The 55,714-nt window shown below is 62.7% G+C and carries 52 protein-coding genes (2 of these 52 running past the window's edge); 31 read left to right on the top strand and 21 right to left on the bottom strand.

Annotated features, from left to right (window positions below):
• From eno to AAIL66_RS01835, 3 genes are all read left to right on the top strand, one after another.
• On the top strand, nt 1-1,023 hold the 3' portion of the coding sequence (gene eno / locus AAIL66_RS01845; RefSeq protein ID WP_003057720.1) for a phosphopyruvate hydratase. The gene continues 264 nt to the left of window position 1, outside the view; the window shows 1,023 of its 1,287 coding nt (coding positions 265-1,287); its start codon lies off the left edge, out of view; its stop codon occupies nt 1,021-1,023.
• 77 nt (nt 1,024-1,100) lie between these two features.
• Nucleotides 1,101-1,379 (top strand): septum formation initiator family protein, encoded by a 279-nt coding sequence (locus AAIL66_RS01840; protein ID WP_034389417.1) that lies wholly within the window; start codon nt 1,101-1,103, stop codon nt 1,377-1,379.
• Nucleotides 1,348-1,890: a hypothetical protein gene (locus AAIL66_RS01835; protein WP_343495862.1), complete on the top strand. Its 543-nt coding sequence runs from the start codon at nt 1,348-1,350 to the stop codon at nt 1,888-1,890. The genes AAIL66_RS01840 and AAIL66_RS01835 overlap by 32 nt, the downstream gene beginning before the upstream one ends.
• 123 nt (nt 1,891-2,013) lie before the next feature.
• On the opposite strand, the gene AAIL66_RS01830 is transcribed toward AAIL66_RS01835, so the two are convergent.
• A complete protein-coding gene (locus AAIL66_RS01830) occupies nt 2,014-3,021 on the bottom strand; it encodes an Hsp33 family molecular chaperone HslO (RefSeq protein WP_003076386.1) in 1,008 nt (335 codons plus the stop codon).
• 30 nt (nt 3,022-3,051) lie between these two features.
• The gene (locus AAIL66_RS01825; RefSeq protein ID WP_003064497.1) at nt 3,052-3,576 is read right to left on the bottom strand and encodes a gamma carbonic anhydrase family protein; all 525 of its coding nucleotides are present in this window, start codon (nt 3,574-3,576) and stop codon (nt 3,052-3,054) included.
• Between the two features lie 50 nt (nt 3,577-3,626).
• Between AAIL66_RS01825 and AAIL66_RS01820 the strand changes: the two genes are divergently transcribed.
• The 3 genes from AAIL66_RS01820 to AAIL66_RS01810 all read left to right on the top strand — a co-directional run bounded on the left by AAIL66_RS01820 (nt 3,627) and on the right by AAIL66_RS01810 (nt 7,177).
• Nucleotides 3,627-4,433 carry a ferritin-like domain-containing protein gene (locus tag AAIL66_RS01820; protein ID WP_034359934.1) on the top strand — a complete coding sequence of 269 codons (807 nt, stop codon included), beginning with the start codon at nt 3,627-3,629 and terminating at the stop codon, nt 4,431-4,433.
• A 162-nt stretch (nt 4,434-4,595) separates the two neighbouring features.
• Nucleotides 4,596-5,855: an HDOD domain-containing protein gene (locus tag AAIL66_RS01815; RefSeq protein WP_003064492.1), complete on the top strand. Its 1,260-nt coding sequence runs from the start codon at nt 4,596-4,598 to the stop codon at nt 5,853-5,855.
• Nucleotides 5,856-5,890: 35 nt separating this feature from the next.
• Nucleotides 5,891-7,177, top strand: a complete 1,287-nt coding sequence (locus AAIL66_RS01810; protein ID WP_034359932.1) for an HDOD domain-containing protein — start codon at nt 5,891-5,893, stop codon at nt 7,175-7,177.
• Nucleotides 7,178-7,279: 102 nt separating this feature from the next.
• On the opposite strand, the gene AAIL66_RS01805 is transcribed toward AAIL66_RS01810, so the two are convergent.
• Entirely contained in the window at nt 7,280-8,284 is a 1,005-nt protein-coding gene (locus AAIL66_RS01805) for a tripartite tricarboxylate transporter substrate binding protein (RefSeq protein ID WP_034408734.1), read from the bottom strand.
• Nucleotides 8,285-8,508: 224 nt separating this feature from the next.
• Here AAIL66_RS01805 and AAIL66_RS01800 point away from each other — a divergent pair, with 224 nt between their 5' ends.
• Complete coding sequence (locus AAIL66_RS01800) at nt 8,509-9,159, top strand: molybdopterin-dependent oxidoreductase (RefSeq protein ID WP_034389416.1); 651 nt, start codon at nt 8,509-8,511, stop codon at nt 9,157-9,159.
• Nucleotides 9,160-9,167: 8 nt separating this feature from the next.
• On the opposite strand, the gene xerD is transcribed toward AAIL66_RS01800, so the two are convergent.
• Together xerD and AAIL66_RS01790 are read right to left on the bottom strand one after the other, a co-directional pair.
• On the bottom strand, nt 9,168-10,124 hold the full coding sequence (xerD, locus tag AAIL66_RS01795) for a site-specific tyrosine recombinase XerD (protein WP_045838299.1): 957 nt from the start codon (nt 10,122-10,124) through the stop codon (nt 9,168-9,170).
• Nucleotides 10,125-10,227: 103 nt separating this feature from the next.
• Nucleotides 10,228-11,112, bottom strand: a complete 885-nt coding sequence (locus AAIL66_RS01790) for a LysR family transcriptional regulator (RefSeq protein ID WP_034359927.1) — start codon at nt 11,110-11,112, stop codon at nt 10,228-10,230.
• A 110-nt stretch (nt 11,113-11,222) separates the two neighbouring features.
• Here AAIL66_RS01790 and AAIL66_RS01785 point away from each other — a divergent pair, with 110 nt between their 5' ends.
• Nucleotides 11,223-12,269, top strand: coding sequence for an NAD(P)H-quinone oxidoreductase (locus AAIL66_RS01785; RefSeq protein ID WP_343495861.1), 1,047 nt, complete (start codon nt 11,223-11,225; stop codon nt 12,267-12,269).
• A gap of 77 nt (nt 12,270-12,346) precedes the next feature.
• Here AAIL66_RS01785 and AAIL66_RS01780 read toward each other — a convergent pair whose 3' ends face one another.
• Entirely contained in the window at nt 12,347-13,327 is a 981-nt protein-coding gene (locus AAIL66_RS01780; protein WP_034359925.1) for a tripartite tricarboxylate transporter substrate binding protein BugE, read from the bottom strand.
• A 236-nt stretch (nt 13,328-13,563) separates the two neighbouring features.
• Here AAIL66_RS01780 and AAIL66_RS01775 point away from each other — a divergent pair, with 236 nt between their 5' ends.
• Nucleotides 13,564-14,472: an AEC family transporter gene (locus AAIL66_RS01775; RefSeq protein ID WP_063661494.1), complete on the top strand. Its 909-nt coding sequence runs from the start codon at nt 13,564-13,566 to the stop codon at nt 14,470-14,472.
• A gap of 56 nt (nt 14,473-14,528) precedes the next feature.
• Here the strand turns inward: AAIL66_RS01775 and queG are convergent, their stop codons facing one another.
• Nucleotides 14,529-15,569, bottom strand: a complete 1,041-nt coding sequence (gene queG, locus AAIL66_RS01770) for a tRNA epoxyqueuosine(34) reductase QueG (protein ID WP_343495860.1) — start codon at nt 15,567-15,569, stop codon at nt 14,529-14,531.
• A 12-nt stretch (nt 15,570-15,581) separates the two neighbouring features.
• Between queG and tsaE the strand changes: the two genes are divergently transcribed.
• The 3 genes from tsaE (at nt 15,582) to AAIL66_RS01755 (ending at nt 18,027) form a co-directional block, all read left to right on the top strand.
• Complete coding sequence (gene tsaE / locus AAIL66_RS01765; protein WP_343495859.1) at nt 15,582-16,103, top strand: tRNA (adenosine(37)-N6)-threonylcarbamoyltransferase complex ATPase subunit type 1 TsaE; 522 nt, start codon at nt 15,582-15,584, stop codon at nt 16,101-16,103.
• Entirely contained in the window at nt 16,100-17,626 is a 1,527-nt protein-coding gene (locus AAIL66_RS01760; protein ID WP_193751147.1) for an N-acetylmuramoyl-L-alanine amidase, read from the top strand. The genes tsaE and AAIL66_RS01760 overlap by 4 nt, the downstream gene beginning before the upstream one ends.
• Before the next feature lie 185 nt (nt 17,627-17,811).
• Complete coding sequence (locus tag AAIL66_RS01755) at nt 17,812-18,027, top strand: glycine zipper 2TM domain-containing protein (RefSeq protein WP_003064466.1); 216 nt, start codon at nt 17,812-17,814, stop codon at nt 18,025-18,027.
• 107 nt (nt 18,028-18,134) lie between these two features.
• Here the strand turns inward: AAIL66_RS01755 and AAIL66_RS01750 are convergent, their stop codons facing one another.
• Entirely contained in the window at nt 18,135-18,788 is a 654-nt protein-coding gene (locus AAIL66_RS01750) for a DedA family protein (RefSeq protein ID WP_343495858.1), read from the bottom strand.
• Between the two features lie 381 nt (nt 18,789-19,169).
• Between AAIL66_RS01750 and AAIL66_RS01745 the strand changes: the two genes are divergently transcribed.
• The 3 genes from AAIL66_RS01745 to AAIL66_RS01735 all read left to right on the top strand — a co-directional run bounded on the left by AAIL66_RS01745 (nt 19,170) and on the right by AAIL66_RS01735 (nt 22,727).
• Nucleotides 19,170-19,418 (top strand): hypothetical protein, encoded by a 249-nt coding sequence (locus AAIL66_RS01745; protein WP_059439953.1) that lies wholly within the window; start codon nt 19,170-19,172, stop codon nt 19,416-19,418.
• A 110-nt stretch (nt 19,419-19,528) separates the two neighbouring features.
• Complete coding sequence (gene mutL / locus AAIL66_RS01740; protein ID WP_343495857.1) at nt 19,529-21,754, top strand: DNA mismatch repair endonuclease MutL; 2,226 nt, start codon at nt 19,529-19,531, stop codon at nt 21,752-21,754.
• Between the two features lie 97 nt (nt 21,755-21,851).
• On the top strand, nt 21,852-22,727 hold the full coding sequence (locus tag AAIL66_RS01735) for a MurR/RpiR family transcriptional regulator (protein WP_034378795.1): 876 nt from the start codon (nt 21,852-21,854) through the stop codon (nt 22,725-22,727).
• Between the two features lie 99 nt (nt 22,728-22,826).
• Here AAIL66_RS01735 and AAIL66_RS01730 read toward each other — a convergent pair whose 3' ends face one another.
• Both AAIL66_RS01730 and AAIL66_RS01725 read right to left on the bottom strand, forming a co-directional pair.
• Nucleotides 22,827-23,531, bottom strand: a complete 705-nt coding sequence (locus AAIL66_RS01730; RefSeq protein ID WP_034389410.1) for an aspartate/glutamate racemase family protein — start codon at nt 23,529-23,531, stop codon at nt 22,827-22,829.
• Nucleotides 23,528-25,024 (bottom strand): MFS transporter, encoded by a 1,497-nt coding sequence (locus AAIL66_RS01725; RefSeq protein ID WP_034389409.1) that lies wholly within the window; start codon nt 25,022-25,024, stop codon nt 23,528-23,530. The genes AAIL66_RS01730 and AAIL66_RS01725 overlap by 4 nt, the downstream gene beginning before the upstream one ends.
• A 524-nt stretch (nt 25,025-25,548) precedes the next feature.
• On the opposite strand from AAIL66_RS01725, the gene gdhA reads away from it, so the two are divergent.
• Nucleotides 25,549-26,895 (top strand): NADP-specific glutamate dehydrogenase, encoded by a 1,347-nt coding sequence (gene gdhA / locus AAIL66_RS01720; protein ID WP_003064453.1) that lies wholly within the window; start codon nt 25,549-25,551, stop codon nt 26,893-26,895.
• Nucleotides 26,896-26,999: 104 nt separating this feature from the next.
• Here gdhA and AAIL66_RS01715 read toward each other — a convergent pair whose 3' ends face one another.
• Nucleotides 27,000-29,705: an HAD-IC family P-type ATPase gene (locus tag AAIL66_RS01715; protein ID WP_343495856.1), complete on the bottom strand. Its 2,706-nt coding sequence runs from the start codon at nt 29,703-29,705 to the stop codon at nt 27,000-27,002.
• A 443-nt stretch (nt 29,706-30,148) separates the two neighbouring features.
• Here AAIL66_RS01715 and AAIL66_RS01710 point away from each other — a divergent pair, with 443 nt between their 5' ends.
• The 3 genes from AAIL66_RS01710 to AAIL66_RS01700 all read left to right on the top strand — a co-directional run bounded on the left by AAIL66_RS01710 (nt 30,149) and on the right by AAIL66_RS01700 (nt 32,180).
• Nucleotides 30,149-31,090, top strand: coding sequence for a tripartite tricarboxylate transporter substrate binding protein (locus AAIL66_RS01710; RefSeq protein WP_343495855.1), 942 nt, complete (start codon nt 30,149-30,151; stop codon nt 31,088-31,090).
• Nucleotides 31,091-31,268: 178 nt separating this feature from the next.
• Complete coding sequence (locus AAIL66_RS01705) at nt 31,269-31,721, top strand: cupin domain-containing protein (protein ID WP_034359911.1); 453 nt, start codon at nt 31,269-31,271, stop codon at nt 31,719-31,721.
• 93 nt (nt 31,722-31,814) lie between these two features.
• Nucleotides 31,815-32,180 (top strand): DUF5329 domain-containing protein, encoded by a 366-nt coding sequence (locus AAIL66_RS01700; protein WP_034359909.1) that lies wholly within the window; start codon nt 31,815-31,817, stop codon nt 32,178-32,180.
• Between the two features lie 16 nt (nt 32,181-32,196).
• Here the strand turns inward: AAIL66_RS01700 and AAIL66_RS01695 are convergent, their stop codons facing one another.
• Complete coding sequence (locus AAIL66_RS01695; protein WP_012837335.1) at nt 32,197-33,072, bottom strand: hypothetical protein; 876 nt, start codon at nt 33,070-33,072, stop codon at nt 32,197-32,199.
• Between the two features lie 183 nt (nt 33,073-33,255).
• Between AAIL66_RS01695 and AAIL66_RS01690 the strand changes: the two genes are divergently transcribed.
• From AAIL66_RS01690 to AAIL66_RS01650, 9 genes are all read left to right on the top strand, one after another.
• Entirely contained in the window at nt 33,256-34,119 is an 864-nt protein-coding gene (locus tag AAIL66_RS01690; RefSeq protein WP_034359907.1) for an alpha/beta fold hydrolase, read from the top strand.
• Between the two features lie 158 nt (nt 34,120-34,277).
• Nucleotides 34,278-35,453, top strand: coding sequence for a multidrug effflux MFS transporter (locus tag AAIL66_RS01685; protein ID WP_034378782.1), 1,176 nt, complete (start codon nt 34,278-34,280; stop codon nt 35,451-35,453).
• Nucleotides 35,454-35,569: 116 nt separating this feature from the next.
• Nucleotides 35,570-36,568 (top strand): tripartite tricarboxylate transporter substrate-binding protein, encoded by a 999-nt coding sequence (locus AAIL66_RS01680; protein WP_034378779.1) that lies wholly within the window; start codon nt 35,570-35,572, stop codon nt 36,566-36,568.
• 16 nt (nt 36,569-36,584) lie between these two features.
• Nucleotides 36,585-37,907, top strand: coding sequence for a sulfatase-like hydrolase/transferase (locus AAIL66_RS01675; protein WP_343495854.1), 1,323 nt, complete (start codon nt 36,585-36,587; stop codon nt 37,905-37,907).
• Nucleotides 37,908-38,028: 121 nt separating this feature from the next.
• Entirely contained in the window at nt 38,029-39,036 is a 1,008-nt protein-coding gene (gene miaA, locus AAIL66_RS01670) for a tRNA (adenosine(37)-N6)-dimethylallyltransferase MiaA (protein ID WP_045838303.1), read from the top strand.
• A 38-nt stretch (nt 39,037-39,074) separates the two neighbouring features.
• Nucleotides 39,075-39,809, top strand: a complete 735-nt coding sequence (locus tag AAIL66_RS01665; protein ID WP_343495853.1) for an ABC transporter ATP-binding protein — start codon at nt 39,075-39,077, stop codon at nt 39,807-39,809.
• A 20-nt stretch (nt 39,810-39,829) separates the two neighbouring features.
• A complete protein-coding gene (locus AAIL66_RS01660; protein WP_343495852.1) occupies nt 39,830-42,454 on the top strand; it encodes an ABC transporter permease in 2,625 nt (874 codons plus the stop codon).
• 87 nt (nt 42,455-42,541) lie between these two features.
• Nucleotides 42,542-42,982, top strand: a complete 441-nt coding sequence (locus AAIL66_RS01655) for a VOC family protein (RefSeq protein WP_034378766.1) — start codon at nt 42,542-42,544, stop codon at nt 42,980-42,982.
• Nucleotides 42,983-43,046: 64 nt separating this feature from the next.
• On the top strand, nt 43,047-44,219 hold the full coding sequence (locus tag AAIL66_RS01650; RefSeq protein ID WP_343495851.1) for a carotenoid 1,2-hydratase: 1,173 nt from the start codon (nt 43,047-43,049) through the stop codon (nt 44,217-44,219).
• Here the strand turns inward: AAIL66_RS01650 and AAIL66_RS01645 are convergent.
• The 7 genes from AAIL66_RS01645 to AAIL66_RS01615 all read right to left on the bottom strand — a co-directional run bounded on the left by AAIL66_RS01645 (nt 44,208) and on the right by AAIL66_RS01615 (nt 52,529).
• The gene (locus AAIL66_RS01645) at nt 44,208-44,888 is read right to left on the bottom strand and encodes a TetR/AcrR family transcriptional regulator (RefSeq protein WP_343495850.1); all 681 of its coding nucleotides are present in this window, start codon (nt 44,886-44,888) and stop codon (nt 44,208-44,210) included. The genes AAIL66_RS01650 and AAIL66_RS01645 overlap by 12 nt on opposite strands.
• A gap of 178 nt (nt 44,889-45,066) precedes the next feature.
• Nucleotides 45,067-47,511 (bottom strand): membrane-bound PQQ-dependent dehydrogenase, glucose/quinate/shikimate family, encoded by a 2,445-nt coding sequence (locus tag AAIL66_RS01640; RefSeq protein WP_343495849.1) that lies wholly within the window; start codon nt 47,509-47,511, stop codon nt 45,067-45,069.
• A gap of 221 nt (nt 47,512-47,732) precedes the next feature.
• Nucleotides 47,733-48,725, bottom strand: coding sequence for a branched-chain amino acid ABC transporter permease (locus AAIL66_RS01635; RefSeq protein WP_034389398.1), 993 nt, complete (start codon nt 48,723-48,725; stop codon nt 47,733-47,735).
• A 12-nt stretch (nt 48,726-48,737) separates the two neighbouring features.
• Nucleotides 48,738-49,622, bottom strand: coding sequence for a branched-chain amino acid ABC transporter permease (locus AAIL66_RS01630; protein ID WP_003057801.1), 885 nt, complete (start codon nt 49,620-49,622; stop codon nt 48,738-48,740).
• Between the two features lie 48 nt (nt 49,623-49,670).
• Nucleotides 49,671-50,867 carry an ABC transporter substrate-binding protein gene (locus AAIL66_RS01625; protein WP_034378762.1) on the bottom strand — a complete coding sequence of 399 codons (1,197 nt, stop codon included), beginning with the start codon at nt 50,865-50,867 and terminating at the stop codon, nt 49,671-49,673.
• Between the two features lie 55 nt (nt 50,868-50,922).
• The gene (locus AAIL66_RS01620; protein ID WP_003064410.1) at nt 50,923-51,642 is read right to left on the bottom strand and encodes an ATP-binding cassette domain-containing protein; all 720 of its coding nucleotides are present in this window, start codon (nt 51,640-51,642) and stop codon (nt 50,923-50,925) included.
• Between the two features lie 116 nt (nt 51,643-51,758).
• The gene (locus tag AAIL66_RS01615; RefSeq protein ID WP_034359801.1) at nt 51,759-52,529 is read right to left on the bottom strand and encodes an ABC transporter ATP-binding protein; all 771 of its coding nucleotides are present in this window, start codon (nt 52,527-52,529) and stop codon (nt 51,759-51,761) included.
• Between the two features lie 718 nt (nt 52,530-53,247).
• On the opposite strand from AAIL66_RS01615, the gene AAIL66_RS01610 reads away from it, so the two are divergent.
• The 3 genes from AAIL66_RS01610 to AAIL66_RS01600 are packed head-to-tail and all read left to right on the top strand — an operon-like array spanning nt 53,248 to nt 54,965.
• Nucleotides 53,248-53,637 (top strand): hypothetical protein, encoded by a 390-nt coding sequence (locus AAIL66_RS01610; protein ID WP_012837322.1) that lies wholly within the window; start codon nt 53,248-53,250, stop codon nt 53,635-53,637.
• Nucleotides 53,638-54,165: an RNA polymerase sigma factor gene (locus tag AAIL66_RS01605; protein ID WP_034408699.1), complete on the top strand. Its 528-nt coding sequence runs from the start codon at nt 53,638-53,640 to the stop codon at nt 54,163-54,165.
• An 11-nt stretch (nt 54,166-54,176) separates the two neighbouring features.
• Complete coding sequence (locus AAIL66_RS01600) at nt 54,177-54,965, top strand: anti-sigma factor (RefSeq protein ID WP_343495848.1); 789 nt, start codon at nt 54,177-54,179, stop codon at nt 54,963-54,965.
• 45 nt (nt 54,966-55,010) lie between these two features.
• Here AAIL66_RS01600 and AAIL66_RS01595 read toward each other — a convergent pair whose 3' ends face one another.
• Together AAIL66_RS01595 and AAIL66_RS01590 are read right to left on the bottom strand one after the other, a co-directional pair.
• The gene (locus AAIL66_RS01595) at nt 55,011-55,523 is read right to left on the bottom strand and encodes a DUF1178 family protein (RefSeq protein ID WP_034389394.1); all 513 of its coding nucleotides are present in this window, start codon (nt 55,521-55,523) and stop codon (nt 55,011-55,013) included.
• Nucleotides 55,524-55,531: 8 nt separating this feature from the next.
• Nucleotides 55,532-55,714, bottom strand: the 3' portion of a protein-coding gene (locus AAIL66_RS01590) for a DUF2818 family protein (protein ID WP_003076486.1). 123 nt of this gene lie beyond the right edge of the window; only the last 183 of its 306 coding nucleotides appear in the window; its start codon lies beyond the right edge, outside the window — the gene reads right to left on this strand; the stop codon is at nt 55,532-55,534.

Genomic DNA, 55,714 nt, shown 5'->3' with positions numbered 1-55,714 from the left:
TTCCTGGACAAGACCCTGATCGACCTGGACGGCACCGACAACAAGAGCCGCCTGGGCGCCAACGCCATGCTGGCCGTGTCCATGGCCGTGGCCCGCGCCGCAGCCGAAGAAGCCGGCCTGCCCCTGTACCGCTACTTCGGCGGCATGGGCGGCGTGCAGCTGCCCGTGCCCATGATGAACGTGATCAATGGCGGCGCCCACGCGAACAATTCGCTGGACCTGCAAGAGTTCATGATCATCCCCGTGGGTGCCCCCACCTTCCGTGAAGCCGTGCGCTGGGGTGCCGAAGTCTTCCACGCTCTGAAGGCCATCATCCACCACAATGGCATGTCCACCGCCGTGGGCGACGAAGGCGGTTTCGCACCTTCCGTGGAAAACCACGAAGCCGCGATCCAGCTGATCATCGAAGCCATCGAAAAGGCCGGCTACAAGCCCGGCGAGCAGATCGCCCTGGGCCTGGACTGCGCAGCATCCGAGTTCTACAAGGACGGCATGTACGTGCTGGCCGGCGAAGGCAATATGACACTGACTTCGACGCAGTGGACCGACATGCTGGCCGGCTGGTGCGACAAGTACCCCATCATCTCCATCGAAGACGGCATGCACGAAGGCGACTGGGATGGCTGGAAGATCCTGACCGAGCGCCTGGGCGCCAAGGTTCAGCTGGTGGGTGACGACCTGTTCGTGACCAACACCAAGATCCTCAAGGAAGGCATCGAAAAGCGCATCGCCAACTCGATCCTGATCAAGATCAACCAGATCGGCACCCTGACCGAGACCTTCGCCGCCATCGAAATGGCCAAGCGCGCCGGCTACACCGCCGTGATCTCGCACCGCTCTGGCGAAACCGAAGACAGCACCATTGCCGACATCGCCGTGGGCCTGAATGCTGGTCAAATCAAGACTGGCTCCATGAGCCGCTCCGACCGTATCGCCAAGTACAACCAGCTGCTGCGCATCGAGGAAGACCTGGGCGATGTCGCCGAGTACCCCGGCCGCGCTGCCTTCTACAACCTGCGCTAAAGTGCGCAGCTGAAGTAAGTGCCCGGCAACCGCTTTGCGGCCAGGGCGCTTACCCTTGATTCCACCAGGTTTTTTGTATGGTCAACCGCGTCGTCTGCGTCACATTGCTGGTCTTGCTGACCGCCATTCATGCCCAGCTCTGGCTGGGCAATGGCAGCATGGCCTATGTGCACGAGCTGCAGCAGCAAATCAAGGATCAATACGCGGCCAACGCCCTAGAAAAATCGGAAAACGACAGGCTGCAGTCCGAGGTCAACGACCTCAAGGACGGCCTGTCCACCGTGGAAGAAAAGGCCCGTTACGAGCTGGGCATGGTCAAACCCAATGAAATCTATATTCAGGTTTCCAGGCGCTGATCCGGCGCCCGCTCCGTCCCGAAGCCAGCCCCGCGCTGGCTTTGCTGTTCCTGCGCCCACGCTGGTGCTGCTGGGTGCGCCGCATGCACTGGCGCGCAGCATGGCGCATGGCTTGCTGCAGGCCCGTCTGGATGCGGGCCTGGCCGGCCCCTGGCAATGCATGGCCGCCGCGAGCGGCGATGAATGGCCGGCCGATGCCCTGGTCTATGTGCTGGGCCAGGACTGGCGCGATGCCGACCCGGACCCCGCCATCGCTCAGCAGATCAGCCAATGGCGCGCACTGCTGGAAGCACGCTCTCAGAGCTATGTGATGCTGTACGGCAGACCGTCTGCCCAATGGCAGCAACTGGCTGCCTCTCTGAAATTCATGGAACCGGCCGCAGACTGGGATTGGATTTCAAGCAAAAATCCCTGGAGTTCCAGTCAGAAAATACGCCGCAAAGCCTGCGAGCAATGCGGCGATCCCGAGTGCGAGCTGGCACTGTTCGAGGCCTTGAAAAGCGCACCCTGAGGCGCCTCGTGCCTTCTCCCCTATCTTTTCCGAGCTGGAAGACACCCGCGCTGCCCCGACCTGGGCTCTTGCAGGGTATCTCCACCGCCATCAGAGCTCCATCGCCGCGGGCAGACTGTTCAGTTATTGCACCGAGCTGGAGCTGGGCGGCTGCTTTTGCACTTCGGTGAACAGACGCGCCGCATCGATGGCGTCGAACTGGTATTGCTGGCCGCAGAAGTCGCAGCCCACCTCGATCTTGCCACGCTCGGCCACGATGGAATCCACCTCTTCCTCGCCCAGCGAGGTCAGCATGGCGGCCACCCGGTCACGGCTGCAGGTACAGGCGAAACGCGGGGCCTGCTCGTCGGCCTGAGGAGCGAAGCGCAGCAGCTTCTCCTCCCAGAACAGGCGCCGCAAAATGGTCTCCACATCCAGCGTCAACAGCTCTTGCTGCGTCAGGCTGGAGGCCAGCGTGGCAACACGGTTGTATTCCTCGTTCAGGCCCTGGGCATCATGCTCGGCCTCACCGCTTTCGGTGGCAGCGGCCAGATTCGCCTCACCCTTCACAGGCATGCGCTGCAGCATCAGACCGGCAGCGATCTGGTCATTGGCGGCCAGCACCATCACGGTGTCGAGCTGCTCGGACTGCATCATGTAGAACTGCAGCGCATCCGACAGGCGCTCGAAGCGGCCGCCAGCACCATCGTTGAGCGGCACCACGCCCTGATAGGGGTTCTGGCCGGGCTGGCGGTCCTTGGGGTCCAGCGTGACGGCGCAGCGGCCCGCGCCATGGGCATTGACCAGTTCTGCCAGCGGGGCCAACTGGCCGCGCAGGGGCAGATTGGCCTCTCCCACCAGTGTTGCCGTGGCACGCAGGCTCAGGTCCGACTGCACTTCGGCCACGGCCAGTTTGACCGGGCCGTCACCCATAACCTGGAATACCAGCGCGCCATTGAACTTGATGTTGGACTGCATGAGCACGCCAGCCGCCGTCATCTCGCCGAGCAAGGTGCTGACGGCCTCTGGGTAGGCGCCGGTATCCTTGTTGCCGGCACGGCGCTGCAGGATTTCCTGCCAGGAGTCAGTCAGGCGAACAATGGCACCACGCACGGGCAGGCCGTCAAAAATGAATTTATGCAGTTCAGACACGCTAATCGATTCCGGTAAAAAGCAGGGCCCTCAGCCCAGCTTGCGCAAGCCGCGCTTGAAGCGGCGAGCATTTTCAACATAGTTCCTGGCGCTCTGGCGCAGACCTTCGATCTGCTCGGGCGATAGCTCGCGCACGACCTTGGCGGGGCTGCCGAGGATCATGGAGCCGTCGGGAAATTCCTTGCCCTCGGTCACCAGCGAGCCTGCGCCCACCAGGCAGTTCCTGCCTATCCTGGCGCCATTGAGCACCACTGCACCGATGCCGATGAGCGAGCCATCGCCAATCGTGCAGCCATGCAGCATTACTTGGTGGCCAACCGTCACATTGCAACCCACCGTAAGCGGTTTGCCGAAATCGGCATGCAGCACGCTGGCATCCTGGATGTTGGAGCCCGCGCCGATGCTGATGTTTTCGGTATCCCCGCGGATGACCGTTCCAAACCAGACACTGGCGTCCTTGTCCAGCTTGACGCGGCCCATGACCTCGGCGCTGTCGGCCACCCAGGCGCTTTCGTCGATCTGCGGCGCAACGCCGTCGAGTTCGTAAATTGCCATCTGCTTGTCTCCCTGTGGGTTGCTTCTTTATAGAACCTAGAATTGTAGGGATGGAGTTACGTCATCGCGCGCTAGAGGTCTTGTGCCTTGCAGACCCAGAGAGAAAAGCTGCTGCAGCCATTGATCTGCATACACAAAAAGCTCTCTATTCGATAGCAGAAACAGCACCGACACTGCGCATCCCCGAATCCGAGCTTCCCGGCCGCCCGGCCCGGCCCGAGCTCAAGCACCACACGGCCGTGGCGCGCCGCTCGCCTGCCACCCTCGAAGGCCGGGCCGTGCTCATCCATGCCATTGCACATATAGAGTTCAATGCCATCAACCTCGCACTGGACGCCATCTGGCGCTTTGACGGCATGCCCGAGCAGTACTACCACGACTGGCTGCAGGTGGCTGCAGAGGAAGCCAAGCATTTCCGCCTGCTACGCGATCATCTGCGCCAGCATCATGGTCAGGACTATGGCGACCATCCGGCCCACCAGGGCCTGTGGACCATGTGCGAAAAAACGGCGGGCGACATCGTGGCCCGCATGGCCCTGGTACCCAGAACGCTGGAGGCGCGCGGCCTGGACGCCACGCCGCAGATCCAGAACAAGCTGCGTAACACCCACGCGACCGATGCGCTGGCGGCCTGTGACATTCTGGACATCATCCTGCGCGAGGAAGTGGGCCATGTGGCCATAGGCAACCACTGGTATCGCTGGCTGTGCGAGAAAAACGGTCTGGACCCCGAGTCGTTGTACCTGGAGCTGACAAAGCGCCATGAAGCGCCGCGCCTGCGCCCACCCTTCAATGAGAAGGCACGCCGTGCCGCAGGCTTCACCGCAACCGAGATCGCCTGGCTGCAACAGATCTAGGTATTTTTTTCTTGACTCGAATCAAGAACCACCGACAAGCGAGGCCCGCGAGCCGAAGTTGTTGGCACAAACGGACTGAACGCACGAAGCTGACACTATGATCGGCTCGTTCTTACAATAACCGGCACAGCCAACCATTTCCCACACAGACGTCATGCAGCAATGAGTGAACAAACCATAGAGGACCAGGCATTCGCCTCGCCGCGCAACCTGTCCAAAGGCATGATTGCACGCCAGCCCATCGTCAACGGGCTGCAGCAAATCATTGGTTACGAGCTGTTCAACCGCTCGCGCTCGCCTTATGGTCACACCATGGCCTCAGACGCGACGCTGATCTTTGCGGCCCTCACGCATGCTGGAGAGGAAGATCTGGTCGGCACCAAGCTCATGTTCGTGAATTGCACTCACGAAGGTCTGACCGGCGAGCACCTGGAGCTGCTGCCTGCCGACAAGGTGGTGCTGGAGATCCCCCCTCTGGGCCATGCTGCCGTGCATGAGGTGGCAGCCCGCCTGCCCACCTTGCTGGCACTCAAGGACCAGGGCTTTCATCTGGCCTTCAACCACACGGTACTGGAGTCTGTGTATTCGGCCTGGCTGCCGCTGGCCGACTACATCAAGTTAGACCTCTCCACGCTGGCACCGGACCAGCTTACGGTGCTGGTCAAGTTCGCCAACCGCCACACCCGCGCCGAGCTGATCGCCGAAAAAGTCGAAAGTGCCCATCAGCATGAGCTGGGGCAGCGCCTGGGCATAGAGCTTTTCCAGGGTTTCTGGTTTGCCCGTCCCACGGTGATGCAGACCCGCCTTCTGACCCCGACGCAGCAAAGCATCATCCAGTTGCTGACGCTGGTACGCGAGCAGGCCAGCACCGATGCGATCGAGGAAGTTCTCAAAAAGGACGCCGCCCTGGCCTTCAACCTGCTGCGCCTCATCAACTCGGCCAGCTTTGGCGCCCATCGCAAGATCACCTCTTTCAAGCAGGCCGTGATGCTGCTCGGCCTGAACAAGCTGTTTCGCTGGGCTGCCATGCTGCTGACAGCCGCCCGTGAAGGCGGCCCCCCGCCGGCCGTAGGCCAGACCGCCGTGATTCGCGGCCGTCTGATGGAGCTGCTGGCCAAGCACTCGCTAACGGACACCGATGCCGATCTGGCCTTTATCTGCGGCATGTTCTCCATGCTGGACCGCATGCTGGGCATGCCTTTGCCTGCAGCGCTGGCGCTGATTCCGGTGTCCGAATCGGTCTCTGCCGCGCTGCTGCATCATGAAGGCATTCTGGGCGAGCTGCTGATGCTCACCAAGGCCTGCGAGAGTCATGACCAGGAACAATTCGACCGCAGTGCCTGCAGCCTGGAGCTGGAGCACGGGGACATCAATCACGCTCATCTGCAGGCTTTGAGATGGACGGAGTGTCTGTCCGACTGACAGCGCTTTTGCCCCACACCCAAGCGATAACCGACATGGATACCTCTGACACAAACGCCTCTTCACCAACCGCCAGCCCCGTTGCAGACAGGGACGAGGCCAATATGGCCAGCATTGCGCGTCAGGCAATCGTCGATGAAAAGCGGGATGTGTATGGCTACGAGCTGTTTGACCGCTCGGTTGCACATAACGCACACACAGCAGCATCTGATGCGGCACTGCTGTTCAATGCACTGTCCTACGCCGGTGCCGAAGCCCTGGTGGGCAAAAAGACGGTTTTCATCAACTGCACCCATGACAGCCTGAGCGGCGGCCACCTGGAGCTGATTCACCCCGACCGTGTGGTACTGGAAGTGCCGGCCCTGCCCGCCGATGCCACGCAGGAAAACATCGAAGCCTGCCTGCCCACATTTGCGGCCCTGCGCCAGCGTGGCTTTCGCCTGGCTTTCGACCAGAACCTGCTGCGCCGCAACTATGCGTCATGGCTGCCCATGGCCTCCTTCGTCAAGCTGGACATGCAGAGCTTCGCGATCGAGCATGCCGAGAAGCTGGTGAAGTTTGCCCAGACCTACACACGCGCCCAGATCGTGGCCGAGAAGGTCGAAACAGCCGAGCAGTTCGAGCATATGCTGGGCCTGGGTGTGAAGCTGTTCCAGGGCTACTGGTTCGCCCAGCCCCAGCTCGTGCAGGCGCGCACCATCCGCCCCACGCAGACCACCATCATCCAGCTCATCAACCTGGTGCGCCAGCAGGCCAGCACGGAGGAGATCGAAGAGCTGCTTAAGAAGGACCCCACGCTGTCCTTCAACCTGCTGCGCTTCATCAACAGCTCGGGTTTCGGCCTGTCCTGCGAGATCACCTCCTTCCGCCATGCGGTGATGATTCTGGGCCTCAAGAAGCTGTTCCGCTGGGCGGCCCTGCTGCTGACCACCTCACGCGCCGGCGGCACACCGCCGGCTGTGGGCCAGACAGCCGTGGTGCGCGGCCGCCTGATGGAGCTGCTGACCGCCGAGCTGCTGCCGCCCGAGGAATGCGACCACGCTTTCGTCGTGGGCGTTTTCTCGCTGCTCGATGTGATGCTGAGCCAGCCCATGGCCAAGGCCCTGGAATCCGTAGCCCTGCCCCAGTCCGTGGTTGACGCACTGGTACACAACCAGGGCGTTTTTGCACCCTTCCTGGATCTGACGCGCGCCTGCGAGTCTGGCGACGAAGCGGCTTTTGCCCGCGCCGCCAATGCGCTGCAGCTGTCCAACCACCAGGTCAACTGGGCCCATCTGCAGGCACTGAGCTGGGCCGACAACCTGGCCAGCGAAGTGATCTGAACCAATCCGCTTCGCGACCAGTCAGTGCGCTTGCTGCGCACAACGAAAAAGGGCTTGCAGCCGATGTGACCGCAAGCCCTTTTTCATTCAAGAAAGTTCCGATCAGTTGGTCTGGATACCTGCAGCCTTGATGATCTGGGCGTTGGACCTGGACTCGACCTCGATCTGCTTGGCAAAGTCCGCTGCCTTGCCGCCGGTAGGCACATTGTCAGTGGCCTCCAGGCGCTGACGGATCTCGGGCAGCGCCAGCGCCTTGTTCACCTCGGCATTCAGGCGAGCCAGCACGGGGGCGGGCACACCCGCGGGAGCGAAGATGCCGAAGACCGATGTGGTGTTGGCGTTCTTGTAACCCAGCTCGGCCAGCGTGGGCACTTGAGGCAGCGAGTCCAGACGCGCCGGAGCTCCCACGGCCAGGGCCTTGAACTTGCCGGCCTTGATATGCTGCATCACGGCTGGGCCGGCATTCGTGGACAACACTTCGAACTGTGCACTCAGGCCGTCATTGAGCTGCTGGCCACCGCCCTTGTAAGGCACATGGGTGATCTGAACCTTGCCCTGATCGGCAATCTGCTCGAGCATGATGTGGCCCAGCGAGGCCAGACCGGCCGTGGCCCAGCGCACATCGCCGGGGTGGGCCTTGGCCTGGGTCATCAGCTCGGGAAAGCTCTTGGCTGCCAGACGGGTCGTTCCCAGCAGCAGCACGGGCGAATACATCACGCTGACCACGGGAACAATATCCTTGTGCGGATCGAACAGCGGCTTGCCCAGATGGGGGCTCAGCGTCAGCGGGCTGATGGACGAAAAGCCCAGCGTATAGCCATCGGGGTTGGACTTGGCGACCTGGTCCAGGCCAATCGCGCCACCCGCACCGGCCTTGTTGTCGATCACCACCGACTGACCCAGCGACTGTGACAGCTTTTCACCCAGTGCACGGGCCACCACATCGCTCACACCACCGGCAGGGTAGGACACCACCAGACGAATGGGACGGCTGGGCCAGCCAGCCGCGTCGGCTTTGTCGGCCGCCTGGACATTCAGGGACAAGGTGGCAGGCAGCACGGCTGCCAGGGCACAGGTCAGCATGCTGCGACGCAGAAAGTTAGTCATCACTCGAAATCCAAAAATCAAGACCTGCATTTTTGACCAAAGTGAATTCCCCGGTTGATTTGGACGACGATTCGTCAATTCACTGGACAGAAAACATCAAAATAAAACTTCAAACATTCAAATAGACCAACACTCCAACCGACCAACACCTTCATCGACATGTCGCAATGACGCCCGCAAGGCTTGCCGCTAGACTGCAGCAATCTCCACAAAGAAAGCGCCCCATGGCAGAAAAACAACCTCTATCACGTCGCTCCATCTTGCTGCGAAGCGGTGCTGCGGGCGCTGCACTGGGCGCCATGGCTCTGCCCGCCGCGGCCACACGCAAGGCCTCCCGCACCTGCGTGCTCGATGGCCTGCAGCCCGCAGTGCTCACCATCAGCGGCCCCGGTGTGCAGGCCAATCGCGGCAAGCCGCAGGCCGTGGCGGACCGCATGCTGATCATCCATGGCTATCTGTTTGATGCAGCCTGGTCCTGTGGCATGGATGCGCTCAACAGCCTGGAGCAGCAGACGCTCAGGACCACGCTGGAATACGACGAAGCCGAGCACAGCCTGCAAGGCCCGCTGCTGGAGCAGGTGCTGCAGGCCGCCGGCGTGGATGTAGGCCAGGCCATGGCGCGCGGCCTGCAACTGACTTTGCAGGGCATAGATGGCTATCGCAGCCAGATACCGCTGGCCCAGGCCGTGCGCTGGCGCATGCTGATTGCCACCCAGCTGGACGGCGTGCCGCTGGCAATGGGCGGCGTGGGCCCGCTCTGGGCCATTTTTGCAGCCCATCAGATTCCGGAGCTCGGCCAGTTGCCCGTCAAGCAGCGCTTTCCTGCCGCCGTCTGGGGGCTGTACCACCTGCAGCTTGGCAGCGCGACGACCTAGGTAGCGGCTCAGCCGCGCGGGTGATGCTCGGCATGCAGAGCTTTGAGCCGCTCGCGCGCCACATGGGTGTAGATGGTGGTGGTGGAGATATCGGCATGCCCCAGCAGCATCTGCACCACGCGAAGGTCGGCGCCATGGTTGAGCAGATGGGTGGCAAACGCATGGCGCAGCGTATGTGGCGACAGCGGCGAGTTCACACCTGCAATCTGCGCGCATTTCTTGACGATGACCCAGAACATCACGCGACTCATGCCCGCGCCGCGCTGGGTCACAAACACCTCCTCGGTCTGCTGCCCTCCCAGAATCGCCGCTCGCGCCTGCTGCAGATAGCGCTCCAGCCAGTGCTGCGCCTCCTGACCAAACGGCACCAGCCGCTCCTTGCGCCCCTTGCCCGTCACGCGCAGCACGCCCGAGCGCAGGTCCAGCTCATGCATGCGCACGCCCACCAGTTCGCTGACGCGCAGACCGCTGGCATACATCAGCTCCAACATGGCGCGATCGCGCAAGCCCAGCGGGCTGTCCACATCGGGCGCATCGAGCAGGGCCTCCACCTGCTCCTGGGTCAGGGTCTTGGGCATGCGCGGCGGCTGCTTGGCCGCCAGCATGCGCACCGTGGGGTCGGCAGCGATGCGCTTTTCACGCAGCGCCCAGTGAAAGTAGCGACGCAACACCGTCAGCCTGCGGTTCGAGGAGGTGGCCTTGGTGCCCTCCACACGGGCCGTGAAATAGCCCTGCAGATCGGCTTCCTGCGCAGCATCCAGCGCCTTGGGCGGCTGCAGCCGCGCCAGCCAGCGCGCAGCCGCTGTCAGGTCACGCCGATAGGCGGACAGGGTATTGCGCGAAAGCCCGTCCTCCAGCAGCAGGGCATCGATGAACTGATCGAGCGCATGCTGGCTCTGCGGCAAGGGCTGCGGCCAGTCATCGGGAATCTGCGGTTTGCGGGCTTTTTTAGGAGTGTCGGACATGGAGCTAGCGTACACGCTGGCGAGGATGCACCGAACTGAAATCAGCTCGGTGCACCATGGAGATCAGGGTCAGATACCGGCAATGGCAAATGCTGTGCCTGCTTCAGCTGATGCCGGCTGACGGGCCATCGAAAGCCTCGGCCAGGAACTGCGCAACCGCTCTCACCCTAGCCGTGCGCTGCAGATCGGGATGCATGACCTGCCAGACTTCGTAGTCGTTCGGACGTCGGCGTTGCGGCCAGATACGCACCAGGCCTTCGCGCTCCCCCATCCACAACGGCATTTCCCCAATCCCGATGCCTGCAGCAACCGCCTTGCGCACGAGGAGACTGGAGCGGACCGACATGGCAATCCTGGCCTGACGTGCCGGCACTCCGGCCATGCTCAGTAGCGGACTCTGCTCCAGATAAGGCCCGTATGCCACCAGATGGTGACCGCGCAACTCGTCTTCAGGGGCGGGCTCGCCAAAGCGAGCCAGATAACTCGTGCTTGCGAACAGCCCCACAGGCCACGAAGCCACACGGCGAACCACCAGCTCCGGGGTATCAGGCCTGACGTTGCGAAAAGCAATATCCGCCTGCCGACGACCGAGGCTCAGCAACTGGGTGGAGACTTCCAGATCCACGCGGATATTCGGCCAGTGCTGCTGCAAACGCTCCACAGCGGGAAGCAACAGGTCAATAGCGATGGAGTCGGTGCTTGTCACGCGCACCAGCCCACCGGGATTTTCATCCTGACCCTCGATCTTGGTGCGCAAGTCCAGGGCCGCACTCTCCATACGCTTTGCCGCAGCCAGTGCCACCTCGCCAGCGGCCGTGAGCAGGTATCCATCCTTGGCCCGCAAAAACAGCTTTGCCCCCAGCTCGGACTCCAGCGCATTCAGGCGTCGCCCGACCGTTGCCTGATCAATGCCCAGGCTGCGCGCTGCGGCGCGCAATGAGTGCGTGCGGCTCAGGGCGAGAAAGATGCGGGTATCGTCCCAGTTCATGGCTCATCAGTTGATGCAAATTTGCATCAATGTAGAGCGAAATCGCTGCATTGCAAACAAAGCTTTGCGTCGTAATCTTCAGCGCTCAAAGATATTTCGAGAACGACGCTATGCCCACCTTTTTGACAGACTCCATCCCCGCAGCAAAGCCCACCACCATGCAGGCCATCGTTTTTGACGATTTTGGCGAGCCCGAGGTGCTGGTGGCCCGCGAGCTGCCGGCTCCTGAGCTTCGCCCCCACGACTTGCTGGTACGCAACGCCTCCATCGGCGTCAATCGTGCCGACCTCTATCACCGCAAGGGCGCCTATGGCCGAGCTTCCTTTGGTGACGCAGACACCATGGGCCTGGAGATCGCCGGAACCGTGATCGACGCCGGTCCCTTGGTGCAGGGCTTCTCCGTGGGCGACCGGGTCATGGGCATCGTGGGCGGCGGCGCTTATGCCGAGATTTCGCGCATAGACCACCGCATGGCGATACATGTCCCCGGGAATCTGGACCTGGTGGATGCCGGTGCGATACCCGAGGTGTTCGTGACCGCACACGAGGCCCTGTTTCATCTGGCTGGCTTGCGCGCCGGCGAGTCGGTGCTGATCCATGCGGCAGCGGGTGGTGTCGGATCGGCCGCCGTTCAGCTTGCACATGCTGCCGGCGCCCGGGTTTTTGCGACGGCTAGCGGCGACAAGCGCGAAGCGGTTCTGGGTTTCGGAGCCGATGTCTTCATCGACTATCGCAGCGAGGACTTCCAAACCGTGGTGGCCCAGGCCACCGACGGCAAAGGCGTGGACATCGTGATCGATTTCGTCGGTGCCCCCTACCTGGAGCCCAATGTGCGATCGCTGGCCGTCGGCGGGCGCATGGTGATGGTGGGCCTGCTGGGCGGCTCCCAGGGCGCTGCATTGCCCATGGACCTGGTGCTGTACCGCCATCTGCGGATCTTCGGAACCGTGATGAAGTCACGCTCGCCCGAAGTCAAGCAGGCGATGGTCCAGCGCTTTGCCCAGCGATGGCTTGGTGCATTGGAGAGTGGAGCGATACGGCCCGTGATCGATAGCTCCTTCGCTTTGGCAGATGCTGCTGGGGCGCACAGACATATGGAGTCCGGGGTCAGCATCGGCAAGATTCTGTTGCTGCCTGGGCAGCGGAAAATAATATAAAAAAACAAAGCCCGAATCGCCTCAAAGGCAATTCGGGCTTGCGGTATCCGCTACTGTATCGGCAGCAGATCAGCTGCTTAGTCCAGTGTCAGCTTCTGCTTGGCCACGACCTGCTTGTAGGTTTCGAACTCTTCCTTCAGTTCCTTGGCGAATTCCTGAGGAGAGTTGCCCACCACCAGCGAGCCGGTGTCTTCGATGCGCTTCTTGACCGCGGGGTCCTGCAGCACCTTCTTCACTGCGGCATTGATCTTGTCGACCATGGCCTTGTCCATGCCCTTGGGGCCCAGAATGCCGTAGGAAGCCATGCGATTGACCTGGGGCAGACCCACTTCCTTGAAGGTGGGCACGTCAGGCAGCACGGCCAGACGCTGGGGAGCTGCCACGGCGATGGCCTTGAGGCGGTTGTCCTTGATGAAAGGCAGTGCCGAAGGCAGGTTGTCCAGAATCATGGGGATCTGGCCGGCAACCGCGTCGTTCAGGGCCGGGCCCGCGCCGCGATAAGGCACATGGGTCATCTGGATGCCGGTCAGCGACTTGTACAGCTCCATCAGCATGTGCTGGATGCCGCCCGTACCGGACGAGCCATAGGAGTACTTGCCGGGATTGGCCTTGAGTTCGGCCTCGAAAGCCTTGTAGTTAGCCGCGCCGGGGAACTTGGGGTTCACGGCGATCACATTGGGCGTGGCCGCAATATTGATGATGGGCGTGAAGTCCGTCAGCGGGTTGTAGGGAGTCTTGGGGTTGATGGCCGGATTGGTGGCCATGGTCGACAGCGTGGAAATGCCCAGGTTGTAGCCGTCGGGCTTCTGGCGCGCGGTTTCCTGCGCACCGATGACGCCGCCGCCACCGCCCTTGTTGTCCACCACCACGGACTGACCCAGTTCCTTGCTCAGCGGCTCGGCGATCACACGCGCAATGATGTCGGTCGTGCCGCCTGCGGCGAAGGGCACCAGCAGCTTGATGGGCTTGGTGGGGTAGTTGGCCTCAGCCAACACACCGGTCGAGAAACCTACAGTTGCCAGAGCCATTGTCAGGCCCACGCACATACGACGATTCATGAAGGGGTCTCCTTATGAGTTCTGAAATTAACGGCTGATGGTACGTGCCGCAAAAAACCCGACACATTCTTGTTAGCCCTGATTTCTCAGTAATTACCCTAGATTCACACCATTTCCTTGAAGCGCATCAAAGTTCAGCGCGAATGAGCCGAGCGACAGCAGTAAGTACTACTACATAGAAACTTGGCGACAGCTTTCTCTCAGCAAACCTATGACCGGCCCTATGCTTACAGGCCGTGAACTATCTAGAACTGCTTTTTCCCGATTTCGCGCTCATCGTGCTGGGCTATGTGCTGTGCCGTTTCACGCCCATCAACCGCAGCGTCTGGCAAGCCGTGGAGCAGCTCGTCTACTACCTGCTTTTTCCGGTGCTGCTGTTTCACTCCATCACGCGCAACCCGATCCAGTGGGGCGACGCCAGCCAATTGCTGGCTGCCGGTGTGCTGGGAGGCCTGCTGGGCATTGCGCTGACCTACAGCCTTCCGCACCTGCCGTTTCTGGGCCGGCGCATCGATGCACGCGGCTATGCGGGAGCAGCGCAAGTGGCGTTTCGCTTCAACTCCTTTATCGCGCTGGCACTGGTTTCGCGCCTGGCAGGGCCGGACGGGCTGCTCTATGTCTCGGTGCTGATCGGCGTATCCGTGCCGCTGTTCAATGTGGCCGCCGTCTGGCCCATGACGCGTGGCAGCGACCAGCATTTTGTCGGCCATCTGCTGCGCAATCCGCTGATCATCGCCACCGTCAGCGCCCTGCTGTTCAATGCCGCCGGACTGAAGATTCCGGCCCTGCTGGAAGCCCCCGTGGCACGCATCGGTGCGGCCTCGATCGCACTGGGCCTGATGGCCGCCGGCGCCGGCCTCAAGCTCAGTGCACTGGCCAGCAACAAGCTGCTGGCCAGCGAGTTGCTGCTGATACGCCATGCCATCCAGCCGCTGATCGCCTTTGCCATGGTTCAGCTGTTCCACCTCAACCAGCCGCAGGCGATTGCGCTGATGGCGTTCTCCAGCCTGCCTACTGCCTCGTCCTGCTATGTGCTGGCTGTGCGCATGGGCTATGAAGGCTCGTTTGTGGCCAGTCTGGTGTCGCTGTCCACGATGCTGGGCGTGCTCAGCCTGCCCTTCGGGCTCTGGCTGATCGGCATTTAAATTTAATAGCTTCTTGTACTTACTGGATAAGCGATAGAGGCCAACTTCACTAAAAGTCAGACGCGCTGCGCCAGCGCCCAGGCCACATGTTCGGCCACCACGGGGTCGGGATGATCGGCCCGGCTCTGCAGCGCGGCTTTGAGTTCGGGCCTGCCGGTTTCGCGCCAGGCATTGCCCAAGGCCACGGCCACATTGCGCAGCCAGCGCACATGGCCAATGCGGCGGATGGGGCTGCCCTCGGTCACGCGCAAAAAAGTGGTTTCATCCCAGGCCAGGAAATGCACCAGTTGAGTGCCGGCCAGTCCGGCGCGGGCGTCGAAGTCCGGCAAGATGCTCGGATGGGCAAACTTGTTCCAGGGGCAGGCCAGCTGGCAGTCATCGCAGCCATAGATGCGGTTGGCCATCAAGGGCCGCAGTTCCTCGGGAATGCTGCCCGCATATTCGATGGTCAGATAGGAGATGCAGCGCCGCGCATCGACCTTGTGCGGCGCGATGATGGCGCCCGTGGGACAGGCGTCGATGCAGGACGAGCAGCTGCCGCAGTGCGCTGTGACGGGGACGGTGGGCTCTAGCGCAAAGTCCACATAGATTTCGCCCAGAAAGAACATCGATCCGGCCTCGCGGCTCAGCACCAGGGTGTGCTTGCCGCGCCAGCCCTGGCCGCTGCGGCTTGCCAGCTCGGCCTCCAGCACCGGGGCGGAGTCGGTAAAGGCACGGTGGCCGAACGGGCCTATTTCCTGTGCGATGCGCTCAGCCAGCTTCTGCAGGCGGTTGCGCAGCACCTTGTGATAGTCACGGCCTCTGGCGTAGATGGAGACAATGCCTTCTTCGGGACGCTTGAGCCGATCCCATTCCACGGCCTGCCAGCCGTCCCCGGTCTCGCGCGGCAGATAATCCATGCGCGCGGTAATCACGCTCACCGTGCCGGGAACTAATTCCGCTGGCCGGGCTCGTTTCAAACCATGGGCCTGCATGTAATGCATCTCGCCATGAAACCCTTGCGCCAACCATTGCAGCAAACCGGGTTCTGCCGAGGACAAATCCACGCCCGCCACGCCGATTTGGGAAAATCCCAGCTCGCGAGCCCAGGCTTGCATCAAAGGAACCAATTGACTGCTGCTCAACATACACCCCGAATTGTAGGAAGCGAGCCCGCATCGGCGCTTGCGCAGCGCCAGATACTCTGGCAAAGCGAACAAGATACCGAGCGCTTTGCCCGGCAACTGGCTGCCCTGCCCGAGCTGCGCAACGCCTATGTGACCCTGCATGGCGACCTGGGTGCGGGCAAGACCACGTTGGTGCGTCACTGGCTGCGCGCCCTGGGCGTGCAGGGCCGTATCAAGAGCCCTACCTATGCAGTGGTGGAGCCGCATGAGGCCGGCGATCTCTCGATCTGGCACTTTGACTTCTACCGCTTCGACGATCCGCGTGAATGGGAAGATGCAGGTTTTCGTGACATTTTTGCCAGTGCTGGACTCAAGCTGGCAGAATGGCCCGAAAAGGCTGCAGCGGTTACACCTGTTGCGGATATAGCTATCCATATCGAAGCAATTGACGATGTGCAGCGACAGGTGACGCTCAAGGCTGGCACCCCCGCAGGCTGCACCGTGCTTGAAGCATTGACGGCATGAGCAAAACAACTTTCTCCACGGCTTTTCCGGACCTGCCCCAACCTGGCCCTTCCCTGCCGGGTCTTTCCCGACCGGGTCTTTCCCGCCGCAATCTGCTGCAGGCAGGCGGCGTGGTTCTGCTGCTGGGCCGCCAGCATATTGCACAGGGCGCGAGCATCGTGGCCGTGCGCGTCTGGCCCGCACCCGACTACTCGCGCGTCACGCTGGAATCCGATATTCCGCTGACGGCCAAGCCGGTCTTCGTGCCCAGCCCGCCGCGGCTGGCCGTCGATATCGAGGGCCTGGATCTGAACCCGGCGCTCAAGGAACTGGTGGCAAAGGTCCGCTCCGACGACCCCAATATCGCCAGCATCCGCGTTGGCCAGTTTGCGCCCGGCGTGGTGCGTCTGGTGATCGACCTCAAGCAGGAAGCCCGGCCCCAGGTCTTCACGCTGGCCCCGATTGCTCCCTACAAGCACCGGCTGGTGCTGGACCTCTACCCCGCCAAGGCCGTGGACCCGCTGGAAGCCCTGATCAGCGAGCGCCTGCGCGATGCCGGCAGCACGGCCGCCGCCCCGGCACCGCACAACCCCGCCATCACGACACCGCCCCCTGTAGCGATTGCGACAGCCCCTCCGGCCGACCCCCTAGGTGATCTGATTGCCCAGCGCAACCAGCGGCCCAGCGCGCCAGCACCGGCTCCCGCGGTAATTGCACAGGCTCCGGCACCGGCTCCCGTGCCGCCGCCGCCTGCTCCCGCGCCACGCCCGGCACCGGCGCCAAGGCCTGCACCCAATATTGCCACCTCGCAAAGCACGGACCGCATCATCATCGTGGCGCTGGACCCCGGCCATGGCGGCGAAGACCCCGGCGCCACCGGTCCCAGCGGCCTGCGTGAAAAAGACGTGGTGCTCAAGGTCGCCCATCTGCTGCGCGAGCGCATCAACAACTCGCGTATAGGCGGCAGCCCCATGCGCGCCTTCATGACGCGCGACGCCGACTTCTTCGTGCCCCTGGCCACACGCGTGGAAAAAGCCCGCCGCGTCCAGGCCGATCTGTTCATCAGCATCCATGCCGATGCCTTCACCACCCCGGCAGCGCGCGGTGCCAGCGTGTTTGCGCTCAGCGAACGCGGGGCATCGAGCACGGCCGCCCGCTGGCTGGCCAACAAGGAAAATCAGGCCGACCTCGTGGGCGGCCTGAACGTGGGCGGACTGCAGGATCAGCATGTGCAGCGCATGCTGCTGGACATGAGCACCACCGCTCAGATCAAGGACAGCCTCAAGCTGGGCACTTCGCTGCTGGGCGAAATCGGCAGCATGGCCAAGCTGCACAAGGCCCGCGTGGAGCAGGCCGGCTTTGCCGTGCTGAAGGCGCCCGACATTCCCAGCGTGCTGGTGGAAACGGCCTTCATCAGCAACCCCGAGGAGGAAGCCAAGCTGGCCTCTGCCGCCTACCGCGAGCAACTGGCCGATGCGCTGATGACGGGCATACGCAAGTACTTCGCCCACAACCCGCCCCTGGCGCGCAGCCGATCGGTTTAAGTGCGCGCTTACACAAAACCACCATGCTGGCTGTCAGCCGACAAGCCGGCTCGATGACAGTCGCCAAGCCTGAATGACACAGGCTTGGCCCTCTCTCCTACCTGAAAGCCAGGGCAGAAGGTTCAAGATCAAGGCGTGTTCTTATGAAAGCTGGCCTCTAGGGCAAGCTGTACAGGAGAGACCTCATGAAACTGCGAACTCTTGCCATCACCGTGTCTGCTGCCTTCACGCTGGCCATGGCAGGCTGCTCCACCTCGCCCACCAATGCCCAGATCGGCACCGGTGTCGGCGCCGTCGCTGGCGGCGTGGTCGGTGATGCACTGTTTGGTTCCACTTTGGGCACCGTAGGCGGTGCCGCGGCAGGCGCGCTGATCGGCAACGAGGTAGGCAAGCGCAAATAAACGCCTCGATCCGATCTGAATGCCCAAAAAAGAAGCCCCGGCTTGCCGGGGCTTTTTCATGGGTCAGCGCTTTTCCGGTCGGGGCAAAGCACTGTCAAGAGTGCAGATCAGGCGGTCCTGGCTTTTTCGGTCTTGCCGGCGCGCCAGGCACCGAAGATGGCGATCAGACCGGGCACCAGGATCAGACCCCAGATGATTTTTTCAAGATTGTTCTTCACCCACTCCATATTGCCGAAGAAGTAGCCTGCGGCGCTGATGCCCACCACCCAGAGCACGGCCCCCACAACATTGAACAGGCTGAACTTGGCGCGGCTCATATGAGCCACACCGGCCACGAAAGGTGCAAAGGTGCGAATGAAAGGCATGAAGCGCGCAAGAATGATGGTCACGCCGCCATAGCGCTCATAGAAGTTGTGGGCCTGGTCAAAAGCCTTGCGGTTGAACCATCGCGAGTCCTCCCACTGAAACACCTTGGGGCCCAGGTAGCGGCCTATCGTGTAATTGCTTTGGTCACCCAGGATGGCTGCTGCCAGCAGCACCACCACCGCCAACGGGTAGCTCATGTAGCCGGCACCGCACAGCGCGCCGACGATGAACATCAGCGAGTCACCGGGCAGGAAAGGCATGACCACCACACCGGTTTCGACAAACACGATGATGAACAACAGGGCATACACCCAGGGCCCATAGGCCACGACAAAGGCTTCCAGATGCTTGTCGATATGCAGGATGAAGTCGATCAGAAACTGAATGATTTCCAAAACACGGTCCTCAAAAATGGATTGGCATACCGGCGTATGCCGGCCAGTAATGTACTGCGCCCCCAAAGCCCGCAGACGCTCCACCCTTTGCTGTAGTGCCATGTTTTTGAGAGCAAACTCACAGCTGCTTGCAGACTGCAACAAGGCCGGCCTTTTAATGCTGGTTTGTTACAAGTTTTGATAAAACTAAACGTCAACAATACGTCAGCTTGCCATTTCTGCTGGCACAGTAGAGATGTGTCGCCGCAAGCCGTGCATTGCAAATCACGACATCGGCCCCCTGGCCAACAAAGTCCGGCATCTCCAGCCTCCCGCATGTGCAGGAGTGGGCACAGAGACCAGACCGCTTTCCATAACTAGCACGACGAGAGGAATACGAACATGAAGACATTCACAATGCGCTATGGCAAGGCCCTGACTCTGGCAGCCGCACTGACCGGCGCCCTGGCACTGGGCGGCTGCGCCCATGGCCCCAGCCGTCAGCAAGTCGGTATCGGCGCAGGTGCCGTGGCCGGCGGTGCAGTGGGCAACGTGCTGTTTGGCGGCCCCGTGGGCACCATCGGCGGTGCTGCCGCCGGTGCTCTGATCGGTAACGAACTGACCAAGGGCGGCCACCGCCACCGCCACTAAGCCCTGCGCCCACGGACTGAACAAAGAGCTGCCAGAAATATTCCGGCGGCTCTTTGTGTTTTCGCCCTTCAAAAAACTCACTTCCCGGCCGGTTTGTACAGCCGCCTAGAATGGTTGCCGTGAACGCAACCAGCCTCGAACTCTCCCCCTCCCCTACCGAAACCGCCGACCAGGCTGCCCCCGTGCGCCGGCCGATTCGCGACCTGCCCGACGAGCTGATCAGCCAGATCGCTGCCGGCGAGGTGGTCGAGCGCCCCGCCTCCGTGGTGCGCGAACTGGTGGACAACGCTCTGGACTCGGGCGCAGCCCAGATCACCGTGCGCCTGCTGGCCGGCGGTGTGCGCCTGATCGCGGTGGAAGACGACGGCTGCGGCATCCCGCGCGACGAGCTGCCCGTGGCCCTGCGCCGCCATGCCACCAGCAAGATCAGCGATCTGCACGATCTGGAAACCGTGGCCACCATGGGCTTTCGCGGCGAGGCACTGGCCGCCATCGCCTCGGTATCGGAAACCTCCATCTTCTCGCGCCCTGCAGGTCAGGACTCGGCCTATCTGCTGGATGCACGCAGCGGCGAGCTGCGCCCCGCCGCACGCAACCAGGGCACGACCGTAGAGGTCAAGGAGCTGTTCTTCTCCACGCCCGCGCGCCGCAAATTCCTCAAGACCGATGCCACCGAACTCGCGCATTGCATAGAGTCCGTGCGTCGCCATGCGCTGGCACGCCCCGATGTGGGCTTTGCCATCTGGCATGAAGGCAAGCTGGTCGAGCAATGGCGCGCTGCCGGCAGCACGCCCGACGAAGCCTTGTCGCGCCGCCTGGCCGATGTGCTGAACGATAAGTTTGTCGACAACTCGGTCGCCGTCGATCACTGGGCCGGCCCCGTCCACGTCACGGGCCGCGCCGGCATCCCGGACGCGGCGCGCTCGCGTCCCGACCAGCAGTTCTGCTATGTCAACGGCCGCTTTGTGCGCGACAAGGTATTGACGCATGCGGCCCGCTCTGCATATGAGGACGTGCTGCATGGCAACAAGCAGCCGGTCTACGCGCTCTATATAGAGATCGACCCCGCGCGCGTGGATGTGAACGTGCATCCCACCAAGATCGAGGTGCGCTTTCGAGACAGCCGCGAAGTCCACCAGGCGGTGCGCCACGCGATCGAGAACGCGCTGGCCACGCCGCGCGCCGCGGCCGTGGTCGAGGCGGCTGCCCAGGAAGCCGCCCGCCAGCCCGGACTGATCGACGACAGCACTGCCACGCCTGTCCCGACCAAGCCCGCCGCAGCCCCGGCCTGGCCGCAAACCCGCATGAGCTTTGGCGAGCCCGCCATCGGCAATCCCGTGCGCGATCTGGCCAAGCTCTGGGAGCCCATGCGTGAAGCCACTGCGGAAGCCGCACCCGCGCCTCAGATGACGACTGCGGCACAAGCCCCAGCGAACGCCACGCCCGCGACGCCTGAATCGCCCACCGGCGCGACCACGATCACCAACACCACGGCCATGCCAAGCCCCGTGCCTCAGCCCGAGGACGAAGGCATCAGGCTGCGCCCTTCGGGCCAGTCCAGCTACTTTCAGCGAAAAGCGCCTGCACCCCAGATGCAGGAAACACCAGCCGCTACGGAGATCGTTGCCAATGCTGCAGCTGCAGCCCCGGTCGAACCTGCTGCTGCCACGCACACTGCCGAACATGCCGCAGCGCCAGCAGCTCAACCACCCGTAACGGCTGCGGCAGAGAACACCCCCGTCTGGCCGCTGGGCCGGGCCGTGGCCCAGCTGCATGGCGTCTATATCCTGGCCGAGAACAGCCAGGGCATGGTCATCGTGGACATGCATGCCGCCCATGAGCGCATCGTCTACGAGCAGCTCAAGAATGCCGTGAATACGGAAAATGGCGACCAGCAGATTCCCAGCCAGCCGCTGCTGATTCCCGCCACCTTTGCCGCCACGCCCGAGGAAGTCGCCACGGCCGAGGCCCATGCCGAAACCCTGCTGACCCTGGGCATGGAGGTCTCGCCCTTCTCGCCCAAGACCCTGGCCGTGCGCGCCGTGCCGGCCACGCTGGCCCAGGGCGATGCCGTGGAGCTGGCGCGCAGCGTGCTGGCCGAACTGGCCCAGCATGACGCCAGCACCGTGGTGCAGCGCGCGCGCAACGAGATTCTGGCCACCATGGCCTGCCACGGCGCGGTGCGCGCCAACCGCAAGCTCACGCTGGACGAGATGAATGCGCTGCTGCGCCAGATGGAGGTGACCGAGCGCTCCGACCAGTGCAATCACGGCCGCCCCACCTGGCGTCAACTGAGCATGAAGGAGCTGGATGCGCTGTTTCTGCGCGGGCGCTGATGGCAGCTCGGCAATGGCCGCCAAATAACCGCTACATTGCCGGTATCGACCAAAACAGCGGGCCGGAAGATCTGTCCCCCGCCTGCCATCCGCCGTCATGAACCCCAGCTCCTCCACCCCGGAACCCGCCGAAGCCCACTCCTTCATCGCCCGCGTGCGTGCGGCCCTGCCGCAGCTGCCGCCCTCGGAGCGGCGGCTGGCGGAATTCCTGCTGGACTTTCCCGGCAATCTGTCGAGCTATGCGGCGGCCGAGATGGCCAAGCTCACGGGGGTATCGAATGCCACGGTCACTCGCTTCATACAGCGGCTGGGCTACGAAGGCTACGAGGATGCGCGCCGCCATGCTCGCGCCCAGGGCGACAACGGCTCGCCGCTGTTTCTGGCTGCCGCATCGGCCCAGGGCAAGCCCACTGCGGATGTGATTGCCACCCATCTGCGCCAGGCCTCTGAGAATCTGGCTGTCACCATAGGACAGATCTCGGCACAGCAACTGGAGGACATCGCCCTGGCCCTGATCGGCGCGCGCCAGCTGTTCTTTGTCGGCTATCGCCAGAACCGCAACTTTGCCGCCTATCTGCGCTGGCAGCTGCTGCAGGCACTGGAGATGCCCAGCCAGGTCATCCCCGGCGCCGGCGAGACCCTGGGCGAATATGCGGCTCAGATAGGCGAAAACGATGTCGTGGTGATCTTTGCCCTGCGCCGCAGTGTGCGCGTGGTCAGCGAGTTCGCGCGCCAGGCCAGGCTGCTGGGCGCCCGCCTGATCTGCATCACCGACCATGCCAGCCCGGCCCCCGAGGCGGACTGGCTGCTGCGCGTGCAGACCTCGGCCCCGGGACCGCTGGACAATCACACGGCGCTTTTCATGCTCTGCCACCTGATTGCCACGGCCACCTTGCAGCAAAGCGGGCAGCCGGGGCGCAGACATATGGCGGCCATCGAGACCAGCCACGATGCGCTGGACGAGATGCTATGAAATCAAAAGCTTGCTGCACCTGCTATTCATAGATTTCAGATATTTTTCCATCTGAAATCCATGAATGATTGGCGGTAGAAGCTCTTGAATCAATAGCGATCAGCTAGCGATGGCGAGCGACATGCCGGCCAGCGCCGCCTGCATCGCGGCCACCACGGGCGACAGCACCGGCACCTGAAAGCGCGGCGCCAGCCACAACGCGGCTTCGGACAACGGGCCGCCGCCGATCACCACGGCCTGTGCGCCATCGCTTTGCACGCATTGGGCCACGGCATCGCCCAGGCGCTCGCACTGCAAGGCCGGATCTGCAGCCAGCACCAACGGCTCGCCCTGGGCAATGCGCGTGCCGCAGAACCAGGGCGCCAGGCCCAGCGCCGCGACCGAGGCGGCAATCGAAGCCTCCAGCCCCGGCGTGGTGGTCGCAATGCCAAAGCGGCGCGGGCGCCCCTGCTCATCTCTAGCGGCCTGCAGCATCGCTGCCTCGCCAATGCCGAAGGCGGCAACTCCGGCCGGCAAGGCCGCTCTCAACAACTCCAGCCCCGGATTGCCAAACGCGGCCACAATGATGGCCCGCCCAGCCTGGTTGTCATCGCCCTGGGCAAAGCCCAGGCCCAGCCGCAGCACCTCCTGCTCGGCGATCTTCAGTCCCGCCTCGTCGGTAATCATGGCCGCTCCCCGCTCAGCCGTCGCACCGTGCAGCAGCACGCCGGGCGGCAGACAGGCCCGCGCCTGTCTGAGCATCAGCGCCGTGGTCTGCTGCGAGGTATTGGGATTGATCAGCAGAATATGCATGCCAGCCTTCATGCCGTGCGCTCCCGAGCGCTTGCAGGTACGCCTGCAGCCGCTGCAGACTCCTCCTGTGAATGGGATTCACCGCCCGCGCCTTCCTCGATGGAGCGGCCAAAGGTCTCGGGGGCAAACTGCACGGCAATCGCAAAGATGAAATACATGGCCGCGATCATGCCGAACATTCCGGAGACGCCGTGCAGGTCGAACATCTTGCCCGCCAGCACCTGGGACATGGCGCCGCCAATCGTGCCCAGCGCCAGCAGGAAGGAGGTTCCCAGCGCACGAATGCGCGTGGGGTAGAGTTCGGGCGCAAAAATCCAGATGGAGGTGTTGAGCGTCAGCACGCAGAACTGGAACAGCGCACCGCAGACCAGGATCATGGCCACGCTGTCGGTGAAGTTGCCGAATGCCAGGCCCGCAAGGCAGGCGGCAATCGCCCCTACCGTCAGCACCCGCTTGCGCGGAAAGTAGTAGCCCATGGTCGATGCCGCGATTGCCCCAAGCAGGCTGCCCATCTGCATGACGATGGTGAAGCTGAAGCTCTTGGTGATGGAATAGCCCTGGGCGACCAGAATCGTCGGCATCAGCGTGAGCACCGAGAGCTGCGCGCCAAACGTCATCCACGAAGCCAGGCCCACGGCAATCGTGCGCCGCGCATAGCCGCCCCTGAAGATGTCGGTGAAGGAGCTGCGCTGCACGGTCTGAGCGGCAGCCGTCTGCTCTTGTGCGCTGCCTGGGGTGATGAACTCGCGCAGTTCGTACTGCGCATTGGCCAGCTTGCCGGCCGCCAGCATGCTCAGCACCTGATTGGCTTCCTCGACCCGTCCCTTGGAGAGCAGAAAGCGCGGCGTCTCCGGCACGAAGCGGCGGTAGAACACGATGAAGATGGCCGGCATGACCAGGCAGCCGAACAGCCAGCGCCAGGAATCATCGCCCGGGAACAGCGTGAACACGCCCAGGGCAAATGCCGGCGCCAGCATATTGCCCAGACCGCCGCCGCCTACATTGATGAGACCGACTGCCGTGCCGCGAAAGCGGGCCGAGCAGAACTCCGCCAGCATGGTCACGGCCGTGGTGATTTCTCCGCCCAGACCAAAGCCCACGATGGCACGCGCCACGGCCAGGAAAGCGTAGTCGGGTGCCAGTGCGCAGCCGACGGCACCCAGCGTGAACAGCGCCAGGTTCACATTGAGCATGAAGCGCCGCCCCATGCGATCGGCCAGGTAGCCCGACAGCAAACGCCCCATGGCGGCGGCAAAAAAGGTGATGGTGTTGAGAAAGGCAATGTCCGTCGCGTCCAGCCCCCATTGCTGGCGCAGCAGGGGGCCGACCAGGCCGACCGCGTTCTGTTCGAACACATCGAAGAGCACGCCGCAGACCACCAGAAAGATGATGCTTTTGTGCGAGCGCGTCACACCGATCTGGTTGAGCGCATTTTCCAGTTGCTGCATCTGCGCCGCACTGGCCTTGCCTGACGCCGAGGGCGTCACGGGGATCTCAGCTGCCATATCCACCTCCTCTTGGTTGAGGGCTGGCCTGGCGCAGGGCCGGCAAGCCGATTGAAATAAATTTTTCCTTATTAAAAAATATGAAATTTAAATTTCAAATCCAGATTTACCCAGGCCCTGAGGCCAGCTGCGCAGTCTCCCAGCTCAGGCGTGCGGCCTGGTTCATGAAAATCAGTTTTCACGATTGCAGATTTCGTGCCTGAAATCACATGCACCACTCTGGTGCTAGCACAGATAAGACAGGGCGAGCGCATGAAGCCGGCCGTCACGAAACGAAAACACTTGTGCGACAGGCAGCAAAAATGTTTTTACGACACCGGGATGAAAAATCCTTTACTTCAACTGCACCATCCAAGTGCCTGAAAACTAAGAATATATACGGCAGCAATGTTCCAAATTTGGGCATTGGCGCACCAGAATTGCGCTCCCATGCACCGAATCCATGCATGACGGCATAACTTTTTGGCATAATTTTGGTTTCGCGAGTTTCAGCGCATTCCTCTGTCCCTGTCAGAAAGTTCTCTATGAAGTACGAGTCCGTAGGCCAATTCCTGGAAGAAGTGGCACAACGCAACCCCGGTCAGCCCGAATTCCTGCAAGCCGTCACCGAAGTGATGGAAAGCCTGTGGCCCTTCATCGAGAAGAATCCCAAGTACGCCGAGCACGCCCTGCTGGAGCGCCTGGTCGAGCCCGAGCGCATCATCCAGTTCCGCGTGAGCTGGACTGACGACAAGGGCCAGGTGCAGGTGAACCGCGGCTTCCGCATCCAGCACAGCATGGCCATCGGCCCCTTCAAGGGCGGTCTGCGCTTCCACCCCTCGGTCAACCAGTCCGTGCTGAAGTTCCTGGCTTTCGAGCAGACCTTCAAGAACGCTCTGACGACTCTGCCCATGGGCGGCGGCAAGGGCGGCTCCGACTTCGACCCCAAGGGCAAGAGCCCTGCCGAAGTCATGCGCTTCTGCCAGGCTTTCGTGTCCGAGCTGTTCCGCCACGTGGGTCCCGACACCGATGTGCCGGCAGGCGACATCGGCGTGGGCGGCCGTGAAGTGGGCTACATGGCCGGCATGTACAAGAAGCTGTCGAACACTGCAGCTTCCGTGTTCACGGGCAAGGGCCTGTCCTTCGGCGGCTCGCTGATCCGCCCCGAAGCCACCGGCTACGGCACCGTCTACTTCGCCCGTGAAATGCTGGCCACTCGCGGCCAGTCCTTTGAAGGCAAGACCGTGTCCGTGTCCGGTTCGGGCAACGTGGCTCAGTACGCCGTGGAAAAGGCCATGGAGCTGGGCGCCAAGGTCGTGACCGTGTCCGACTCCTCGGGCACCGTGTACGACGCTGCAGGTTTCACCACCGAAAAGCTGGCCATCCTGATGGACGTGAAGAACCACAAGTACGGCCGCGTCAGCGACTACGCCAAGCTGGTTTCCGGCGTGGAATTCCTGGCCGGCAAGAGCCCCTGGTCCATCAAGGTGGACGTGGCCCTGCCTTGCGCCACTCAGAATGAACTGAACGAAGCCGATGCCAAGACCCTGATCGCCAACGGCGTGCTGTGCGTGGCTGAAGGCGCCAACATGCCCTCCACCAACGAAGCCGCCCGCGCCTTCGAAGCTGCCGGCGTGCTGTACGCACCCGGCAAGGCATCCAACGCCGGTGGCGTGGCCACTTCGGGTCTGGAAATGTCGCAAAACTCGGCCCGCCTGTCCTGGCCCGCAGAAGAAGTGGACGCCCGTCTGCTGCAAATCATGCAAAGCATCCACGCTGCTTGCGTGAAGCACGGCAAGCGCGAAGATGGCACCATCAGCTACATCGACGGCGCCAACATCGCCGGCTTTGTGAAGGTGGCCGACGCCATGCTGGCACAAGGCGTGATCTGAGCGTCAGGTGCTCGTCACTCGCAAGAAAGGCCCTTCGGGGCCTTTTTTCATGCCCTCGGCCAGGCAGTGAAACGATGGCTTGAATGCCTTGCGTGCACAGCGCTCTAGGCCCGCACGCCCAGTCTCATCCAGCGCACCAAGAGCTTCTCGACCTCCAGCAACAGCAGCAGGGCAACACCCAGCCCTATCGCCAGCAGTCCGGCCGCCAGGTCGACAGGACGGCTGTCGAACAGTGCCTGCATGGGCGGGGTGTAGGTGAACAGCAGTTGCACCAGGGTGACGCCGGCCACGCCCAGCAGCACCGCCGGGGTGCCCAGGACGCCGCGCAGGCTCAGCGAGGTTCCCTGCGTGTAGCGCACGCTGAACAGATAGAAGATCTCCATGATCACCAGCGCATTGACCACGATGGTGCGAGCCAGTTCGACCGAGTCGCCGCGGCGCAGCGACCACTCGAACATGCCGAAGCAGCCCAGCGCGAACAGCACCGAGACCAGGGCGACGCGCCACAGCAGATAGGGCTGCAGCAACTGCTCGTCCGGCGAGCGCGGCTTGCGCTGCATCAGCGTGGGCTCGGGCGGCTCGAAGGCCAGCGTCAGGCCCAGGGCCACGGCGGTGACCAGATTGACCCAGAGAATCTGCACCGGAGTGACGGGCAGGGACAGGCCCAGCAAAATCGCCGCAACGATGACAATCGCCTGACCGCCGTTGGTCGGCAAGGTCCAGGCAATGACCTTGCGCAGGTTTTCGTAGACGGTGCGCCCTTCCTTGACGGCGGCGACGATGGTGGCGAAGTTGTCGTCGGCCAGCACCATGCCTGCGGCCTCCTTGGCGGCAGCCGTGCCGGTGATGCCCATGGCCACACCGATGTCGGCACGCTTGAGTGCCGGTGCGTCGTTGACGCCGTCACCAGTCATGGCGATGACGCTGCGATCTGCCTGCAGGGCCTGCACCAGGCGCAGCTTGTGTTCCGGACTGGTACGGGCGAATACCGTGGAGGCTCTGGCCACGTCGATCAGCTGGGCATCGTTGAGCCCGTCCAGCTCATGGCCTGAAGTGACTCGGATGGTGTCGGCCAGCGCCAGTTCCCTGGCGATGGCGGCAGCGGTGGCAGCATGGTCGCCGGTGATCATCTTCACGGCAATTCCGGCACTGCGGCATTCGCGCACGGCCTCCTTTGCCGATTCTCGCGGCGGATCTATCATGCCCAGCACGCCAAGCAGGGTCAGGTCCTTGACATCGGCCATGTCCACCCTGTCCTTGGCATCCTCGGGCGCGAAGCTGGCCAGACCCAGCACACGATAGCCTTTGGCGGCCAGGGCATCGACCTGCTCCAGCCAATAGGCTGCATCCAGCGCCTGCAGGCCTTCAGCGCCCTGCTGGTCGCGGCACATGGCAAGAACCTGCTCCGGAGCCCCTTTGACGAAAACCACGGCTGGAGCATCAACTGGGCGGTGCAGAGTGGCCATGTAGCGGTGGACGGCATCAAAGGGAACTTCGTCGAGTCGGCGCCAGTCCTGACGCAGGCGCTCCACATCCAGACCGGCGCGCGTGGCCAGCGTCACCAGCGCGCCTTCCATGGGATCGCCTTCGACTGTCCAGGCCGTACCTTCGGCATGCCTTACATGGGCGTCGTTGCAAAGTGCCGCGCCCGTGGCGAAGTGCAGCAGCTGTGGATGCAGCGCAGGCTCGATCTCCTCGCCCGCCAGGGTGAAATGCCCCTGTGGCGCATAGCCCTCGCCTTCTATGTCGAAGCGGGAACCGGGCAGCACCACGGCGCGCACGCTCATTTCGTTGCGTGTCAATGTACCGGTCTTGTCGGAGCAGATGACCGAGACGGCGCCCAGTGTTTCAACCGCCGGCAGACTGCGCACGATGGCATAGCGTGCGGCCATACGCTGCACGCCAATGGCCAGCGCAATCGTCATGACCACGGGCAGGCCTTCGGGGATGGCCGATACGGCAATGCCAACCACAGCGATAAAGGCGTCGGCTGTGTCGTAGTCACGCACCCACAGCGCAAAGCAGAACATCAACGCGGACAGGCTCAGTATGGTGACGGTGAGCTGGCGCGCGAAACGGTCCATCAGCCGCGTCAGCGGGGTGGCCAGTGTCTGCACCGAACCCAGCATGGTGCTGATCTGGCCCAGCTCGGTACGCGGGCCTGTGGCTACCACCACACCCAGGCCTTGCCCCGCGGCAACCAGGGTGCCGGAGTAGGCCATGGAAAAGCGGTCGCCGAGAGCGGCATCGACAACCACCGGATCGGCCGACTTGTCGACGGCCACCGATTCCCCGGTCAGCATGGCCTCGTCCAGCTTCAGGCTGCTGGCGCGCAGCAGGCGCAAATCGGCCGGGACGCGATCGCCAGCCTCGAGCAGCACGCAGTCGCCGGCGACAAGTTCTTCTGCAGGCACCGCCATGCGCAAGCCGTCGCGCAGCACATTGGCGCGACTGGAAACCATGGCCTTCACGGCGTCCAGTGCCTTCTCGGCACGGCCTTCCTGCACGAATCCGAAGACCGCATTGATCAGCACCACCGCGAGGATGACCCCCGTATCGACCCAATGCTGCAGCAAGGCGGTGACCACGGCCGAGCCCAGCAGCACATAGATCAGCAGATTGTTGAACTGCGACAGAAAGCGCGCCAGCATGCTGCGCGAAGCGGCAGCAGGCAGGGCATTGGGTCCTTGCTGCTGCAAGCGCTCGCGGGCCTCTCCAGAGCTCAGCCCGGCGGCAGTCGATTGCAATTGAGTGAGTACGGTATCGGTAGCCAACGCGTGCCAGGCGGCAACGCGGTTCTGTTCCTGCATCTGAGACTCCCTGACGATTCAACTGAAACGCTTGTGAGCCGGATCTGTGCCCGGTTGGCTGGCTGCCGCGGAGAACGCGCCGTTGCATGGTATGCGCAGGGCAGGCCTTGCCACTGACTATAAGCAGGAATATCGATCATTGATTGACTGCAACGGGCTGATTGCCCCCGCCAGCCAACACTGCAGCGAAATCGGACTTTCAAGCTCGGCAATGCGCCCTGCAGTTGGTTCAGCCAGCTCTACCGGCGCGAGGCACCGGCTAAAAATCATATGAACCACTGGTTTTCATGGATTCCTCCCCAGATGAAATCTCATGACAATCAATTAAATTTTGTTGAGCAATTCAACACCAATTACTGAATCAACCTTCGCCACAAATAATTGTGGAACTTATGAATCCAGACCGCGCCACTCTTTCCCGCCGACTTTGCATCGCCTGTGCCATGACCAGCCTGTTCGCAGGCGCGGTGCAGGCACAGGATGCCTATCCCAGCAAGCCCATCCGCATCGTGATTGGCTATGCTCCGGGCGGCTCTGTCGACATGGTCGGCCGCGTGGTCGGGGACATACTGGCCAGGCAGTTGAACGCCACCGTCGTGGTCGAGAACGTGCCGGGCGCCGCAGGCGTGGTGGGAGCGCAGCGCGTGGTATCGGCCAAGCCCGACGGCTACACCTTGCTGGCAGGCTCCAGCAACGAAATGGCGGGCACCAAGTTTGTGAATGCCGCGCAGAAGTACGATCCGGCTGTAGATCTGACCCCGGTGAGCCTGACCGCCCAGGCCCCCAATCTGTGGGTGGCCGGTGCGCATGTTCCTGTCAAAACCGTGGATGACTTCGTCAGACTGGCCAAAGCCAACCCCGGCAAATACAGCTACGGCAGCCCCGGCATTGGCTCGACACCGCATTTTTCGGGAGAGCTGATCAAGAAGACCGCGGGTGTCTACCTCGTGCACATCCCCTATAGGGGCTCTCCCGCCATGACCAGCGATCTGGGTGGCGGCAACCTGGACTTCGCCATCCTCTCGCCAACCGCTGCAGCACCGCTAGCGCAGTCTGGAAAGATCAGGATTCTGGGCGCCACCACCGCCACCCGCATCGCCACGCTCAAGGAGGTGCCGGCGCTGGCAGAACACCCCGCGCTCAAGGGCTATGCCTTGAGCGGCTGGTTTGCTTTGGCTGCCCCCAAGGGTCTGCCTCCGGAAGTGCTGGCCAAGCTGCAAAAAGCGATACAGACAGGTCTCGCCGATCCGGCCATCCGTCAGAAGCTGGAAGCAGCTGGAACCCCGCCAGCCAAGGGCAATGAAAGCCTTGCCCAGGTGATGCGCACCGACATGGATAAATACGCCGAGCTGGTGAAGTTCGCAAGGATCACGGGCGACAACTAAAGCGGCGGCCTGCAGCACCCTATGCTCTCCTGCCCGCAGGGTCTTGCATCACCGTGCCCGGGTTTGTTTTCGGCAACCCTGCGACTAGGGCAGCCCCCATGGCATGCCCGCGCTCCTTCCCGGTAAAAGTGACAGGTTTCACCACTTGTCTCCGTCAAAAACCTTGGAGGGTAATTTCATGTCCTTGACTCACCGCGCCAGCTTTTCGACCCTGCTTTGCAGCAGCGCCTTCATGCTGTTCAGCCAGAGCGCCCTGGCCCAGGCTGCTGCACCCCAGGCGGGTATGCCCCAGCCGGGTGCGGCTCAGACCGGAGGCCTGTCCCGGACCATGGTCGGCAAGGCCGATGTTTCGGTACCGGGCCGCGAAGCCGTGGTGGCCAAGGTGGAAGTCGCCCCAGGCTCACGCGCGGGCCGCCATACCCACCCCGGCGACGAGATCAGCTATATCAGCGAGGGTGAGGTCGATCTGCTGATCGACGGCCAGTCGCCGCGCACGCTCAAGGCCGGCGAAACCTTTGTCGTTCCCGCTGGTGTGATTCATGACGCACACAATGCCAGCAATGGCACGGTCAAGCTGATTGGCGTGTATGTCGTGGAGAAGGGCAAGCCTCTGGCCACGCCGGCCCCTTGAGCACCGCACAGCTTCGACCGACCAACACAAGGCCGCAGTCCATCGCTGCGGCCTTTGTTTTTGCTCGACTCTTCTTCTGTAGGATCAACCCACATGAAGCACACCATTACCGCCCTGCTGCTGGGTGCAGCCTGCAGCTTGAGTCTTGCCGCATCGCCCACGCCGGCCGCGACTCAGGAGATCGAGTACCTGATCGGCCACCTCAAAACCTCGGGCTGCGAGTTCCAGCGCAATGGCAGCTGGCATGACAGCGCCAAGGCAGCCGAGCATCTGCGCGGCAAATACGACTATCTGCTCAAAAAGGGCTGGGTGGCAACAGCCGAGGACTTCATTGCCCGCGCAGGCACGGAGAGCAGCATCAGCCACAAGCCCTACCAGGTGCGCTGCAGCGGCAAAGAGGCCGAAGCCAGCGCCAGCTGGCTGCAGGCCGAGCTCAAGCGCTACCGCAACCGCCAGTAGCGCTCAGCAACCCGCATCAGCCTGCGCGCTTGACTGCCGCATCGCACCAGCGCTGCGCCACCTGGGGCGAGGTGCTGCAGACGGCATCGTGCGTGACCGTGGTCACGGCGCGCTCCAGCAGCTGGATATCGGCTTCGTGCTGACGTGCCACATGCGGGTCTTCGAAGAAGATGGCGCGGTGGCAGCGCTTTTCCAGAACCAGATCGGCAATCTGCGCATCACCGCCCAGCGGACCGCTGTTATAGCGGTCCACCCAGGGCTTGTCGGCAGGCCAGCCCTTGCTCCAGGCCATTTCGTTGAGTTTCTGACCCGTGGTGCCCGTGCCCACGCGGCGGCGGTAGCGGCTGAGCAACTCGAAGTTGTGTGCTGCAAAGTCCAGCATGGTGGGCTTCATGGCATCGTGGGCAATCAGCGCCAGCGTCTGGTTCTCATAGTCGTGAAAGCGGTCGGCATTGCGGTCGCGCGCCAGGCCAGCGTGAATGCGCTCCATCTCTATCCAGTCGCGCGTGGAAGCGACCGTGGAAAGAAAAGGCTTGCCGTGGATCACGCACTGGCGCTTCAGGGCCAGGGCTTCGGGGAAGATGGACGACGGATCCACCGGGTCCATCAGGTAGATAGCGCCGTCGAGAGTGCGCTCGTCACCCTCCATGCCCACCACCTCGGCCACCAGCCTCATGAGCCCGCCCTCGCGGCCATAGGGGTAGCGCACCAGGCCTTTGTAGCCCTGAAGCATGCTGGCCGCCGTGATGGCGTCATAGGTGCGGCCCACGGTATGAAAGCCCAGCTTGAGCTCGCGAATTCCGGCCTCGCAGGCGCGCAGCAGGGCAAACAGCGCGGCGTCCTCGGTTTGGTGGTGGAGTTTGTTGGCGGCAAGACCCAGGCAGATCGACATAGTGAACTAATCCTTCAAACAGGCTTCAAACGCTCGCAAACTCTGCGTAACCAGCTATGCATTTGCGGCTTGAAACACCCGCAAGAATATCGCCAATTCATGCACTCCAGATGACTGGGGGCAGGTCAGACAGCCATACTTGCACAGCACTTGACAGCCGCCATCTTCCGTCGCTCTTCTTCCATGCCCAAGACCTCACGCTTCTGGAGCCCTCGCCGCATCGCGGCTGCACTCGGTCTGGCCTTGCTGCTGGTGCTCGCGAGCTGGGGCATGCGCGAACTCGATGCCAGGCAGCGGGTCTGGATTTTTCAGCCCAGCGACCGCAGCTGGCCCGGAGCCAATACGACCGGCATGCAGGAGCGATGGATAGATTTTCGCAGCCGCGACGGCAGCGCCGCCAGGCTGCATGCCCTCTGGATGCCATCCAGCGATGCACGCGCTCCCCTGCTGCTGTTTCTGCATGGAGCGCGCTGGAATGTGACGGGCTCCTCGCCACGCATACGGCGCCTGCAGGCCATGGGCTTTTCGGTGCTGGCTGTGGACTACCGCGGCTTTGGCAAGAGCAGCCCGGCCCTGCCCTCGCAGGCCTCGGCCGCCGAGGATGCCCGTGCCGCCTGGGACTGGCTGGGCCGACAGGCCGCAGGCAGGCCGCGCTATATCTTCGGCCACTCGCTGGGCGGCGCCGTTGCCATCGATCTGGCCAGCTCCGTCAAGGATGAAAGCGGGGTGCTGGTCGAGTCCACCTTCACCAGCATTCCCGATGTGTTCGACTCCATGCGCTGGGGCTGGCTGCCCGTGAACTGGTTGATCACGCAGCGTTTCAACTCGGTCGACACCGTGGCGGACATCGGCTCGCCGCTGCTGGTCGTGCACGGCACGGCCGACCCGCTGATTCCGGCCCGGCTGGGCCAGCAGCTGTTCGATGCTGCGCGCGAGCCCAAGCGCCTGATCCTGGTCGAGGGCGCCAGCCATCACAACACCCAGTCCAAGGCACTGGCGCAATACCGCCAGGCACTGCATGAGCTGTTCGGCCTGAATCCGCGCTGAGCGACATCGCCACATACTGTCTCGTCAGCATACGGATCAATGGACAGGTTCTGATAGTCTGTCTGGCTATGTCTGCGCCGCCTGCCCTGAACTCAAAGCAAAATCCCGCTCAATCCATTGATGAGCAAGCGAAGAGTGCTCCTGAATCTGCAGCCCTCGTGATTCTCACACTGGGGCTGCTGCTGGGTCTGCAACCGCTGGCAACCGATCTCTATCTGCCCGCCCTGCCTCAGCTGCAGCAAGGCTTTGGCGCCCATGTCTCGCAGGCCCAGCTGACACTGACCGGCTTTTTGCTGGCCTTTGGCTGCTCGCAGATTTTCTGGGGCCCGCTGTCGGACCGGCTGGGCCGCCGCCCGGTCTTGCTGCTGGGCATCAGCGGCTATGTGATCGCCGCTCTGGGCTGCGCCAGCGCCCAGAGCATGGAGGCCTTGATTGCCTGGCGCAGCCTGCAAGGCGCAGCCCTGGGCGCCGGTGTGATGTGCGCGCGTGCCGTGGTTCGCGATCTCTACGCACCGCATATGGGCGCGCAAGTCATGTCCAAGGCGCTGACAGGCCTGGGCGTGCTGGCCTTTCTGGCCCCCATCAGTGGCAGCTTGCTCGTGGGCTGGCTGGGCTGGCGCTCCACCATGCTGGCCCAGGCCTTCATGGGCTGCCTGGCCTGGCTGCTGGTGGTGCTGCGCTTCAGGGAGTCGATTCCCCAGCGCAACCCGCAGGCGCTGCAAGCGGGCAATCTGCTGCGCACCTGGTTGCGCATTGTGCGCAACCCCATGTTCCAGGCCTACAACCTGCTGACCTGCTTCAGCTATGCAGGCCTGTTCACCAATCTGGCGGCCTCTTCGTTCACCTACATCAACGTGCTGCATATGGAGCGCACGCAATACGGGCTGATGCTGGGCGGCAACGCGCTGTGCTATATCGCCGGCACCTTCGCCTGCCGCCGTCTGCTGCGCAGCATGAGCGTGCAGCGCACCGTGGCCGTGGCGGGGGTGCTGTCGCTGACGGCAGGCTCCATCATGGGCCTGGCGGCCCTGGGCGATCTGCGCAGCATCTGGGCCTATGCCCTTCCCTTCTGTCTCTACCAGATCGCCCACGGCATTCACATGCCCTGCGGACAAAGCAATGCCATCGCACCCTTCCCCCAGGCAGCGGGCACGGCCTCGGCGATCAACGGCCTGGTGATGATGCTGATGGCTTTTGCCATGGGGCACTGGCTGGGACTGAATCTGGATGCGGATTCCACCATGCCGCTGGCTTTCGGCATCTGGTTCTGGTCGGCTTGCACTGCCATCACGGCATGGACGCTGGTACAGCGTTTTGGCATCAGCAAATCATGATTTGAAATAAGATGTTTGTGTTATTTAAAAACCAGTTTTTATTATTTTTCTTTTTATAGAGATTTTTTGAGAATGCCTGGACTGGCCAACGCGCCGCACTTTTGTGATCTCCAGCCATGCATTCCCGCCGCTCCTTTCTGCAGCAATCGCTGCTTGCCGCCAGCTCCGCTGGTTTCTCCCTCAGCTCTCTGGCCAAGGCCGCCGAGATATCCGCCGTTCCTCAGTCCAGCCGCATTCTGGTGGGCTTTGGCGCAGGTGGCGGCATCGATCTGCTGGCACGCGTGCTGGCCGAAAACATCGCCGCACAGCTGGGCAGGAGCCACTACGTGGTGGTGGACAACAAGCCCGGCGCCAACGGCCAGATTGCCGCACAGACTCTGCTCAACGCCCCCAGCGACGGCAGCACCTATCTGATCGCACCGCTGATCACCCCGGTGCTCTCGCAGATCGTCTACAAAAAGCCCGGCTACGACCCTGCACGCGACTTCTCTCCGGTGGGTCTGCTCGCGCATTTCCAGTTCGGCCTGGCCGTCCCCGCCAGGCATCCGGCGCGCAATATTCAGGAATATGTGGCCTGGCTCAAGGCCAACCCCGAAAAAGCCAACTTCGGCAGCCCTGCCGTGGGCAGCCTGCCGCATTTCTTCGGTCTGCTGCTGGGCGAAGCGGCCGGCGTCAACATCGTGCATGTGCCCTACAAGGGCGGTCCGGCCATGATGACGGATCTGATCAGCGGCCAGTTGGCCTCCGCCATCCAGACCACCAGCGAGCTCGCTCCGCTGCACAAGGAAGGCAAGGTGCGCATTCTGGGCACCTTCGGCAGCCAGCGCGGTCGCGAGCTGCCCGATGTACCGACCTTTGCCGAAGCCGGCTACCCCAAGGCCACAGGCAGCGGCTGGTACAGCCTGTGGGCACGCAAAGGCACTTCGCCCGAAGCCATTGCCGCCGTCAACCGCGCCGTCAACCACGCGCTGCAGGATCCCAAGCTGCAGCCCAAATGGGCGGAGCTGTCCCTGCAGCCGGACCCGCGCACGCCGCAGGCGCTGGAGCAGTTGCGCGTGGCCGAAGTCGCCAAATGGCGTCCCGTGATCACCAACTCCGGCTTTGCCATCGAATAAGCAGAACGACCTACTCATGACCGCACCGAATATCGTTTTCATCCTGGCCGACGATCTGGGCTGGGCCGACCTGGGCGTCTATGGCGCCACCGATTTCAAGACCCCGCATCTGGACCGCCTCGCCGCCCAGGGCGTGCGCTTCAATCAGGCCTATGCCAACTCGGCCGTCTGCTCCGCCACACGCATTGCGCTGATCACCGGGCGCTATCAGTACCGGCTCCAGGCCGGGCTCGAAGAGCCGCTGGCACGCCATGGCGCGCAACTAGGCCTGCCGGCCGATCACCCCACGCTGCCATCGCTGCTCAAGCAAGCGGGCTACGACACGGCACTGATAGGCAAATGGCATCTGGGCAAGCCGCCCGCCTACGGCCCGCAGCGCAGCGGCTACGACTATTTCTTCGGCAATCACAGCGGTGCCATTGACTACTTCACGCACAAGCCCGGCGTGGGCGAGCAGTTCAGCCCCGACCTCTGGCAAGGCAACGAGCCCGTGGAGCGCACGGGCTACTACACCTATATCCTGGGTGATGAGGCCACACGCTATGTCCATGAGCGCAAGGACCAGGACAAGCCCTTTTTCCTGTCGCTGCACTTCACGGCACCGCACTGGCCTTGGGAAGGGCCTGACGACGAGCATGTCGCGCACAACATCAAGGACCTGTTCCACTACGACGGCGGCAGTCTCAAGAAATATGGCGAAATCGTCGAGGCGCTGGACAAGGCTGTGGGCCAGGTGCTGCAGGCGCTCGATGACACCGGCCAGGCCGATAACACCATCGTCATCTTCACCAGCGACAACGGCGGCGAACGCTTTTCCAAGACCTGGCCTTTCACGGGCCAGAAAACCGAGCTGCTGGAAGGCGGAATCCGCGTGCCCACATTGCTGCGCTGGAGCGCCCGCATCCAGCCCCAGGTCCAGGAGCAGGTCACAGCCAGCTTCGACTGGTTGCCCACGCTGCTGGCCGCTGCAGGTGCCAGGCCACACCCCGACTTCCCCAGCGACGGCCAGAACATCCTGCCCATCCTGGAGGGCCATGCAGCCAATACCGAGCGCAGCCTGTTCTGGCGCTACAAATCACAGACCCAGCGTGCCGTGCGCCAGGGGCCCTGGAAATACCTCAAGATCAACGACAACGAGTTCTTGTTCAATGTGGAGGAGGACGCCCGCGAGCGCGCCAATCTCAAGGAGCATCAGCCAGCAATCTTTGCCGGCCTGCGCAGGCAATGGGAGGAATGGAACGAGCAATTGCTGCCCATCACGGCCGAAATCTACAGCCACGGCCTCTCGCCCGATATTCAGGCCGATCGCTATGTGCCGGCACGGCTGAGCCGGGGCTAGGCAGGGCACTAAGCCCCGCCGCTGCCGCCAGGCGGCAGGCTGCGTTATCCTTCACAACCAGCAAGAACCAATGACCGGCGGTCATTGGTTCTTGTGCTTTGACCTGTACGGATTTCGCCCCATGACTGCTGCCCACGCCCTGCCCTGTATCGCCATTGCCGGCCCCACTGCCTCGGGCAAGACTGCGGCAGCGCTGGCATTGGCCGAGCGGCTGGCACAGCGCGGGCAGAAGGCCGAGATCATCAGCGTGGATTCGGCCCTGGTCTACCAGGGCATGGACATCGGCACAGCCAAGCCTACAAGGGACGAGCTGACTGCCGTGCCGCATCACCTCATCGACATCATCGATCCACTGCAGGCTTATAGCGCGGCCGAGTTCGTGCGCGACACGCAAAAGCTGGTTACCGAAATCCGCGCCCGCCAGGCCATACCTCTGCTGGTGGGCGGCACCATGCTGTATTTCAAGGCGCTGATGGACGGGCTGGACGATATGCCCGCAGCCAACCCCGAAGTGCGCGCCATGCTGGACGCGCAGGCCGCCGAGCTGGGCTGGCCAGCCATGCATGCCAGACTAGCCCAGGTGGACCCCGTCACCGCAGCACGCCTGGCCCCCGGCGACAGCCAGCGCATCCAGCGCGCACTCGAGGTCTGGCATGTCTCGGGCAAACCGCTTTCAAGCTTTCACACGACCAGGAAAAAGACGGGCCCTGCCGAACAGATGGGACTTGCAACGCTTTTTTCGCTGGAGCCTGCAGAGCGAGCCTGGCTGCATCAGCGCATTGCGCTGCGCTTTGATCTCATGCTGGAGCAAGGCTTCCTCGACGAAGTGCGCAGCCTGCGCGCACGCGGCGATCTCCATCTGGACCTGCCCTCGATGCGCTGCGTGGGCTATCGCCAAGCCTGGGAAGTGCTGGACGCGCTGGAGGCCGATCCCGGCAAGCCGCTGGACATGGCGGGCCTGCGCGAGCGCGGCATCGCCGCCACACGCCAGTTGGCCAAGCGCCAGATCACCTGGCTACGCTCCATGCCCCAGCGCCATGCCATTGCCTGCGATGCACCCGGCGCCCAGCAGCAATTGCTGGATGCCGCCATGGCTGCCATTGACGCGGCACAGCAAGACGCCAGCTAAGCACCACGACCGCAGCCGCCCATCGTTAAGATCGCTGCATGGCTGCCACCGACTCACCCTACGCCCATCCGCTGCTGCAGGTCAGCGACCTTGCCAAACGCTATGGCGAGGGCGAGGCCCAGACCACGGTCTTCGCGCAGGTGAGCTGCGAGATCGCCGCCGGCGAGTTTGTCGCCATCGTCGGCAACTCCGGCGTGGGCAAGTCCACCTTTCTCAACTGCCTGGCCGGGCTGGACAGTTGGCAGCAAGGCCGGGTTCTGCACAACGGCACGGATCTTTCCACGCTCGATGAAGCCCGGCGTGCCATCTGGCGGCGCGCGCATCTGGGCTTTGTGTTCCAGGCCTTTCATGTCCTGCCCCATCTCGATGTGGCGCAGAACGTTGCCCTGCCGCTGATGCTGCTCGGGCGCATGGACGTGCAGGGTCAGCAGCGCGTGCAGCAGGTGCTGCAAGCCGTGGGACTCACAGGTCTGGGCCAGCGCCTGCCCCAGCAGCTCAGCGGCGGCCAACTGCAGCGCGTAGCCATAGCACGTGCCCTGGTGCATTCGCCGCCTCTGCTGCTGGCCGATGAGCCCACGGGCAATCTGGACCCATCCACAGCCCAGCAGACCATGGATTTGCTGCTGCAGCAAACCCGCGACAACGGCACGGCGCTGGTGCTCGTCACCCATTCCGCAGAAGCGGCCAGACGCGCCGACCGCGTGCTGCGGCTGACGGCAGGCGGCATGCAGGCCGAGCTCTCGGTGTCGCAGCAAACATCGCTAGGCCTGTGACTGCACGCCCCCCGCTTCTTATGCTGCTGAGCAGCTTCTCCTGGCAGGAGCTGCGCCAGCATCCCTGGCGCACGGCCACGGCGCTGATTGCCATCATGCTTGGCGCGGCACTGGGCTTTGCCGTCCATGTGATCAACCAGTCGGCACTGGACGAATTTTCCAGGGCGGTACGCAGCGTCAACGGCCAGCCAGATCTGCAACTGCACGCCATGCAGGGCGGTCTGCCGCTGGCACTCTATCCGCAGGTGGCGCAGACCCGGGGCATCGCCACCGCCGTTCCCTGGGTCGAAACCACGGTGTTGCTGCCGGGCAGCAGCGCAGATCCGCAGACGCGCGGCACACAAGGAGCGGCGCAAGGCGTGAGCTTGCGCGTGCTCGGCAGCGATGCCCTCAAACTGGCACCTGTCGCCCCGGCCCTGATGCCGCGCCTGTTTGAAGGCGGCAACCGGCTCGATCTGTTTGCTCCCGATGCCGTATTTCTCAATGCCGCCGCCTTGCAGGCTCTGCGTCTGAATCCTGAACAAGCCGCCAACGCCCCCATGCAATGGCTGCTCAACGGCCAGGCCCAGCAACTTCGCATTGCGGGCACGGTCGCCGCCAGCGGCGCACCGGTCGCAGTCATGGACATTGGCGCACTGCAGCAGAAGCTCGGCCTGTTTGACCGTATCGACAGGCTGGACCTTTTGCTGAACGACAGCGCCAGCCGCAGCCAGGTGACCACCGCCCTGCACGCCCTGCCGGCCTGGCAAGACCAGGTATTGATCCAGCAGCCCAGCGACGATCAGCAGCGCGTGGGCGAGATGTCGCGCGCCTACCGCGTCAACCTCACGGTGCTGGCGCTGGTGGCCTTGTTCACGGGAGCGTTTCTGGTGTTCTCGGTACTGGCACTCAGCGTGGCACAGCGCGCGCCGCAGTTTGCGCTGCTGGCCGTGCTCGGAGCCACGCCGCGCCAGCGCATGGCACTGGTGCTGCTGGAAGCGCTGGCGCTGGGGCTTATAGGCAGCCTGGCCGGTATTGCGCTGGGTACGGCACTGGCCTGGGTGGCGCTGCAGGTGCTGGGCGGCGATCTGGGCGGCGGCTTCTTTGCCGGCGTGCAGCCAGCCCTGCACTGGAGCCCTGTGGCAGCGCTGGTCTTCGGTCTGCTGGGCCTTGCCGCCACGCTGGCCGGAGCCTGGTGGCCCGCACGCGCCGCCATGGATTTGCCGCCAGCGACCACGCTCAAGGGACTGGGCAGCACGCATGAGAGAGCCCCGCGCCTGTGGCCCGCAGTGACGCTGCTTTCAGCCAGCCTGGTGCTGGCCTTTATGCCACCGGTGGCAGGTATCCCGCTGGCGGCCTATATGGCCGTGGGCCTGCTGTTGCTGGGCGGCATGTCAGCCCTGCCCTGGCTGCTGGGTTCGGTGCTGGGACTGGTACCCAAGGCCTTCTCGCGCCAGCCGCTGGCCATGCTGGCGCTGGAGCGCGCGCGGCGCATGCGCCACGCCACTACCGTGGCCGTGGGCGGTGTGGTGGCAAGCCTGAGCCTGGCCGTAGCCTTGACGGTGATGGTCACCAGCTTTCGCGGCAGCATGATGGAGTGGCTGGATGCCGTGTTGCCCGCCCCCATGTATGTGCGCGCCGCCGGCGGCTCCAGCCGTGTCGATGCAGCTCTGCTGCCGGCCGATGCGGCGCAGCGCCTGGAGCAGTTGCCCGGCATAGCGCGTGCCCAGGCCATGCGCAGCAGCCAGTTGGTGCTGAGCCCCGAGCGCCCGGCCATCAGTCTGCTGATTCGACCTCTTCAAGGGCAGCAGGCCATGCTGCTTCCCTGGGTGGAAGGCCCAATCCATGAGACACGCCCAGGCATTGCCGTGCACATCAGCGAAGCCGTGGCCCAGCTCTATGGCCTGAAGCCCGGTGATGCGTGGCCGCTGCTTTCCAAGGCTTTCAGCCTTCAAACCCATGACCACCAAACGCCGGGAGCTTCTTTTTACATAGCATCCGTGTGGCGCGACTATGTGCGTCAGTTCGGTGCCGTGGCCCTGGACTGGAAGGACTACCTGGCACTGGTGGGTCATGCAGGCAATGCTGCGCAGATCAGCGAGATCGCCGTCTGGCCGGAGTCCCAAAGCCAGTTGTCTGCCACCGATCTGCAAGCAGCGATAGAGCAGGCCCTCGGCACGCCGGGGCAGCCGCCCCCAGCGCTGGAGTTTGTCAGCAGCCAGGCGCTGCGCGAGCGCTCCCTGCGCATTTTCGATCGCAGCTTTGCCGTCACCTACTGGCTGCAGGCCGTGGCCATAGGCATAGGCCTGTTCGGCATTGCGGCCAGCTTCAGCGCCCAGGTACTGGCCAGACGCAAGGAATTCGGGCTGCTGGCCCATCTGGGCCTGACACGGCGCAATGTGCTGAGCGTGGTTGCCGCCGAGGGTCTGGCCTGGACCATGCTGGGCACCATCGCGGGCACGCTGCTGGGCCTGGGCGTGGCCGTGATCCTCGTGCATGTGGTCAACCCGCAGAGCTTTCACTGGACCATGGAGCTGCGCCTGCCCCTGCTGCGCCTGTTGGCGCTGGGCGCTGCCGTGGTGCTGGCAGGCGTCATCACCGCGTGGCTGGCCGGACGCCGGGCCGCCAGTGCCGACGCGGTGCTGGCCGTCAAGGAGGACTGGTAGCTATACCTGCACCCCTGTCAGCGTTTTTCACATGATTGCGCCGTTGCGCAGCGCACAATGAAACCTTCACCGCTGCGAGGAGTTCGTATGCAAATCCAGCCCTATCTCTTTTTCGATGGCCGCTGCGAAGAGGCCCTGGATTTCTACCAGGCCGCACTTGGGGCCGAGATCACCATGCTGATGCGCTACAAGGATGCTCCTCCGCAGCCCGAGTCATCGACCCAGCAAGGCTGCGGCCCGGGACAGATGGATCCCGAAAAAATCATGCACGCCAATGTCCAGATTGGCGAGACGCAAATCATGGCATCTGACGGCATGAACAGCGGCAAGCCGGACTTCAAAGGCTTTTCTCTGTCCATCACCGCGCCCAGCGAGAATGAGGCCGACCGCATCTTTGCCGCCATCGGCCAGGGCGGCAAGGTACAGATGGCGCTGGACACCACGTTTTTTGCGCGCCGTTTTGGCGTGGTGACCGACCGCTTCGGAGTCAGCTGGATGGTGATCGTTCCCCTGATCGATATCGGCTGAGGCAGCGCAAAGCAGCACCTCGAAGCTCATGACATTGCGCTGATCGGCTGGGCGACAATGGGCCATGCCTTATCAGCCCACGCCCTCCCAGCCTCAACAACCGGCACTGCTGGCCTTGTCACGCAGGCAGTCCCTGCAGAGGCTGGCTGCTGCCGGGCTGGGCTGGGCTACCCTGGGCCTGCCTCTGCCAGGCATGGCTTTGCCGTTCAGAACCTTGCAGTTTCCACGCGACTTCGGCAGCCACCCTGATCTGCAGACGGAGTGGTGGTACATCACCGGACAGTTGCAGGCCGGCGGCAAGCCCTGGGGCTTTCAGCTGACTTTCTTTCGCTCGCGCATCGAAGCCGCGCAAGGCCTGCAATCGGCTCTTGCGGCCAAGCAGTTGATCTTCGCCCATGCGGCCCTGTGCGATGTCGAGGGCCAAAAGCTACGCCACGACCAGCGCATGGCGCGCGCGGGACTGGGCCTGGCCGGAGCCAGCGAAAACGATACCGATGTGCATATCAACGACTGGTATCTCCAGCGTCGACCCGTACCAGGACGAAGCGCCAGCGAAGCCAGTCGCTACAGAGCTCTGCTGAGCAACCAGGACTTCATACTGGATCTTGAATTTGACAGCACGCAGCCACTGCTTTTGCAGGGCTTGAATGGTCTTTCACGCAAAGGCCCGCGTGAGGAACAGGCCAGCTACTACTACAGTCAGCCTCAGCTCAAGGTCGGCGGCTCCATCACCGTGGGCGGGCAGCAGCTGCCTGTGCAAGCCAGCGCACACAACCGCGCCTGGCTGGACCATGAATGCAGCGCGGCCATCATGGACCCTGAGGCTCAGGGCTGGGACTGGATAGGCATGAATCTCGATGACGGCAGCGCCCTCACAGCCTTTCATCTTCGTCGCCACAATGGTTCGGCGCTCTGGGCCGGCGGCTCATTTCGTGCACAGAACCAGACTGCGCAAATCTTTGCCGCCGATCAGGTACGGTTCAAACCGCTGCGCCACTGGAGCAGCCCGCACAGCAAAGCAAGCTACCCTGTGGCCTGGAGCGTGCAGACACCGGCGGGCCGTTTCGAGGTTCATGCGCTGGTGGACGATCAGGAACTGGACAGCCGCGCCAGCACCGGCGCCATTTACTGGGAGGGCCTGTGCGAGCTGCGCAGCATCGGCGCCGATGGCACAAGCCGCCGCGTGGGCAACGGCTACCTGGAGATGACAGGCTATGCGAATGCGCTAAGGCTTTAGGGCCTGGGGCTTGCACACCAGAGCGCCGAGCTGATCGAGCAGAAGCTGCAGATGGCGCTCGCGCAAGCTCTCGCCCAAGAGATCGACCTGCAGCAGGCTCTGCCAGGTCGCGGCATGATCCACGCGGAAGCCGGACAGGGCCGAAATCAGATAGTGGACATCGACCGCGCTCAGCTGGTCCTTGAACAGGCCCTGCGCCACGCCGCGCTGCAGAATGCGCTCGATCGGCTCCAGCGCCGCCTTGCGCAACAGCTCGGTCTTGGAGATCTGGCCCAGCATCTCGCCGCCCTGGAAATTCTCCTGCAGCACCAGACGCGTGAACTCCTGGTTCTGCTCGTGATACTCGAAGCTCCTTTGCGCCAGCGCATGCAGCGCCTGCAAGGGCTCCAGCGCATCGAGATTGAGCTGCTCCTCCGACTCGCGAATATCCGAGTAGCTCTGCTCGATGACCGCGAGGTACACGTCTTTCTTGTTGCCGAAATAGTAGTAGAGCATGCGCTTGGCACAGCCCGCCTTGGCGGCAATGCGTTCCAGCCGCGCTCCGTCATAGCCGTAATTGGCAAACTCGGTCTTGCCCGCATCCAGCAGGGCTCGGCGCATATCGGCCGATGCCTCGTCTACCGAAGGCTGCTGGCTCAGTGAAGTTTCAGGACCTTGCTGCTCGCTCACGACCACATCTCCATTGACTCAAGCGCGCGAGCGTAACACGCAGCGCAGGCATGAAAAAAGGCCCCCCACGCTTCCCACTGCGTGTGGTCGCAGCCCCTCCGAGAGGGGCGCTGCCCGGCGATGAAAAAAGCCATGGCTCTGACGAGCCATGGCTGTTCGGGTTCAATGCCTGCGTCGCTTATTTGCCGCTATCGGGCAGCGCGTAGGCAATCACGTAGTCACCGCGGTCGGGCGACTGGCGGGCACCACCGGCCGAGATGACCACATATTGCTTGCCGGTCCTGGGCGACTTGTAAGTCATGGGGCCGCCCTGGCTGCCAACTGGCAGTCGGCCCTTCCAGATTTCCTTGCCGGTGGCGCTATCCCAGGCGCGCAGGTAGTAATCCTGCGTGCCGGCAAAGAACACCAGACCGCCCTGGGTCGCCAGCGTGCCGCCCAGTGTGGGCAGGCCCACAGGCATGGGCATGCGCATCTTGATGCCCATGGGACCCTGATCCTGCACCGTGCCCACGGGCACCTGCCAGACCACTTGCTGGGTCTTCATGTCGATGGCGGTCAGCGTGCCGAACGGAGGCTTCTGGCAAGGAATGCCCAGAGGCGACATAAAGCGGTCCTTGATCACCGCATAGGGAGTGCCTCCCAGCGGCACCTGACCCATGCCTGTGTTGGGCGCTTCACCGCCGTCGGACAGCTTGTCCTTTTTCTGCTGGGGCATCATCTGCACCCACAGGCCCAGACGCATGTCGTTCACAAAGATCAGATTGTTGCCGGGATCCGCAGACAGGCCGCCCCAGTTCATGCCGCCCAGCGAACCCGGGAAACTCAGCGACACATCGGTGCCAGGCGCGGTGAACAGGCCTTCATAGCGCATGGACTTGAACTTGATGCGGCAGATCAGCTGATCCACCGGCGTCGCGCCCCACATATCGGCTTCGGTCAGGGTCTTGGTGCCGATCTGCGGCATGCCCACGGACAGAGGCTGGGTCGGGGCATACTTTTCGCCAGGAATATGACCGGGCTTGACGGCAATGTCCTCCACCTTGGTCAGCGGCTTTCCGCTGTGGCGGTCCAGCACAAAGATCTGACCGGCCTTGGTACCGACCACCAGCGCTGGCGTCGTCTTTCCATCCGGCAAAGGGAAATCGATCAGTGTGGGAGCCATGGGAAGGTCGAAGTCCCACAAGTCGTTGTGCACGGTCTGATACACCCACTTTTCCTTGCCCGTGGCGGCATCCAGCGCGAGGATGGACGCACCGTACTTCAGGTCCGCTGCAGAGCGCGTGGCGCCATACAGGTCCACCGAAGCCGATCCCATGGGCAGGTACACCGTATTGGAGCTGGGATCGTAAGTTGTTCCCGCCCAGACATTGGCCGATGAGCGGGTGTAGGTCTCGCCGGACTTGAGCACTTCATTGGGCGTGGCCGAGCCTGAGTCGAACGCCCAGCGCTGTGCGCCAGTCATTACATCGAAGCCGCGAATCACGCCACCGGGCATGTCCACCTGTACGTTGTCGGCCACGCGGCCGCCGATCACCACCGTGGTGCCGGCCACCGTGGGCGCCGATGTCAGGGTGTAGAACGCGGGATTCGAAATAGTGCCGACGCCCTGCTTGAGGTCGACCACGCCGTGATCGCCGAACTCGCCGCACAGCTCGCCATTATCTGCGTTGATCGCAAACAGACGTGCATCGATGGTGTTCATCAGAATGCGGCGCTTGCAGGCGGCGCCAGCAGGCAGGCTCACCGCCTGCACCGGAGTCGATCCCGGCACGCTGGGCTGAACCAGTGCGGCATCCGCATCAAAGTAGGCCAGTCCGCGGCAGCGCTCCCACACACCGCCCACATGGGAGTTGGTGTCATGACGCCACAGCTGCTTGCCAGAGTCGGCGTCGAGCGCAATCACGTTGTTGCTGGGCGTGCAGACAAACACCTTGTCGCCCACCTGCAGCGGTGTGGTCTGGTCTTCAGCGCCGGCGCCAGTGGACTTGGGTACGTCGCCGGTGCGAAAAGTCCAGGCCACCTGCAACTGGCTGACGTTGTCCACGTTGATCTGATCCAGCGCGGCAAAGCGGTCGTTGTTGCTGCTGTTGCCGTAATGACTCCAGTCCTTTTGCTCGCTGGCCGCATCCACAGGCTTGCGTGCCACGGCAGACGGGGTCTGCACCTCGGGGTGAATCTGGAACATGGACACAAAGGCCGCCATGCCAGCCACCAGCATGACCGCCGCTGCAGCAAATGGCACCTTGCTGGACGACGCCTTGCCCGGCTCGCCAGCCTTGCGCAGCAGGGGCATGCTGGCCAGCACCACCACGGCTGCAAAGGTCAGCGCCAGCAGACGCGAAATCAGGCTCCAGTAATCCAGGCCCACTTCGGCCAGCGCCCACAACACGGTCGCGCCGAAAGTGCCAAGGTAGAACCATGCGCCGCTCACGCGGCGGCGAACCAGTTGCACGCCGGACAACAGCAGCCCCAGGCCAGCGAGCAAAAAGTACCAGCTGCCGCCCAGGCTGATGAGCTTGCCACCGCCTATCAAGAAGAACAGGCCGGCAAGCGCCAGCGCCGCCCCCAGAACCCAGAGCCAGATGCGCGCGGCCAAGGGCTGCGCCTGCTCCCGATGTGTCATATCGAACCTCGAACTGTATGCGCCTGCACGCGCACCGGCATCCGGCTGCACTCAGGCATTTTTGAAATGAGAAAAAAAGTCCATTGTTGTGAGAAATAAAGTCCATCGCTTGCAAACGTGTACCAGGAATTTCAGGAATCTCTGAAATTTCGATTTCCACGCTGAAGTCAGGACAATAAAAAAGGCCGCAGATGCGGCCTTTGGAGAGAGGGCGAAGCGCCTTATTTGCGACGCAACAGCCAGGCGATCAACTCGCCCATGATGCCCTTGCGGAACAGCAGCACACAGAGCACAAAGATCAGGCCGGTGACGATGGTGACCGATTCGCCCAGCGTGCCAAACCATTCCACTCCCGTGGTGTGCGCCAGAAAGGTACCGAACTCGCCGATCTTGTTTTCCAGCGCCACAACGACGGCCGAGCCCAGCAGCGGACCCGACAGCGTGCCCAAGCCGCCCATCAGCGTCATCAGAATCACATGCCCGGAGGTGGTCCAGTGCACATCGGACAAGGTCGCAAAGCCGAGCACCAGAGTCTTCAGAGAGCCGGCCAGACCCGTCAGGGCCGCAGAGATGACAAAGGCCAGCAGCTTGAAGCGGTTGACGTCATAGCCCAGGGAGATGGCGCGCGGCTCGTTCTCTTTGATGGCCTTGAGCACCTGCCCGAACGGCGAATGAATGGTGCGCACGATGAGCAGAAAGGCCGCTGCCACGATGATCAGCGCCACGTAGTACATGACCATATCGCTGCTCAGATCGATCACGCCGAACAGCTTGCCGCGCGGCACGCCCTGCAGGCCGTCTTCGCCGCCTGTGAACTTGGCCTGCAGCGCGACAAAGAACAGCATCTGTGCCAGCGCCAGCGTGATCATGGAGAAATAAATGCCCTGGCGACGGATGGCCAGCCAGCCAAAGATCAGGCCCAGCAGACCGCCGACCACCGTACCCAGCAACATGCCGACTTCGGGCGTAAAGCCCCAGGCCTTGATGGTGTAGCCAGCCACATAGGCCGCACCGCCCAGAAACGCGGCGTGGCCGAAGGACAGCAGACCCGTATAGCCCAGCAAGAGATTGAAGGCCGAAGCAAACAGTGCAAAGCACATCAGCTTCATGACAAAAACCGGATAGGCACCGAGGAAGGGCGCGACGATCAGGCCCAGCAGCAGCAGGCCATAGCCCACGGGGGCAATGCGTTGAACAAGCGTCTTGGATTTCATGTCGTGCCCCTCTTATTTTTCTTTACCGAACAAGCCAGCGGGGCGAATCAGCAAAACAATGACCATGATGAAAAACACGACGGTAGACGATGCTTCGGGCCAGAAAACCTTGGTCAGCCCTTCGATGACGCCCAGCGCCAGACCGGTGAGAATCGATCCCATGATGGAGCCCATGCCGCCAATCACCACCACGGCAAACACCACGATGATCAGGTTCTGCCCCATCAGCGGCGTGACTTGGTAGACGGGAGCGGCCAGCACGCCGGCAAAAGCCGCCAGCGCGGCACCGAAGGCATAGGTCAGCGTGATCATCACGGGCACGTTGACGCCGAAAGCCTCGACCAGACGCGGGTTTTCGGTGCCGGCACGCAGATAGGCACCGATGCGCGTCTTCTCGATCACAAACCAGGTCGCCACGCACACCACGATGGAAGCCACGACCACCCAGGCACGGTAATTGGGCAGGATCATGAAGCCCAGATTGGTCGCGCCCTCAAGCAGCTCGGGCGTGTCATAGCCCAGGCCCGAGACGCCATAGACGGAGCGGAACACCCCCTCGATCAGCAGCGACAGCCCCAGCGTCAGCAGCAGGCCGTAGAGATGATCGAGCTTGTAGATCCAGCGCAGCAAGAAGCGCTCGATCAACACCCCCAGAATCCCCACCAGCACCGGCGACAGGATCAGCATCACCCAGTAGTTGATGCCGAAATAGCTCATGGCCATCCAGGTGCACATGGCCCCCAGCATGAACAGGGCGCCATGCGCAAAGTTGATGACATTGAGCAGGCCGAAGATCACGGCCAGGCCCAGACTCAGAATTGCGTAGAACGAACCGTTGACCAGCCCCAGAAGGAGCTGGCTCATCAGGCCGGGCAATGAAACGCCGAAGATTTCCATGAGAGATACGCTGGTGAGGGTGAGGTGTGCATCAAACCGGTAGCGCCATTACTTCCAGAGCGCGCACTTGGTTTCGGCCTTGGTGGTCCAGACCGTATCGGCAGGCAACTTGGTCAGCACCTTGAGGTAGTCCCAGGGCTTGGTGGATTCGCTGGGCTTCTTGGCTTCGACCAGATACATATCGTGGGCGAAAGTGCCGTCGGGACGGATCACGCCCTTGCCGTAGAAGTCGTTGATGGGCGTGCTCTTGAGATGGGCCATCACCTTGTCGGCATTGGTGGTCTTCACCGCTTCCACGGCCTTCAGGTAGTTCATCACGGCCGAGTAGTCGGCGGCCTGCACATCGGTAGGCATGCGCTTGGTCTTGGCAAAGAACTTGTTGGCGAACTTGCGCGATTCGTCGTTCATGTCCCAGTACCAACTGGTGGTGTGCAGCAGGCCTTCGGTGTTCTTCAGGCCCAGGCTGTGGATGTCAGTCAGAAAGACCAGCAGACCGGCGGTCTTCATGGTCTTGTTGATGCCGAACTCCTTGGCGGCCTTGATGGCATTGATGGTGTCGCCGCCCGCATTGGCCAGGCCCAGGATATGCGCCTTGGAGCTTTGCGCCTGAAGCAGGAAGGACGAAAAGTCCGAGGCGTTGAGCGGGTGCTTGACCGAGCCCAGCACCTTGCCGCCCTTGGCGTTGATGACCTTGGTGGTGTCGGCCTCCAGTGCCTGGCCGAATGCATAGTCGGCCGTCAGGAAGAACCAGTCCTTGCCGCCGCGATCCACCACCGCACCGCCCGTGCCCTTGGCCAGGGCCACGGTGTCGTAGGCGTAGTGCACGGTATAGGGGTTGCACTGCTCGTTGGTCAGCGCGGAAGAACCCGCGCCGCTGTTGAAGTGAACGCGCTTTTTCTCGTTGGCGATCTGGGAAACCGCCAGTGCCGTGCCGGAATTGGTGCCGCTGAAGACCATGGAGATGCCCTGCGTATCAATCCATTCGCGCACCTTGGACGCGGCGATGTCGGCCTTGTTCTGATGGTCTGCGCTGACCAGCTCGATAGGCTGGCCCAGGACCTTGCCGCCGAAGTCGTCGATTGCCATCTGCATGGCGACCGCACCGTTCTTGCCCTCCACGTCGGCGTACAGGCTGGACATATCGGTGACGAAACCGATCTTCACCTTTTCCTGGGCCTGGGCCAGAGGGCTGGACAGGCCGGCCACGGCCAGCATGCACGAGAGAACGCTCAGTTTTGCTTTCATCTTTATCTCCACGGGTTGGTTCTTTGTTATGAACGAAATGGAATTGCTTGCAGGCTCAGACACCCAGCAGCTCGTTGAGTACGGACATCTTCTCGTCCAGTTCGCTGGCTCCGAAGCGCAAGGCGACATGACCGTGCTCGACCACATAGAAGCGGTCGGCCAGCGGCGCGGCAAAGCGGAAGTTCTGCTCCACCATCACCACGGTGTAGCCCTTTTCGCGCAGCGTGGTGATCATGCGAGCCAGGGTCTGGACGATGACGGGGGCCAGGCCTTCGGAAATTTCATCGAGCAGCAGCAGGCGCGCGCCCGTTCGCAGGATCCGCGCCACGGCCAGCATCTGCTGCTCGCCGCCCGAAAGGCGCGTGCCCTGGCTGTTCCTGCGCTCATAGAGGTTGGGGAACATCTGATAGATCTCGTCGATGCTCATCCCCGGCTCGCCGGTCTTGAGCGGCGGCGGCAGCATCAGATTCTCTTCACAGGACAGGCTGGAGAAAATGCCGCGCTCCTCGGGGCAGTAACCCACCCCAAGGTGGGCGATCTTGTGCGTGGGCATGTGAATGGTTTCCACGCCATTGATCCTGATCGAGCCCTTGCGCGAGCCGGTCAGCCCCATGATGGCGCGCAGCGTGGAAGTCCGCCCTGCGCCATTGCGGCCCAGCAGGGTCACCACCTCGCCGGGATTGACCACCAGATCCATGCCATGCAGCACATGGGATTCGCCATACCAGGCATTGAGTCCCGAAATTTCCAGCGCCGGAGTACTTGTCTTATTCATTCGTATCACTCAAATCACGCACGAAACCATCAAAGAGGCAGCGAGGAAGGGCCGCCCCGCACCGAGGCTGCCGTCCCCCTCAGGGGGAAGCCGCGTGAGCGGCACAGGGGGAGCATTCAATGCCCTCCCTGAAGCTGCCCGTCCGTGGTCCCCATATAGGCTTCCATCACCTGCGGATTGCGCGAAACCTCTTCGTAGCGCCCTTCGGCCAGAACGGCGCCGCGCTGCAGCACGGTGATGCGATCGGCGATGGTGGCAATCACCTTCATGTTGTGCTCCACCATCAGAATGGTGCGGCCGGCAGAGACCTTCTTGATGAGCTGGGTCACGCGATCCACATCCTCATGGCCCATGCCCTGTGTGGGTTCGTCCAGCAGCATCAGCTCGGGCTCCATGGCCAGCGTGGTCGCAATTTCCAGGGCGCGCTTGCGCCCATAAGGCAGGTTCACGGTCACTTCATCGGCCAGGTCCTGCAGCCCGACTTCGGTCAGCAGTTCCATGGCGCGGTCATTGAGCTGATTGAGCGTCTTCTCGCTGGTCCAGAACTGATAGGCCGTGCCCAGCTGGCGCTGCAGGCCTATGCGCACGTTCTCCAGCAAGGTGCAGTGCGGAAACACGGCGGAAATCTGAAACGAGCGAATCACGCCGCGTCGCGCAATCTGTGCCGGCGCCTCGCGGGTAATGTCCAGCCCGTTGAACTGGATGCTCCCGGAAGTGGGCTCCAGAAACTTGGTCAGCAGATTGAAGCAAGTGGTCTTGCCTGCTCCATTGGGCCCGATCAGCGCGTGAATGGAGCCACGCTGCACGGCCAGATCCACCTTGCTGACGGCGGTAAAGCCTTTGAACTCTTTGGTGAGTTGCCTGGTTTCGAGAATAAGGTCGCTCATGCGCTGGCCGTCAGTCCTGAATGCTGCAAAACAAAGAGGGGAGCAACTTGCTGTACTTCCTCTGCCTGAGCGGCATCTTGGTCTTTCATGCTGCAGTGCCGCAGCGGGAAACTCCTAGGAATGAAGAGCCATCGGACTTATGCTTTCCCTAATCTTCCATAAAACAAATAGCAACAACAGAAGTAACTGCAAACTTCAAACTCATCGCAACTGCAAGTCATGCCAGAGATAGTGGCATCCCCAGGAATATCAGCATCCACTTCGGAATCTCTAAAAAAGCTTATGCCTTATACATATTGCGCTATCAATATTAGTAAGACTGGGCGAAATGCGCCCTCATAGCACAGCGCTCCCCAGATTGGCCCTGATGCCGTAAACCCTGAGTCGCTCAATTCCCACTGGAGTAACCGGGTTACTAGCCCAATGCTCGCAAATATGCTTGCCATTTGTCGTCCTTAAAAACCAAGGGCGACAAAGAACAGCCATATCGCTATTAATTTAAAAGCTGCTTCCGCTTTTCTCATGTGAGTTTCATGCTCCTCTATCCCTGAAACGAATATCTAACCAGCGATAACAGCTATCAAATTATTCAGCAATCGATGCCTGAGGCCATGCCTGCAAGACCTGCCGCGCTGCTCTTGAGTTCCTGCGTGAAAACGAATGGAATAAAACCCCTTGCAGAACTGTTTACTGCAGGTCAACCACAAGGAGAGACCTCATGTTTCGCATCGCTTCTCTGACGCTAGCTTCCGCCGCCCTGCTGGCGGCCTGCTCGACCGGCTCGGTCACTTCGGCAAAATCCCCTGCCACCACCCTCAACGGCGTGCTGGTCGGACCGACCCAGATGACGCTCTACGTCTTTGACAAGGATGCCGCAGGCTCCGGCAAAAGCGTCTGCAACGGCGGCTGCGCCACCAACTGGCCGCCTCTGATGGCCCCCGCGAGTGCGGCGCCGATCGGCGACTGGAGCGTGGTGATGCGCGATGACGGCAGCAAGCAATGGGCTTACAAGGGCCGCCCCCTCTATCACTGGGTCAAGGATGCCAAGCCCGGCGACATGACGGGTGACGGCTTTCTCAACAATAGCTGGCATGTCGCCAAGCCTTGAGTGAAGGTCGACGCCGCCCTGGTCCATATTCCCCGCCTGCGCCGCTATGCGCGTGCGCTGGCGGGCGATGCCGCACTGGCAGACGATCTGGTGCAGGACACCCTGGAGCGCGCCTGCCAGAAGTGGGCCCTGTGGCAGCCGCCGGCCGCCGCCTCGACCGAGCAGGTGCAAAAGGCCTTGCTCAGCTGGCTGCTGACCTTGATGCACAACCTCTATGCCAATCAGTGGCAGCAGTCCTCGCGGCATCGCATGGTGGAGCTTGACGAGGCGCAGGACACGCCTCACGACCCCATGCCCAGACTGACGCTGCAACTGGATCTGGAGCGGGCCCTGTCCCATCTCACGCCGCAGGCACGCGAGGTGCTGCTGCTGATCGGCATGGAGCAGTTCAGCTATGGCGAAGCCGCGCAGATGCTGGGCGTTCCCGTGGGAACGGTGATGTCGCGCCTCTCGCGTGCCCGCGAACAGCTCAGGCGCCTCATGGAAGGAGAAAGACCCGCGACGACCGTGTTGAGGGCTGTCAAATGAAGGAAAGTGCAATGACACCCCAGCGCCCCGATGAAACCACGCTGCATGCCTGGGTGGATGGAGAGTTGCAGCCCGATGCCGCTGCGACCGTGGCGCAATGGCTGGCCGAACACCCCGAAGAAGCAGCGCGCATGGCCGCCATTCAGGCCCAGAACGCGGGCCTTCAGGCTCTGCATGCGCAATTGCTCGAAGAGCCGGTCCCGCCCCGGCTCATACTATCCCTGCAAAAGCCGGCGCTGCAGTGGCGCTGGCAACATGCGCTGGCCGCAGGCATCATGCTCAGTGTGGGTCTGGGACTTGGCTATGGTGCAGGCCAGCAAAAATCCGGATCGCTGCCAGCGGACACGGCCGTGCAGTTGCCAGGCTTTGTCCGCGAGGCGGCTGCTGCCCATGCCGTCTATGTGCCCGAGCAGCGCCACCCCGTCGAGGTCGCGGCACAGCAGCAGGCGCATCTGGTGCAGTGGCTGTCCAAGCGGCTGGGCGTTGCACTCAAGCCGCCGGTGCTGGAAGCCCAGGGCTTTCATCTCATGGGCGGGCGGCTGCTGCCCGGGGAGACCGGCCAGGCCCGCGCCCAGTTCATGTACGAGGATCAGGCCGGCCAGCGCGTCACCCTGTATGTCTCGGTGCTCAAGCCCGGGACGGCAGCCACCACCGCCCCTGCCTCCTTTCAATGGAGCAGCGACGGTGCAAGCCATGGCTTTTACTGGATCGACGGCCGGCAAGGCTATGCCTTGAGTGCCTCCCTGCCGCGCGAGCGCCTGCAGGCTCTGGCCAACGCGATCTATCAGCAACTGAGCTGAAGCTACAGCCCCTGGCGTCGTGCAAGGGAGAGTGAAGGTCTGGGCTTATTGCAGGCTGCCGCTGCCGCCTTCGCCACTGGCCGACTCGGGCAAGGCCAGGGGCAGGACGCCAATGCCCTCTTCCAGCAGCTCCATGGCCTCCTGGGCGCTGGTCTGGCCGCGAATGGCGCGCTCCTCGGTTTCACCGTAGTGAATGCGGCGCGCCTCTTCGGCGAATTTTTTGCCGACGTCCTCGGTATTTTGCGCAACCTGGCGCGACCACTGCATCCAGGCGGCATGCATGGACTGCAGATGTGCCCGCGCCTCGGCGCTGATCTCGGGTACGGCGACGGGAAGCTCCGGCGCTGCGGCAGGAGCCGGCTTCGCAGTCTGGGCAGCTTTGGGCGGCTGTGCGCCCAGATTGAGACGGGGAGCACTCAAGCGCTTGGTCACATCACTGTCGCCGCAAACAGGACATTCCACCAGCTTGCGCTGCAGCTGATTCTGAAAATCATCTTCCGAAGCAAACCAGCCTTCAAAGACATGGCCTGCAGGGCAGTGAAGATCAAGCACTTTCATGGCGCCACTCAACCCTTGCGGTGAACCAGATAGCGATAAACGAAGCCGGGAAATGCCAGCGTCAAAAACAGCGTAGCAGTAATGGCATAGAACTCCCAGCCTTGGGGAGATATCTGACCGGCGCGACGCTCCAGCAGCAAGCCCAGGCCGCCCACCAGCAGGTACAGGGCAATCATTTCCAGCAGGCGCAC

Origin of the sequence: Comamonas sp. F1-6, from assembly GCF_039581415.1 — a bacterium.
GTDB classification, from domain to species: domain Bacteria; phylum Pseudomonadota; class Gammaproteobacteria; order Burkholderiales; family Burkholderiaceae_C; genus Comamonas; species Comamonas thiooxydans.
This window is presented reverse-complemented; position numbering and strand designations above follow the sequence as displayed.

What these genes read in the sequence shown, in the direction of transcription:
- mutL (WP_343495857.1), top strand. Translation starts at nt 19,529, where the DNA reads ATGGTTGCCGTGAACGCAACCAGCCTCGAACTCTCCCCCTCCCCTACC.
- AAIL66_RS01620 (WP_003064410.1), bottom strand. Translation starts at nt 51,642, where the DNA reads ATGAATAAGACAAGTACTCCGGCGCTGGAAATTTCGGGACTCAATGCC.
- AAIL66_RS01745 (WP_059439953.1), top strand. Translation starts at nt 19,170, where the DNA reads ATGAAGACATTCACAATGCGCTATGGCAAGGCCCTGACTCTGGCAGCC.
- AAIL66_RS01710 (WP_343495855.1), top strand. Translation starts at nt 30,149, where the DNA reads ATGACCAGCCTGTTCGCAGGCGCGGTGCAGGCACAGGATGCCTATCCC.
- AAIL66_RS01625 (WP_034378762.1), bottom strand. Translation starts at nt 50,867, where the DNA reads ATGAAAGCAAAACTGAGCGTTCTCTCGTGCATGCTGGCCGTGGCCGGC.
- AAIL66_RS01755 (WP_003064466.1), top strand. Translation starts at nt 17,812, where the DNA reads ATGAAACTGCGAACTCTTGCCATCACCGTGTCTGCTGCCTTCACGCTG.
- AAIL66_RS01840 (WP_034389417.1), top strand. Translation starts at nt 1,101, where the DNA reads ATGGTCAACCGCGTCGTCTGCGTCACATTGCTGGTCTTGCTGACCGCC.
- AAIL66_RS01785 (WP_343495861.1), top strand. Translation starts at nt 11,223, where the DNA reads ATGCCCACCTTTTTGACAGACTCCATCCCCGCAGCAAAGCCCACCACC.
- queG (WP_343495860.1), bottom strand. Translation starts at nt 15,569, where the DNA reads ATGCAAGCCTGGGCTCGCGAGCTGGGATTTTCCCAAATCGGCGTGGCG.
- AAIL66_RS01635 (WP_034389398.1), bottom strand. Translation starts at nt 48,725, where the DNA reads ATGAAATCCAAGACGCTTGTTCAACGCATTGCCCCCGTGGGCTATGGC.
- AAIL66_RS01805 (WP_034408734.1), bottom strand. Translation starts at nt 8,284, where the DNA reads ATGACTAACTTTCTGCGTCGCAGCATGCTGACCTGTGCCCTGGCAGCC.
- miaA (WP_045838303.1), top strand. Translation starts at nt 38,029, where the DNA reads ATGACTGCTGCCCACGCCCTGCCCTGTATCGCCATTGCCGGCCCCACT.
- AAIL66_RS01715 (WP_343495856.1), bottom strand. Translation starts at nt 29,705, where the DNA reads ATGCAGGAACAGAACCGCGTTGCCGCCTGGCACGCGTTGGCTACCGAT.
- AAIL66_RS01780 (WP_034359925.1), bottom strand. Translation starts at nt 13,327, where the DNA reads ATGAATCGTCGTATGTGCGTGGGCCTGACAATGGCTCTGGCAACTGTA.
- AAIL66_RS01810 (WP_034359932.1), top strand. Translation starts at nt 5,891, where the DNA reads ATGGATACCTCTGACACAAACGCCTCTTCACCAACCGCCAGCCCCGTT.
- AAIL66_RS01835 (WP_343495862.1), top strand. Translation starts at nt 1,348, where the DNA reads ATGAAATCTATATTCAGGTTTCCAGGCGCTGATCCGGCGCCCGCTCCG.
- AAIL66_RS01730 (WP_034389410.1), bottom strand. Translation starts at nt 23,531, where the DNA reads ATGAAGGCTGGCATGCATATTCTGCTGATCAATCCCAATACCTCGCAG.
- AAIL66_RS01595 (WP_034389394.1), bottom strand. Translation starts at nt 55,523, where the DNA reads ATGAAAGTGCTTGATCTTCACTGCCCTGCAGGCCATGTCTTTGAAGGC.
- AAIL66_RS01680 (WP_034378779.1), top strand. Translation starts at nt 35,570, where the DNA reads ATGCATTCCCGCCGCTCCTTTCTGCAGCAATCGCTGCTTGCCGCCAGC.
- AAIL66_RS01655 (WP_034378766.1), top strand. Translation starts at nt 42,542, where the DNA reads ATGCAAATCCAGCCCTATCTCTTTTTCGATGGCCGCTGCGAAGAGGCC.
- AAIL66_RS01760 (WP_193751147.1), top strand. Translation starts at nt 16,100, where the DNA reads ATGAGCAAAACAACTTTCTCCACGGCTTTTCCGGACCTGCCCCAACCT.
- AAIL66_RS01690 (WP_034359907.1), top strand. Translation starts at nt 33,256, where the DNA reads ATGCCCAAGACCTCACGCTTCTGGAGCCCTCGCCGCATCGCGGCTGCA.
- AAIL66_RS01695 (WP_012837335.1), bottom strand. Translation starts at nt 33,072, where the DNA reads ATGTCGATCTGCCTGGGTCTTGCCGCCAACAAACTCCACCACCAAACC.
- AAIL66_RS01790 (WP_034359927.1), bottom strand. Translation starts at nt 11,112, where the DNA reads ATGAACTGGGACGATACCCGCATCTTTCTCGCCCTGAGCCGCACGCAC.
- gdhA (WP_003064453.1), top strand. Translation starts at nt 25,549, where the DNA reads ATGAAGTACGAGTCCGTAGGCCAATTCCTGGAAGAAGTGGCACAACGC.
- AAIL66_RS01660 (WP_343495852.1), top strand. Translation starts at nt 39,830, where the DNA reads ATGCTGCTGAGCAGCTTCTCCTGGCAGGAGCTGCGCCAGCATCCCTGG.
- AAIL66_RS01735 (WP_034378795.1), top strand. Translation starts at nt 21,852, where the DNA reads ATGAACCCCAGCTCCTCCACCCCGGAACCCGCCGAAGCCCACTCCTTC.
- xerD (WP_045838299.1), bottom strand. Translation starts at nt 10,124, where the DNA reads ATGTCCGACACTCCTAAAAAAGCCCGCAAACCGCAGATTCCCGATGAC.
- AAIL66_RS01600 (WP_343495848.1), top strand. Translation starts at nt 54,177, where the DNA reads ATGACACCCCAGCGCCCCGATGAAACCACGCTGCATGCCTGGGTGGAT.
- AAIL66_RS01825 (WP_003064497.1), bottom strand. Translation starts at nt 3,576, where the DNA reads ATGGCAATTTACGAACTCGACGGCGTTGCGCCGCAGATCGACGAAAGC.
- AAIL66_RS01615 (WP_034359801.1), bottom strand. Translation starts at nt 52,529, where the DNA reads ATGAGCGACCTTATTCTCGAAACCAGGCAACTCACCAAAGAGTTCAAA.
- AAIL66_RS01630 (WP_003057801.1), bottom strand. Translation starts at nt 49,622, where the DNA reads ATGGAAATCTTCGGCGTTTCATTGCCCGGCCTGATGAGCCAGCTCCTT.
- AAIL66_RS01610 (WP_012837322.1), top strand. Translation starts at nt 53,248, where the DNA reads ATGTTTCGCATCGCTTCTCTGACGCTAGCTTCCGCCGCCCTGCTGGCG.
- AAIL66_RS01700 (WP_034359909.1), top strand. Translation starts at nt 31,815, where the DNA reads ATGAAGCACACCATTACCGCCCTGCTGCTGGGTGCAGCCTGCAGCTTG.
- AAIL66_RS01675 (WP_343495854.1), top strand. Translation starts at nt 36,585, where the DNA reads ATGACCGCACCGAATATCGTTTTCATCCTGGCCGACGATCTGGGCTGG.
- AAIL66_RS01815 (WP_003064492.1), top strand. Translation starts at nt 4,596, where the DNA reads ATGAGTGAACAAACCATAGAGGACCAGGCATTCGCCTCGCCGCGCAAC.
- AAIL66_RS01725 (WP_034389409.1), bottom strand. Translation starts at nt 25,024, where the DNA reads ATGGCAGCTGAGATCCCCGTGACGCCCTCGGCGTCAGGCAAGGCCAGT.
- AAIL66_RS01800 (WP_034389416.1), top strand. Translation starts at nt 8,509, where the DNA reads ATGGCAGAAAAACAACCTCTATCACGTCGCTCCATCTTGCTGCGAAGC.
- AAIL66_RS01640 (WP_343495849.1), bottom strand. Translation starts at nt 47,511, where the DNA reads ATGACACATCGGGAGCAGGCGCAGCCCTTGGCCGCGCGCATCTGGCTC.
- AAIL66_RS01705 (WP_034359911.1), top strand. Translation starts at nt 31,269, where the DNA reads ATGTCCTTGACTCACCGCGCCAGCTTTTCGACCCTGCTTTGCAGCAGC.
- AAIL66_RS01650 (WP_343495851.1), top strand. Translation starts at nt 43,047, where the DNA reads ATGCCTTATCAGCCCACGCCCTCCCAGCCTCAACAACCGGCACTGCTG.
- AAIL66_RS01820 (WP_034359934.1), top strand. Translation starts at nt 3,627, where the DNA reads ATGGAGTTACGTCATCGCGCGCTAGAGGTCTTGTGCCTTGCAGACCCA.
- AAIL66_RS01665 (WP_343495853.1), top strand. Translation starts at nt 39,075, where the DNA reads ATGGCTGCCACCGACTCACCCTACGCCCATCCGCTGCTGCAGGTCAGC.